This window comes from Klebsiella sp. K5-306 (assembly GCF_051835185.1).
GTDB lineage: Bacteria > Pseudomonadota > Gammaproteobacteria > Enterobacterales > Enterobacteriaceae > Klebsiella > Klebsiella oxytoca.
On record NZ_JAIFJY010000029.1, the window covers coordinates 1 to 47,809 of the forward strand.

The 47,809-nt window shown below is 53.7% G+C and carries 40 protein-coding genes and 7 tRNA genes; 31 read left to right on the forward strand and 16 right to left on the reverse strand.

What is annotated here, in order from left to right; genetic code table 11:
• Positions 1 to 339: 339 nt before the first annotated feature.
• The 11 genes from araD to seqA all read right to left on the reverse strand — a co-directional run bounded on the left by araD (position 340) and on the right by seqA (position 12,168).
• Entirely contained in the window at positions 340 to 1,035 is a 696-nt protein-coding gene (gene araD / locus K2184_RS27180) for an L-ribulose-5-phosphate 4-epimerase (RefSeq protein WP_163525203.1), read from the reverse strand.
• Positions 1,025 to 1,924, reverse strand: a complete 900-nt coding sequence (locus tag K2184_RS27185; protein ID WP_105889922.1) for an L-ribulose-5-phosphate 3-epimerase — start codon at positions 1,922 to 1,924, stop codon at positions 1,025 to 1,027. The genes araD and K2184_RS27185 overlap by 11 nt, the downstream gene beginning before the upstream one ends.
• A complete protein-coding gene (locus K2184_RS27190; protein WP_163525204.1) occupies positions 1,921 to 3,399 on the reverse strand; it encodes an FGGY-family carbohydrate kinase in 1,479 nt (492 codons plus the stop codon). The genes K2184_RS27185 and K2184_RS27190 overlap by 4 nt, the downstream gene beginning before the upstream one ends.
• A 27-nt stretch (positions 3,400 to 3,426) precedes the next feature.
• Positions 3,427 to 4,413, reverse strand: a complete 987-nt coding sequence (locus K2184_RS27195; RefSeq protein WP_004100252.1) for an ABC transporter permease — start codon at positions 4,411 to 4,413, stop codon at positions 3,427 to 3,429.
• Between the two features lie 10 nt (positions 4,414 to 4,423).
• Positions 4,424 to 5,908 carry a sugar ABC transporter ATP-binding protein gene (locus K2184_RS27200; RefSeq protein WP_004111422.1) on the reverse strand — a complete coding sequence of 495 codons (1,485 nt, stop codon included), beginning with the start codon at positions 5,906 to 5,908 and terminating at the stop codon, positions 4,424 to 4,426.
• 105 nt (positions 5,909 to 6,013) lie between these two features.
• The gene (locus K2184_RS27205) at positions 6,014 to 6,880 is read right to left on the reverse strand and encodes an ABC transporter substrate-binding protein (RefSeq protein WP_049595825.1); all 867 of its coding nucleotides are present in this window, start codon (positions 6,878 to 6,880) and stop codon (positions 6,014 to 6,016) included.
• 282 nt (positions 6,881 to 7,162) lie between these two features.
• On the reverse strand, positions 7,163 to 8,236 hold the full coding sequence (locus K2184_RS27210) for a zinc-binding dehydrogenase (protein WP_163525205.1): 1,074 nt from the start codon (positions 8,234 to 8,236) through the stop codon (positions 7,163 to 7,165).
• Between the two features lie 114 nt (positions 8,237 to 8,350).
• Positions 8,351 to 9,148: a DeoR/GlpR family DNA-binding transcription regulator gene (locus K2184_RS27215; protein ID WP_004100245.1), complete on the reverse strand. Its 798-nt coding sequence runs from the start codon at positions 9,146 to 9,148 to the stop codon at positions 8,351 to 8,353.
• Positions 9,149 to 9,470: 322 nt separating this feature from the next.
• Positions 9,471 to 9,890 carry a hypothetical protein gene (locus K2184_RS27220; RefSeq protein WP_004100239.1) on the reverse strand — a complete coding sequence of 140 codons (420 nt, stop codon included), beginning with the start codon at positions 9,888 to 9,890 and terminating at the stop codon, positions 9,471 to 9,473.
• 56 nt (positions 9,891 to 9,946) lie between these two features.
• Positions 9,947 to 11,587, reverse strand: coding sequence for a phosphoglucomutase (alpha-D-glucose-1,6-bisphosphate-dependent) (gene pgm, locus K2184_RS27225; RefSeq protein ID WP_024273919.1), 1,641 nt, complete (start codon positions 11,585 to 11,587; stop codon positions 9,947 to 9,949).
• Positions 11,588 to 11,619: 32 nt separating this feature from the next.
• Positions 11,620 to 12,168, reverse strand: a complete 549-nt coding sequence (seqA, locus tag K2184_RS27230; RefSeq protein WP_004111417.1) for a replication initiation negative regulator SeqA — start codon at positions 12,166 to 12,168, stop codon at positions 11,620 to 11,622.
• A 184-nt stretch (positions 12,169 to 12,352) separates the two neighbouring features.
• Here seqA and ybfF point away from each other — a divergent pair, with 184 nt between their 5' ends.
• The 8 genes from ybfF to K2184_RS27270 all read left to right on the forward strand — a co-directional run bounded on the left by ybfF (position 12,353) and on the right by K2184_RS27270 (position 20,010).
• The gene (ybfF, locus tag K2184_RS27235) at positions 12,353 to 13,126 is read left to right on the forward strand and encodes an esterase (protein WP_049094425.1); all 774 of its coding nucleotides are present in this window, start codon (positions 12,353 to 12,355) and stop codon (positions 13,124 to 13,126) included.
• A 133-nt stretch (positions 13,127 to 13,259) separates the two neighbouring features.
• Positions 13,260 to 13,553 (forward strand): LexA regulated protein, encoded by a 294-nt coding sequence (gene ybfE, locus K2184_RS27240; RefSeq protein WP_004100235.1) that lies wholly within the window; start codon positions 13,260 to 13,262, stop codon positions 13,551 to 13,553.
• Between the two features lie 149 nt (positions 13,554 to 13,702).
• Positions 13,703 to 14,233, forward strand: a complete 531-nt coding sequence (fldA, locus tag K2184_RS27245; RefSeq protein ID WP_004100234.1) for a flavodoxin FldA — start codon at positions 13,703 to 13,705, stop codon at positions 14,231 to 14,233.
• A gap of 291 nt (positions 14,234 to 14,524) precedes the next feature.
• Entirely contained in the window at positions 14,525 to 14,977 is a 453-nt protein-coding gene (gene fur, locus K2184_RS27250) for a ferric iron uptake transcriptional regulator (RefSeq protein WP_004100233.1), read from the forward strand.
• A 129-nt stretch (positions 14,978 to 15,106) separates the two neighbouring features.
• Positions 15,107 to 16,033, forward strand: coding sequence for a tricarballylate utilization LysR family transcriptional regulator TcuR (gene tcuR / locus K2184_RS27255; RefSeq protein ID WP_004111412.1), 927 nt, complete (start codon positions 15,107 to 15,109; stop codon positions 16,031 to 16,033).
• A 97-nt stretch (positions 16,034 to 16,130) separates the two neighbouring features.
• Positions 16,131 to 17,534 (forward strand): FAD-dependent tricarballylate dehydrogenase TcuA, encoded by a 1,404-nt coding sequence (tcuA, locus tag K2184_RS27260; RefSeq protein ID WP_004100231.1) that lies wholly within the window; start codon positions 16,131 to 16,133, stop codon positions 17,532 to 17,534.
• Positions 17,521 to 18,660 carry a tricarballylate utilization 4Fe-4S protein TcuB gene (gene tcuB, locus K2184_RS27265; protein ID WP_098992281.1) on the forward strand — a complete coding sequence of 380 codons (1,140 nt, stop codon included), beginning with the start codon at positions 17,521 to 17,523 and terminating at the stop codon, positions 18,658 to 18,660. The genes tcuA and tcuB overlap by 14 nt, the downstream gene beginning before the upstream one ends.
• A gap of 54 nt (positions 18,661 to 18,714) precedes the next feature.
• A complete protein-coding gene (locus K2184_RS27270) occupies positions 18,715 to 20,010 on the forward strand; it encodes an MFS transporter (protein ID WP_098992280.1) in 1,296 nt (431 codons plus the stop codon).
• Positions 20,011 to 20,063: 53 nt separating this feature from the next.
• On the opposite strand, the gene chiQ is transcribed toward K2184_RS27270, so the two are convergent.
• The 4 genes from chiQ to nagE all read right to left on the reverse strand — a co-directional run bounded on the left by chiQ (position 20,064) and on the right by nagE (position 26,083).
• Positions 20,064 to 20,396 (reverse strand): ChiQ/YbfN family lipoprotein, encoded by a 333-nt coding sequence (gene chiQ, locus K2184_RS27275; protein WP_004100227.1) that lies wholly within the window; start codon positions 20,394 to 20,396, stop codon positions 20,064 to 20,066.
• A gap of 47 nt (positions 20,397 to 20,443) precedes the next feature.
• Positions 20,444 to 21,847 carry a chitoporin ChiP gene (gene chiP / locus K2184_RS27280; protein ID WP_004100225.1) on the reverse strand — a complete coding sequence of 468 codons (1,404 nt, stop codon included), beginning with the start codon at positions 21,845 to 21,847 and terminating at the stop codon, positions 20,444 to 20,446.
• 437 nt (positions 21,848 to 22,284) lie between these two features.
• On the reverse strand, positions 22,285 to 23,952 hold the full coding sequence (gene glnS, locus K2184_RS27285; protein WP_163525206.1) for a glutamine--tRNA ligase: 1,668 nt from the start codon (positions 23,950 to 23,952) through the stop codon (positions 22,285 to 22,287).
• 178 nt (positions 23,953 to 24,130) lie between these two features.
• Positions 24,131 to 26,083: a PTS N-acetyl glucosamine transporter subunit IIABC gene (gene nagE / locus K2184_RS27290; protein WP_004100222.1), complete on the reverse strand. Its 1,953-nt coding sequence runs from the start codon at positions 26,081 to 26,083 to the stop codon at positions 24,131 to 24,133.
• 312 nt (positions 26,084 to 26,395) lie between these two features.
• Between nagE and nagB the strand changes: the two genes are divergently transcribed.
• From nagB to K2184_RS27350, 12 genes are all read left to right on the forward strand, one after another.
• Positions 26,396 to 27,196 carry a glucosamine-6-phosphate deaminase gene (gene nagB, locus K2184_RS27295; RefSeq protein ID WP_004100220.1) on the forward strand — a complete coding sequence of 267 codons (801 nt, stop codon included), beginning with the start codon at positions 26,396 to 26,398 and terminating at the stop codon, positions 27,194 to 27,196.
• Positions 27,197 to 27,256: 60 nt separating this feature from the next.
• Positions 27,257 to 28,405 (forward strand): N-acetylglucosamine-6-phosphate deacetylase, encoded by a 1,149-nt coding sequence (gene nagA / locus K2184_RS27300; RefSeq protein ID WP_004100218.1) that lies wholly within the window; start codon positions 27,257 to 27,259, stop codon positions 28,403 to 28,405.
• 7 nt (positions 28,406 to 28,412) lie between these two features.
• Entirely contained in the window at positions 28,413 to 29,633 is a 1,221-nt protein-coding gene (gene nagC / locus K2184_RS27305) for a DNA-binding transcriptional regulator NagC (RefSeq protein WP_004100216.1), read from the forward strand.
• Between the two features lie 45 nt (positions 29,634 to 29,678).
• On the forward strand, positions 29,679 to 30,431 hold the full coding sequence (locus K2184_RS27310; RefSeq protein ID WP_004100215.1) for an HAD-IIA family hydrolase: 753 nt from the start codon (positions 29,679 to 29,681) through the stop codon (positions 30,429 to 30,431).
• Positions 30,432 to 30,709: 278 nt separating this feature from the next.
• Positions 30,710 to 32,371: an asparagine synthase B gene (gene asnB / locus K2184_RS27315; RefSeq protein ID WP_004100213.1), complete on the forward strand. Its 1,662-nt coding sequence runs from the start codon at positions 30,710 to 30,712 to the stop codon at positions 32,369 to 32,371.
• A 231-nt stretch (positions 32,372 to 32,602) separates the two neighbouring features.
• Positions 32,603 to 32,679: transfer RNA gene (locus K2184_RS27320), tRNA-Met, on the forward strand.
• A gap of 8 nt (positions 32,680 to 32,687) precedes the next feature.
• Positions 32,688 to 32,772: transfer RNA gene (locus tag K2184_RS27325), tRNA-Leu, on the forward strand.
• A gap of 35 nt (positions 32,773 to 32,807) precedes the next feature.
• Positions 32,808 to 32,882: transfer RNA gene (locus K2184_RS27330), tRNA-Gln, on the forward strand.
• A 34-nt stretch (positions 32,883 to 32,916) separates the two neighbouring features.
• Positions 32,917 to 32,991: transfer RNA gene (locus tag K2184_RS27335), tRNA-Gln, on the forward strand.
• A gap of 21 nt (positions 32,992 to 33,012) precedes the next feature.
• Positions 33,013 to 33,089 (forward strand) — tRNA-Met (locus K2184_RS27340).
• A gap of 44 nt (positions 33,090 to 33,133) precedes the next feature.
• Positions 33,134 to 33,208: transfer RNA gene (locus K2184_RS27345), tRNA-Gln, on the forward strand.
• Between the two features lie 94 nt (positions 33,209 to 33,302).
• Positions 33,303 to 33,377 (forward strand) — tRNA-Gln (locus K2184_RS27350).
• A 109-nt stretch (positions 33,378 to 33,486) separates the two neighbouring features.
• Here K2184_RS27350 and ubiF read toward each other — a convergent pair.
• Positions 33,487 to 34,662 (reverse strand): 3-demethoxyubiquinol 3-hydroxylase, encoded by a 1,176-nt coding sequence (ubiF, locus tag K2184_RS27355; RefSeq protein WP_017146348.1) that lies wholly within the window; start codon positions 34,660 to 34,662, stop codon positions 33,487 to 33,489.
• A 208-nt stretch (positions 34,663 to 34,870) separates the two neighbouring features.
• Between ubiF and miaB the strand changes: the two genes are divergently transcribed.
• The 11 genes from miaB to K2184_RS27410 all read left to right on the forward strand — a co-directional run bounded on the left by miaB (position 34,871) and on the right by K2184_RS27410 (position 47,755).
• Positions 34,871 to 36,295, forward strand: coding sequence for a tRNA (N6-isopentenyl adenosine(37)-C2)-methylthiotransferase MiaB (gene miaB, locus K2184_RS27360; protein WP_004111391.1), 1,425 nt, complete (start codon positions 34,871 to 34,873; stop codon positions 36,293 to 36,295).
• Positions 36,296 to 36,438: 143 nt separating this feature from the next.
• A complete protein-coding gene (locus tag K2184_RS27365) occupies positions 36,439 to 37,485 on the forward strand; it encodes a PhoH family protein (RefSeq protein WP_004100205.1) in 1,047 nt (348 codons plus the stop codon).
• Positions 37,482 to 37,949, forward strand: coding sequence for an rRNA maturation RNase YbeY (gene ybeY / locus K2184_RS27370; RefSeq protein ID WP_004100202.1), 468 nt, complete (start codon positions 37,482 to 37,484; stop codon positions 37,947 to 37,949). The genes K2184_RS27365 and ybeY overlap by 4 nt, the downstream gene beginning before the upstream one ends.
• Before the next feature lie 98 nt (positions 37,950 to 38,047).
• On the forward strand, positions 38,048 to 38,926 hold the full coding sequence (gene corC, locus K2184_RS27375; RefSeq protein WP_017146349.1) for a CNNM family magnesium/cobalt transport protein CorC: 879 nt from the start codon (positions 38,048 to 38,050) through the stop codon (positions 38,924 to 38,926).
• Between the two features lie 22 nt (positions 38,927 to 38,948).
• The gene (gene lnt, locus K2184_RS27380) at positions 38,949 to 40,487 is read left to right on the forward strand and encodes an apolipoprotein N-acyltransferase (RefSeq protein WP_070557474.1); all 1,539 of its coding nucleotides are present in this window, start codon (positions 38,949 to 38,951) and stop codon (positions 40,485 to 40,487) included.
• A 366-nt stretch (positions 40,488 to 40,853) separates the two neighbouring features.
• Complete coding sequence (locus K2184_RS27385; protein WP_004100196.1) at positions 40,854 to 41,765, forward strand: amino acid ABC transporter substrate-binding protein; 912 nt, start codon at positions 40,854 to 40,856, stop codon at positions 41,763 to 41,765.
• Between the two features lie 163 nt (positions 41,766 to 41,928).
• Positions 41,929 to 42,669: an amino acid ABC transporter permease gene (locus tag K2184_RS27390; RefSeq protein WP_004111387.1), complete on the forward strand. Its 741-nt coding sequence runs from the start codon at positions 41,929 to 41,931 to the stop codon at positions 42,667 to 42,669.
• Complete coding sequence (gltK, locus tag K2184_RS27395; protein ID WP_004100190.1) at positions 42,669 to 43,343, forward strand: glutamate/aspartate ABC transporter permease GltK; 675 nt, start codon at positions 42,669 to 42,671, stop codon at positions 43,341 to 43,343. The genes K2184_RS27390 and gltK overlap by 1 nt, the downstream gene beginning before the upstream one ends.
• Positions 43,343 to 44,068: an amino acid ABC transporter ATP-binding protein gene (locus K2184_RS27400; protein WP_004100186.1), complete on the forward strand. Its 726-nt coding sequence runs from the start codon at positions 43,343 to 43,345 to the stop codon at positions 44,066 to 44,068. The genes gltK and K2184_RS27400 overlap by 1 nt, the downstream gene beginning before the upstream one ends.
• A gap of 297 nt (positions 44,069 to 44,365) precedes the next feature.
• Positions 44,366 to 46,036: a ShlB/FhaC/HecB family hemolysin secretion/activation protein gene (locus K2184_RS27405; protein WP_047720152.1), complete on the forward strand. Its 1,671-nt coding sequence runs from the start codon at positions 44,366 to 44,368 to the stop codon at positions 46,034 to 46,036.
• A 63-nt stretch (positions 46,037 to 46,099) separates the two neighbouring features.
• Entirely contained in the window at positions 46,100 to 47,755 is a 1,656-nt protein-coding gene (locus K2184_RS27410) for a two-partner secretion domain-containing protein (protein WP_439237807.1), read from the forward strand.
• Positions 47,756 to 47,809 lie beyond the last annotated feature (54 nt).

Sequence of the window (47,809 nt, forward strand, 5' to 3'; positions counted from 1 at the left end):
TGCGTTGACCGGGCTACGGGTTCACCGTCGACTGCGGGCCGGTAGCCCGGACAGGCGCGTCAAGCGCCGCCTCCGGGAAATGTGCCGGGCCTGAAATATCTGCGCTGTTTCATCCCGGTGGCGCTGCTGTATGACCGGGCTACGGATTCACTACCGACTGCGGGCCGGTAGCCCGGACAGGCGTGTCAAGCGCCGCCTCCGGGAAATGTGCCGGCCTGAAACATTTGCGCTGTTTCATCCCGGTGGCGCTGCTGTATGACCGGGCTAGGGGTTCACCGTCGACTGCGGACCGGTAGCCCGGATAAGGCGTTTACGCCGCCATCCGGGGAATGCAGGCAATTACTGCCCATAGTAGGCCCCCGCGCCGTGTTTACGCAAATAGTGTTTATCCAGCAGGGTCGAAGAGACCGGCTGTTCGTCAGCGCTTAACTGGCGGGTCCACATATTCATATAGGCAATCTCTTCCAGCACCACCGCATTATGCACCGCGTTCGCCGGATCTTTTCCCCATGCAAATGGGCCGTGGCCGTGAACCAGCGCGGCGGGCACGCTGAGCGGATCGGTATGCTGCGCGCCCAGCGTTTCGATAATCACGTGACCGGTATTGGTTTCATAATCACCGCGGATTTCATCATCGCTAAGGGGACGGGTACAGGGGATCGGCCCATAAAAATAGTCGGCGTGGGTGGTGCCCATCGCCTGCAGCGACCTCCCCGACTGCGCCCAAATCGTCGCATGGCGCGAATGGGTATGCACAATTCCGCCCACGCCGCTGAATGCCTTATACAGCTCGAGATGGGTCGGCGTATCCGACGAGGGCTTATAGCGTCCCTCCACCACGCTGCCGGTCGCCAGCTCCACCACCACCATATCGTCAGCGGTCATCACGGCGTATTCCACGCCGGAGGGTTTGATCACCACCAGCCCGGCGTCGCGATCGATGCCGCTGACGTTGCCCCAGGTAAAGGTCACGAGATTAAATTTCGGCAGCGCCAGATTGGCATCAAGAACCGCCTGCTTGAGGTTATCCAACATACTTCACTCCTGAATTCACAATGCCTTCATAGTGCGGTGGACGAAATGTCTGCTGGTATTTATCCGTTAGCCACGCTTTAGCGTCGGCGATTCTCTCGCTGTCCAGCCCGTCGTTTTTGGCCCACATCTCAATCAGCCAGGCGCCGCGATAGTTCAGCGCCGAGAGCGTACGAAATATCTCCGTGAAATCGACGCAGCCGGTACCGAATGGCACATCGCGAAACTGCCCCAGCGAAGCGTGGGACACCGGCTGCGTATCCTTCAAATGAATGGCGGTGATTTTATGAATTCCCTTACTCAACTCTTCGGGAACATCGTTTTGCCATGCGCTTAAGTTGCCGACGTCCGGATAGACGCAAAACCACGGACTACAGACCTTCCGTTCAAGATCCAGCCAGCGGGAGATATTGCTCATAAAGGCGGTATCCATAATCTCCATCGACAGCATCACCTGCGCTTTCGCCGCTTCGGCCACCGCCCAGTTGATGCCCTCAATAAAGTATTCCCGGGTCTGCGCCGAAGAGGATTCGTAATAGACGTCATAGCCTGCCAGCTGGATGTTGCGAATACCGACGTGGCTGGCAAAATCCAGCGCATCAAGCATCAGTTCCCGCGCCTTGAGCCGGGTCTCGCGATTGACGCTACCAAAGGGATGGCTGCGGTGCGCGGAGAGGCACATGCTCGGCACATCGATACCGCTGTTAATTTTGTCGGCCACAAATGCCAGCCGCTGTCCACGGTTCCAGCGCAGCCTGGCCTGACGTTCAGGACTCTCATCAACGGAGATTTCGATAAAATCAAACTCCAGGCCAGCCGCCATTTCGAAGCGTTTCGGCCAGTCCAGCGCGGTGGGAAGCGCTTTTTCGTAGATACCAAGTCTCGGTTTCATTGCGCCGCCCCCGTTGCCCTGGAGAGGCTTTGCGCGACCTCTACGTAACGGGCATAACCTTCGCGCAGCTGCTGATGCCGCTTGCCGTCCGGTTGATAACTGACCACCTCGGGCTGCGTGGCCGCTATCGCTTCGCTGAAGTTGGCGTAGGCTCCGCTGCCGGCGGCTGCGCACAGCGCGGCGGCTCGACATCCCGCCTGTTCGATGTCCACGACTTCCAGAGGAAGATTGGCCGCGTCGGCGTACATCTGGGTCCAGCCTCTCGACTGGCTCGGCCCGCCGGTAAAGCGAATTTTTTCAATACCCCGATTGAGTTCAATAATGCGGTCCTGATGTATCAGGTGAGAAAAAACGATCCCGCGGTAGATGGCCGCAATAATATCCTTTTTCGTATGATGTCCCGCCAGACCTACCAGCGCACCCGGCAGATCCATCGCCAGATTGGAACCGAACAGATAAGGTAAAAAAATCAGGTTACTGTCGGTCTCTTGCGCAATCCAGCTTTCGAAATGGTCGTAGCAGCGGTCATCATCAGGGAAAAACTGTTTCACAAACCAGGAGAGATTGCTCGCCGAAGTGGGGCTGCCCTCATGAACAAAATATTTGCCCGGAATGCAGTATTTTCCCCAAATGTAGGGATAGTCGCTGGCAATAATGCTGTCCGTCACCGAGGTGGCGATACTCCATGTACCGGCCACTGCGCTCAGGGTATCCGCCCGGTCAATGCCCGATGAGACGGCGGAGGCCACCACGTCGAAAAAGCCGCCGAATACCGGCGTTCCCGGACATAATCCGCAGTCCAGCGAGGCCTGCAGGGTAATGTGCCCCACGCAGTCCGTCGAGTTGACCACCGGCGCGGTCTTATCCGCCACTTCCTCAATGCCGAACAGCGCCATCATGTCGCGGTCGTAGCGGGAGGTAAGCTGGTTATAAAAATTGCTGCCAGAAATATTGGTAATTTCCGCCGTCGCCTCGCCGGTCAGACGAAAGCGAATGTAGTCGTGCACCATTAAAACGGCGTCGATTCTGTCGTAGTTGGCGGGCTCATGTGCTTTTAACCACGCCAGCAGCGATACCGGGTGCCCGGTCCACAACTGCTGCAGCCCTTTGGGATAGGCCAGTTTATCGACCCCTTCGCGGTACCATTTTTTGACGAACGCCAGCGCCCGGGTATCGGATGAGATAATTCCGTTGCGCACCGGCTCGCCTTTTTTATCAATCGCGTACAGCCCTTTGCCGTGCGAGGAGAAGCCGATCCCGCCAATACTTAACGCTGGCACCTGGCTTTCAAACAGCGCTTTTTTTATTACGCTGCAAACGGTATCCCATAGCTCATGCATTTTCCGCTCGGTAAAACCCGGCTGTTCGGATAATACCTGAGCATATTGCGAAGCCACGTGGATCTCCTGCCCGCACTCAGTATATATCCCGGCTTTGGTGACCGTACCACCGATATCCACTCCGATAAAATTCATATCCCTTCGTCCCATAATTAATATAAGTTAACGTCTGGCTGAGCTAATAAAGGTGGCGCCCCAAATAATAAGCCCTTTCACCACGTACTGAACGTAAGGTGAGATCCCTAACAGGTTTAATCCATTATTCAGTACGCCGAGCATCATGGCGCCGATCAGCGTGCCAATAATCATTCCGCGCCCACCGGCAATCGATGCCCCGCCGAGCACCACGGCGGCAATAGCATCCAGTTCAAAACCGACGCCCGCATTAGGCTGACCGCTCATCACCCGTGAGGTAAAAATAAGACCGGCAAAACTGGCGGTAAAACCGCTGATCACATAAACCAGCAATTTATAATATTTAACCCGCAGTCCGCTCAGGCGCGCCGCTTCTTCATTGCCGCCAAGAGAATAAACATAGCGGCCAAACGGCATATGATTCAGCACGATATAAAAGATGAAATATAAAACCACCATCAGAATAATAGGTACCTGAATACCGAACAGATATTCACGGCCCCAAAAAGCGAATGAATCCGGTAAGCCGGAGATGGGATAGCCGCCGGTATAGATCAGTGCCAGCCCCTTCGCAATAATCATCGCGCCGAGGGTTACGATAATCGGCGGCATTTTGCCGTAGGCGGTTAAAAAGCCGTTCAGCGCGCCAAAGGCGACGCCGGAACCCAGGCCGATAAGAATGGCTAACCACGGGTCTAAACCATAGTACTTCATTAATCCCGCCATCAGCGTACCGGCCAGGGCCATGACCGCGCCGACGGAGAGGTCGATCCCGCCGGTCAGGATGGCAAAGGTCATTCCGATGGCGATGATGGCATTGATCGAGACCTGACGGGCGACGGTAGATAAGTTATCAACCGTTAAGAAGTAGTCATTAAAAATGGCCATACAGGAAAACAGGAGTACCAGACCAACGAACGGCAGGAATGCAGGCATTTTTAATAAACTATGCAGCATCTTTTTATTTTTATCAGGAGACACGGCTGGCGCTAATGATACGTTTTCATTACTCATTTAATACTCCCTAAATAATATTACCGGCAGCATGCAGCATAATGACGGTGGAATTAATTTGGTCGTTCTCAAGCTCCGCAACGATATTACCGTCGCGAAAAACCATCACCCGGTCGCTGACGCCTATGACCTCTGGAAGCTCAGATGAAATCATAATTATCGCAATCCCCTGGGCGGTGAGGTCGCGCATAATCTGGTAGATTTCTGATTTTGCTCCGACATCAATACCGCGAGTGGGCTCGTCAAAAATAAGAATATTGACGTCATGATTTAACCAACGAGAAATAACGACTTTCTGCTGGTTACCGCCGCTCAATGTCCCCACCGCGGTCCCGGCATCTGGCGTTTTCACACCAACGTGGCTAATTAAACGCTCGGCGGTCAGGCGCTCTTCGTTATCGCGGATAAGCGAGAACTGGCAGGCGTGTTTGTTAAGCCAGATATTGTCTTTGACCGAAAAAGGCAGTACCAGTCCCTGCGTTTTGCGGCTTTCCGGCAACAGGCCGATACCCAGACGCAGAGCCCGATCGGTTGAATTTATCGTCACCTCTTTTCCGGCCAGACGGACGCGTTTTTTGTAGCATTTATCCGCGCCGGTCAGAGCCAGAATCGCTTCGGAACGCCCCGACCCCACCAGCCCGGCAAGGCCTAAAATCTCCCCTTTGCGCAACGTCAGCCGATTAACCTGACTACTTTCGGTCAGCTGAATTTCCGCCTCCAGCAGTATTTCATCATGCGCCAGCGTCCGCCGCTCGGGATAGATGTTCTCTACCTCACGGCCGACCATCATCTGGATCATCTCTGCGATATCGATATTGTCGACCTTTGCCGATCCGATATATTTGCCGTCGCGCAGAATACTCAGGCTATCGCAGATTTCATATATCTCCTCCAGATGATGCGAGATAAAGAACATGCCGACGCCTTTGGCCTTTAAATCGCGCATCACGCGGAAAAGATGTTCCGCCTCGCCAGGAGTCAGGGTCGCGGTGGGTTCGTCCAGAATGAGAATTCGCGCATCCAGCGACAGCGCTTTGGCAATTTCCACGAACTGCTGCTCGGCGACGCTGAGATGGCAGATTTGCTCGTCGGGATCGAGCGTGACGCCAAGCTCTTTAAAAATGCGTAACGCCTCCCGACGCATCGCTTTACGATCTAACAGGCCAAAACGATTTACCTTTTCACGATTAAGGAAAATATTCTCATAAGCGTTCAGATAGGGAATAAGAGAAAACTCCTGAAAGATAATCCCTACGCCGCAGGCAATCGCATCGCGATAGTTATGAAAATGCTGCTGCTTACCATCAATATAAATATTACCGGCGTCAGGTTGATAGATCCCGCACAGGATTTTCATCAGCGTCGATTTACCCGCGCCGTTTTCACCTAATAAAGCGTGAACTTCTCCACGAGCAAGGGTGATATTAACATTATCCAGCGCCTTGACTCCGGGGAAGCTTTTACTGACGTTTTTGACTTCCAGTAAGCTGGGCATAAACATCGCTCCATAATGGCTCGATAAAATAGCGAGCCATACTTTAATAAGAATCCGGCACGGCTCACCTGAATAAGCGAGAGCCGCTGTGGCGTAATAGCGCGATTACCAGTGGAAATCTTTGGCGTTGTTTTTATCGATAAGCTTCACATCAACAGGAATCTCTTTAGGAATATTCGCCCCCCAGTGTTTTGCCAGGGCAATACCTAAGCCAATACGCAGCTGATCGCGCGGGAACTGTGCTGCGGTAGCAATAAACGGCGTATTACCTTTGGCAATTTCAGCCACCGCTTCCGGAGATCCATCGACGCTGACCAGCTTGACATCGCGTCCAGATGACTGAATAGCCGCCAGGGCACCGAGTGAGCCAACATCATTGACGCTGAAAATACCGTTGAGCGTCGGGTTGGATTGCAGCATATTTTCCGTCACGCTCATGGAGGTATCGCGCTCTTGTTTACCATTCAGTTTGGTAAGCACTTTAATATTGGGATGCTTTTTCATCGCATCTTCAAAGCCGCGCACGCGCTCCAGAATAGGCACCACCGGAATTCCGTCGAGAATCGCCACGTTGCCTTTATCTCCCAGCGCTTTGGCTAAATGCTCTCCGGCAATAAAGCCCGCATCATAGTTTTTTGAACCCACAAAAGAATCAATCGGACCGTTAGCCTGAGCATCTATCGCCACCACCACCACGCCGGCTTTTTTGGCGGCCAGGACGGCGGTTTCCGCGCCAACGCTATCTGCCGGGTTAATCAGCAAAATATCAATTTTCTTTTGCAGCATATCCTCAACATCGCTAATCTGCTTGGAGACATCATGCGCCGCATCCGCAGTATAGACGGTGGCGTTAATATCTTTTGCCGACTGTTCAAGTGACTCTTTCATGGTCACGAAATATTCGTTGTTTAATTCCTGGAAGGACATGCCGATAGTCAAAGGTTTAGCATTAACGCAGGCGACCATGCTCATAGCCAGAAGTCCTGAGAGTAATACTTTGGTATTAAATTTAACAGGCATTCAATATCTCCTTATTGAGTTGTGCGCTGCGGAATATAAATTATTCAGCAGCGTTTTCATGGTACTAATGTTGCCTGATTTACTGAGCAATAAATTCACCACTGGTAATTAGCAGAGGCTACCGACATTTATCTCAGCAATCCCCATGATTGAAGAAATCCAGTATTGATTTAGCAGCCATTTATGAAAGTGCAGAACAATAAATATAAATGACGCGAGTGAATGATGATAAATTTATGGCTTGATAACGACCTTGATGGAATCCAGCGATTTGGCCATCTCAAAAGCGGCTTTCCACTCATCGATAGAATAGAAATGCGTTACCACGCCTTTGGCGGTCAAGAGGCCACGCTCAAAAAGATCGATAGCGATTTCATAGCTATAGGGGCCGAGATGCGCACCGCGAATATCGAGCTCTTTGCGGTCGCCGATGATCGACCAGTCGGCGGTGGTTTCTTTCCCAAACACGCTAAATTCAACGAAGCGCCCCAGCTTGCGTATCATCTCCAGTCCCTGAGTCACGCCAACAGGCGCGCCGGTCGCTTCGATATAAACGTCGCAGCCGTATCCGTCCGTCATGGACTTAACGATGGCGACGGCGTCCTCTTTCGCCGCGTTGATGACCACGTCGGCGCCAAACGCTTTAGCCAGCGCCAGGCGATCTTCCATGGTATCGATGACCACCAGTTTCTTCGGCGTCTTAAGATGAGCGACCTGCACCATGCACAGCCCCAGCGGCCCGGCGCCGGCGATAACGACCACATCATCCAGATCGATATCCCCGCGGCGTACCGTATGAATTGCACAGGCCATAGGTTCGATCAGCGCCGCATCTTCTTCACTTAATGATTCAGGAATTTTATGAATAATCGCGCGTTCGGAGAAACGCATATATTCAGCCATACCGCCATCGGCGACATCTTTCTGGAAGCCGTAAATATCATGGGTTTCACACATCCAGTATTTTCCGGTATTACAGAAACGGCACTCATGGCAGGGAACAATCTGTTCAGCGAGAATGCGATCGCCAATTTTTAATTTATATTTTTCAGCGGAACCCGGGCCTAATTCAGCAACCCGACCGTAAAACTCATGGCCGGGCACTACCGGCGTTTTTACCCACGGATTATCACCCCAGAACATCGGCGCACCGTCCTGGGCCTTGCAATCACCGGCGCATATTCCACAGCCGTCAACCTTAATGACCACTTCTCTTTCTTTGGCGATCGGGCGGCGAATTTTCTCAAAGCGATAATCCTGGGGACCGTGGCAGACAACCGCTTTCATATCTTCAGGTAATTGTTCCATCGTAAACCTCTTTTTCGGATAAATAATGAAGAGGGACAGTATTGCTAATGCAATACTCCTCCAACTGGTACAGAGCGATTAAATGATGATGCAATTAGATTATTATTCAGAGCCTTATTTGGTCTCTACAATATGTACCTGATGCTGGCGATAGATATCGCCGGGTAACTCATTAGTGATCAAGATATCAATATCCGCCAGATCGCATATTTTATAAAGCGAATAGCGTTCAAATTTACTGCTATCGACCATCAGAATTTTTTGATCGGCAACTTTCAGCATCTCTTGCTTTAGCCGGACGTTGACTTCATTACTGTCTTTAATTTCCAGACCGGAGTCCAGGCCCTGACAGGAAAAAAACAGCTTATTGACCTTAAAATTGTTGATAATGAACTCAGCAACCGGACCGTGAAAGTCACCGTGACGCTCAGAATATTCACCACCAACGCTGACAATTCTTATTTTTTTGCGACAGGCTAAGGTTTGAATAATATTCAAAGAATTAGTAATAACGGTCAATTCAATGTCAGGTAGCTGACGGGCTAAAAACCAGCAGGAGCTGCTATTATCCATAATGATGCACTCATGCTCATGAATAAATTGCAGCGCACCTTTGGCGATGCGCATCTTACGTTCTGGCTGTTCTTTCGTGCGCTTAATAAAGGCTTCGGCTTTATCGACAAAGTTTCCGTTATTTGCCGGCATATCGGCAGCTAAAAACGATGCCGTATTTTCGGAAATCATTGCGCCGCCAAAGCTGCGCACTATTTTCTTATTTCTGGCCAGCGCAGTTAAATCACGTCGAATAGTTTCCGGAGATACGCCAAATAATCGCGACAGCTCATTAACTCTGGCACACCCCTTTTCTACGACATATTCCACAATTAATGAGTGACGTTTAACTTGTAACATATAAGTTCTCAAGAAAGCATCCAGGATTTAATGACATAAATATAACAAAATCATCCATATCAGTAAGTGACATAAATCATACAAAATCAAAACAAGCTTTTAGCTTTTTTTAATTTGAAGTAGATCATATATATATGGGAAATTTCATTTTAATCACGATAAATTTGTGACTAAAATCGCAGAATTAGCCGTGATTGTTCACCTGCTCCGGTAGTTAATTCGGCAAAACGGGCAAACCCGGTCAACGACCTGATACCCGTTTATGCCCGATTCGGTCACCGTGTTACCGGATACCCCTGCCCCGTGAAGATAACGCGAAAAGTTAAATCTTTCGCCATCGCCATAACGTCATCAATTTTGCCGCCTCAGAGACCAGCAGCAGAGCGATAAAGAAAGCCGCGCCTTTAACTCCCAGGACCTGCGCGCCCCATAGCACCAGCGAAAGTGAGGGCAGCATAAAGGCCAGCCGCAGGGGCGTTTGCGCACAGGCCAACCGCAGGGCATAGCGGCTCTGCCGCCAGAGGAGAACCATCGACACGGGAATAGTGACAATCAGCAGCACATTCAGCGGGAACAGCCAGGCGGCCGCGGGGCCAAGGGTGGGTACAAGCTGGAGATAAGAGAGGATGTCGTCGTAGAAAGGCAGGCGCTGATGGTAAAGATTCCAGCCGAGAAACTGGATGAGATAAAAGAGATCCATCCCGCCCCAGAACCGGAAGACGTGTTTACGTTTTAGTTTCATCGCCGCCTTGCGAAAAAAATCAGGCCCTGAAACGGGCCTGATTATCATGTGGGAGATTAGGCGTTTTTCAGCACTTCGCTGACAATCTCCACCGCTTCTTTTTCAATCTGCTGACGGTGTTCAGCGCCGAGGAAGCTTTCACAGTAGATTTTGTAGGCATCTTCGGTACCTGACGGACGCGCGGCGAACCAGCCGTTGTCGGTCATCACTTTCAGACCGCCAATCGCCGCCCCGTTGCCCGGAGCCGCAGTCAGACGCGCGGTAATCGGATCGCCTGCCAGGGTGCTGGCGCTCACCATTTCCGGAGAGAGCTTAGACAGCGCCGCTTTCTGGGCTGAAGTCGCGGAAGCCTGCAGACGATTGTAGCTTGGCGCGCCGAAGCGCTCTGCCAGCTCGTCGTAGTGCTGCTGCGGGTTTTTCCCGGTCACCGCGGTGATTTCCGCCGCCAGCAGGCACATGATGATGCCGTCTTTGTCAGTGGACCACGGCGTCCCGTCAAAGCGCAGGAACGACGCCCCCGCGCTCTCTTCGCCGCCGAAGCCGAAGCTACCGTCGAACAGGCCATCAACGAACCACTTAAAGCCAACCGGTACTTCCACCAGCTTGCGGCCCAGATCGTTGACTACGCGGTCAATCATCGCCGAGGAGACCAGGGTTTTACCCACCGCAACATCTTTGCCCCACTGCGGGCGATGCTGGAACAGGTAGTTAATCGCCACCGCCAGGTAGTGGTTCGGGTTCATTAACCCGGCCGGCGTGACGATACCGTGGCGGTCGTAATCCGGGTCGTTGGCGAAAGCCAGGTCAAACTTGTCGCGCAGCGCCAGCAGGCCCGCCATCGCGCACTCGGAGGAGCAGTCCATACGGATTGCGCCGTCTTTATCGAGGTGCATAAAGCGGAAAGTCTGATCCACGTGGTCATTCACGATAGTCAGGTTTAGGTTGTAATGCTCGGCGATACGCTTCCAGTATTCGATACCGGAGCCGCCCAGCGGATCGACGCCCAGCGTCAGTCCGGCTTTCTGGATCGCCGCCATGTCGACGATATCCGCTAATCCCTCAACAAACGGCTGCACCAGATCCTGCTCTTTGACGTGACCGGAGGCCAGCGCCGCATCAAGCGTCATACGCTTCACGCCCTGCAGACCCGCCGCCAGCAGTTCGTTGGCGCGGTTTTCGACCACTTTGGTGACGTTGGTATCAGCCGGGCCGCCGTTCGGCGGGTTGTATTTGATACCGCCGTCTTCCGGCGGGTTGTGGGACGGCGTAATAACAATACCGTCAGCCAGCGGGCCGCCCTTTTTGTTGTGCACCAGAATCGCATTGGAAATCGCCGGCGTCGGGGTGAATCCGTTGTTTTCCTGCACGATAACGTCAACCCCGTTCGCCGCCAGCACTTCCAGTACGGAAATAAAGGCAGGTTCGGAGAGCGCGTGGGTATCCTTCCCGACGTAGCATGGGCCGGTGATCCCGTTCTTCGCGCGGTCTTCAGCAATTGCCTGGGCAATCGCCAGAATATGCTGCTCGTTGAAGTTATGGCGCGCCGCGCTGCCGCGATGGCCGGAGGTGCCAAACTTCACCGCATGTTCCGCATTGCCTACTTCCGGCTTCAGCACATAGTACTGGGCAGTCAGTTGGGCGACGTTAATCAAATCACTCTGTTGCGCAGGTTGACCTGCGCGCTTATCGATTGCCATTGCCTGATCCTTCTGGTGCAAAAGTTAAATGACTAGATCGTACCGCAAACCTTTTCGATCAATTCCGCAGGGAACTGCATGGACTGCATGATGTGTTCGATCATGCTGCATTTGCGACCGGTATTGGTATTTGTGATAACCCACCACGGCGTACCGGGGACCTGCTTAGGCTTAGTCTGATTACCGTTTTTCTGCAGCGTGCGCTCATCTTCAGCGAAATAGACGCGGGTGCGCCCGTGCAGAGACTCGGTGGCCTCGGCAAACGCTTTGCTGTCTAAGGTGTAGAGGGTAGTCAGAACCAGCATGAATCGGTTTACCGCGCGCTTTTGTTCAGCATACTCATCAGATAACAGCAGCTCACGCATCGCGCGAACTTTATCCTTCAGAGGATTAGCGGGCTTCACGTCAACGACAGGCGTTGGCGCCGGTGCCGGAGCGGCTTTCGCTACCGGTGCGGCGGGCTGGGAAACGGCGGAAAACTTCAACATGCGCCGTAAAATGTCGGATGCACTCTCGCCAATATGCTTGGTGTGGCTGGCAATATAGCTATAGAGTTCATCATCAACTTCAATTGTTTTCATCTTAATCCAGTGCGATATCTTTTTCTGAATACAAGTTGTCGGGATTATAGGGACAAATCCCAACCGCGGATAGCGTCAAACCAGGATGACGGCAAAACTCAGAAATCTTCCGGGTCTTGCAGCCGGATGGCAGAATGTTCAACATAATACCCTAACCCGACGGAGCGAAAAAAAGAACTTTGCCATGAAATTAAATAGCCGAGCGCAATCTGCACAGAATCAGCACAATAATCCCCCTATCGTCCTGGTCCACGGCCTTTTTGGCAGCCTGGACAACCTTGGGATCCTCGCCCGCGATCTGGTTGTCGATCACGATACGGTGCAGGTCGACATGCGAAACCACGGTCTCTCCCCGCGCGCGCCGGAGATGACCTACGCCGCGATGGCTGAGGATCTGCTTGATACTCTCAATGAATCGCAGATTGAGAAAGCCACCTTTATTGGTCACTCTATGGGCGGCAAAGCGGTGATGGCGCTGAGCGCGCTGGCGCCAGAGCGCATCGCAGGCCTGGTAGCTATTGATATCGCCCCGGTGGATTATCACGTCCGCCGCCATGATGAAATTTTTGCTGCCATCAACGCCGTCACCGATTCGGGCGCCGCTACGCGTCAGCAGGCAGCGACGGTCATGCGTCAACACCTTAATGAAGAGGGCGTGGTTCAGTTTCTGCTGAAATCCTTTGTGGATGGCCAGTGGCGTTTTAACGTACCGGTGCTGTGGGAGCAGTACGACAACATCGTCGGCTGGCAAACCGTCCCGGCATGGCCGCATCCGGCGCAGTTTATCCCCGGCGGCAACTCCCCTTACGTGACCGATGCCTGTCGTGACGCGCTGCTTGCGCAGTTTCCCGAAGCTCGGGCGCACGTTATCGCCGGCGCCGGACACTGGGTGCACGCTGAAAAACCGGAGGCCGTGATCCGCGCCATTCGCCGTTATTTGACCTCTATCGCCGCGTAACTGCCTAAAATATACTCGACCGCGCGGCTTAATGTCCGCGGCCGTTGGCGCAGCCCGCCGCCTGATGTATTATGGCGCGCTGTCTGCGTCGGCTATGCCCGATAGCTTGTTTCCCCCGAAGTCACTCTGAATCATGGCAAAAGAACAAACGGACCGTACGACATTAGATTTGTTCGCAACTGAGCGTCGGCCGGGAAGACCGAAAACGAATCCGCTTTCGCGCGATGAACAGCTGCGCATCAACAAACGCAATCAGCTTAAACGCGACAAGAGCCGCGGCCTGAAGCGCGTGGAGCTTAAGCTCAATGCCGATGCGGTCGATGCGCTCAATGAGCTGGCCGAAGCCCGTAACATGAACCGCAGCGATCTGATCGAAGAGATGCTGATGACCCAGCTGGCAGCCCTGCGCGGCCAGGATAAAGCCTAAAACCCTCAAAAAATAAGCTTTCATGTAGCAGAGTGTGCAGTTGGGCGTGATTGCTGTTTCCGCGCCCTTCTCAGTTCTGCTATCATTGCCCCTATCTGCGGGCATTACGCCACTACCACATCATTAAGTTTCAAGAGGTTATTTTACTCATGGCAATCATCGGCATCTTTTTTGGCAGCGACACCGGCAACACCGAAAATATTGCAAAAATGATTCAAAAGCAGCTTGGTAAAGATGTTGCTGATGTTCACGACATTGCCAAAAGCAGCAAAGAGGATCTGGAAGCTCACGATATCCTGCTGCTCGGCATCCCAACCTGGTACTACGGTGAAGCCCAGTGCGATTGGGACGATTTCTTCCCGACGCTGGAAGAGATCGATTTTAATGGCAAACTGGTAGCCCTCTTTGGCTGCGGCGACCAGGAAGACTATGCTGAATACTTCTGCGATGCGCTGGGCACCATTCGCGATATCATCGAACCGCGCGGCGCAACTATCGTTGGCCATTGGCCGACCGCTGGCTACCATTTTGAAGCCTCTAAAGGCCTGGCCGATGACGATCATTTTGTCGGTCTGGCTATCGACGAAGACCGTCAGCCTGAACTGACTAACGAACGCGTCGAAAAATGGGTAAAACAGATTTCCGAGGAGCTGCACCTCGAAGAAATCAAGAATGCCTGAGTCTAAACGGCGTAATCACCATATTTCGCCGAATTGATAGATAAAAGCAATCAAAGTTATAGCTACAAGTTTTTAACTTTTAATCACATATCTGTACAATGTCCTCTGATTTAACGGGGTCGCGTGAAGCACTTTGTAGCGAGTGCCTCGTTTTTAACAGCATACAAGGCCCGATGCTTGCAGTTTTCATTTCACCATGGCAGTTCTATAATGAGACGCATTACATCGGGTGATTCTCTGTATTACTTCCGCTGATGGAAGTAGATCGTTTAGCAACAGGACAGATTCCGCATGACTGACAACAATACCGCATTAAAGAAAGCTGGCCTGAAAGTGACGCTTCCGAGATTAAAAATCCTGGAAGTGCTGCAAGGACCGGATAACCATCATGTCAGTGCGGAAGACTTATACAAACGCCTGATTGATATGGGTGAAGAGATTGGCCTGGCCACCGTCTACCGCGTACTGAACCAGTTTGACGACGCCGGTATCGTCACCCGTCATAATTTCGAAGGCGGTAAATCCGTTTTTGAACTGACGCAGCAGCACCATCACGATCACCTGATTTGCCTGGACTGCGGCAAAGTGATCGAGTTTAGCGATGATTCCATCGAAGCGCGCCAGCGTGAGATTGCCGCCAGACACGGTATTCGCCTCACCAACCACAGTCTGTACCTGTACGGCCACTGTGCAGAAGGCGACTGCCGCGAAGATGAACATGCCCACGACGCGGTAGAGAAATAATCACCGCATCGTTTATCAGCCAAAGCCAGCCTGCGGGTTGGCTTTTTTTTGCCCGCCATCTGCCGCCTCTTCCTCTCGCGCCTGAATACGTTTACTGTCGGTGCATCCTGCTTTATACGGAGTGTGCTTATGGAGCTTCGCCAGCTACGCTATTTTGTGCGCATTATTGAAACCGGCAGTATGGGCCGCGCCGCGCTTGACCTGAATATCGGCGTCTCCGCGCTTAGCCAACAAATGGCGCGCCTGGAAAATGAACTCGCCATTCGCCTGCTACAACGGACGTCTCGCGGCGTAATGCCCACCAGCGCTGGCCTCGCCTTCTATTCACAGGCGCAGCTGGCACTACGTCACGCTGATGATGCGGTTCTTGCTGCGCGCGAGGCGCGGCTATCTGGCCACGTCAGCGTCGGCATGGCCCCCAGCACCGCCTCTGTGCTCGGCGTACCCTTTATCAACGCGATGCGCGAAAGCTATGCCGACGTCCGCCTGCATCTGGTAGAAAGTCTCTCCGGCAACCTTGAACGCATGATCAACACCCGTCAGCTCGATTTAGCGATCGTGTTCCAGAAGGAGAAGCTTGTGCGCTGGAGCGCCAGGCCGATTCTTGAAGAGCGTCTGTTTCTGATTGGCACCCATAAGGTACTGGCTCCCCTTCCCGACGATAGCATCTCGCCGGACCAGCTCTCCGCTGTCCCGCTGATTATGCCAAGCCTGGGGCATGGGTTGCGCGGCAGGCTGGAGGCGATGTGCCAGGAGCATGCGCTTAATGTCGATGTGGTCGCTGAAATCGACGGTCTGGCCCTGCTAATGCGCGCCGTGCGCGACGGCCTCGGCGCCACTTTGCAGCCGGGAGCAGCGATTTCTCATCTCGACGGCGAGCCCCTGAGAGTGATCGGCATCAACAATCCGATACTCAGTCGGCCTAATTTTCTCGTCAGTCTTTCCGATGATGAATTGACCCCATCGGGTCTCGCTGCGCGAGTCATACTGGCAAAAGTCATGCGTCAGCTGGTCGAATCTGGCCGCTGGCCTGGCGCCAGCCTTTACGCACACTAAACCCCTCTTTAGCAATACGCCATAGCGTCCTGCCGCCCTGAGCGCATACATTTCCATTACAAATTTAACAATAAAGCAAACCGTAATGGAGCCAAAAATGGTGGATGTACTGGTGATTGGCGGCGGCAACGCTGCGCTATGCGCCGCCTTGACCGCCCGGGAATCCGGCGCGTCCGTGCTGCTGCTGGAGGCCGCGCCGAAAGAATGGCGCGGCGGAAACTCTCAGCACACGCGGAACCTTCGCTGTATGCACGATGCTCCGCAGGATGTGCTGGTCGACAGCTATCCGGAAGAGGAGTACTGGCAGGATCTGCTGCGCGTCACCGAGGGTAATACCAACGAAGCGCTGGCGCGGCTGGTGATCCGTACCTCATCACAGTGCCGGGACTGGATGCGCCAGCACGGAGTTAACTTTCAGCCGCCGCTCTCCGGCGCACTGCACGTCGCCCGCACCAACGCCTTTTTCATGGGCGGCGGCAAGGCTCTTATAAATGCTTATTACCGCAGCGCGGAGCAGATGGGTGTACAGATCCGCTACAACACCCCGGTCCAGGCGCTCGAATTGTATAACGGCGAATTCGTCGCCGCGCTGGCGGGTGAAGAAAGGATTGCCGCGAAAACCTGCGTCCTCGCCGCCGGCGGCTTTGAGTCTAACCGCGAGTGGCTGCGCGAAGCGTGGGGACAGAACGATCGTGGCGAATGGCCAGCCGATAACTTTCTCATCCGCGGAACCCGCTTTAACCAGGGCGTGCTGCTGAAATATATGATCGACGCCGGGGCTGACGTTATCGGCGATCCCTCGCAGTCACACTGCGTCGCCATTGACGCCCGGGCACCGCTCTATGATGGCGGGATCTGCACCCGCGTGGACTGCGTATCGCTGGGCGTGGTCGTAAACCGCGACGCCGAGCGCTTTTATGATGAAGGGGAAGATTTCTGGCCCAAACGTTATGCCATCTGGGGGCGGCTGGTCGCCCACCAGCCGGGACAAATCGGCTATTCAATTATCGACAGCAAAGCGATCGGTCACTTTATGCCGCCGGTTTTTCCCGGCGCCCAGGCCAATACTATCGAAGAACTGGCTCGCCAGCTGGGGCTGGACGCGGCGCGTCTGGCGCAAACCATCGCGCACTATAACGCCGCCTGCGTGCCGGGCCAGTTCGATCATACCTGCCTTGATAACTGCGCAACATCAGGCCTGACCCCACCGAAAACCCACTGGGCGCGGCCCATCGATTCGCCGCCTTACTACGGTTACGCCTTGCGCCCGGGGATCACTTTCACCTACCTCGGACTGTACGTCAATGAACGCGCCGCCGTCCATTTTGCGGGCAAACCCAGCCGTAACCTGTTCGTTGCTGGCGAAATGATGGCCGGCAACGTGTTGGGCAAAGGCTATACCGCCGGCGTAGGCATGTCGATTGGTACGACGTTCGGCCGCATTGCCGGCCAGCAGGCCGCCCGTGCGGCACAGCAGGAGATACATCATGAAGTCGCTTGAAAAGTTGATTATCGACGCGCAGATCATCACCGAGCCGGAAGCGGAAGTTGAACGGGTGATGCAGGTCTGTAACGCCTGCCGCTATTGCGAAGGGTTTTGCGCCGTGTTTCCGGCCATGACTCAGCGCCTGGCTTTTGGTAAAGCGGATATTAACTACCTGGCCAACCTGTGCCACAACTGCGGCGCCTGCCTGCATGCCTGCCAGTATGCGCCGCCGCACGAGTTTGCCATTAATGTCCCGAAAGCGATGGCGGAAGTCCGCCTGGAAACCTATCAGCACTATGCCCAGCCCGCGGCTTTCAGCAGCCTTTACCGTCGGGCTGGCGTGACCACGGTGCTGGCGTTGGTCGCCGGTTTGATCCTCTTTTTGCTGTTAGCGATGGGGCTCAATGGCTCGCTGCTTCATCCGCCGCTGGCCGGCGATTTTTACCGGATATTTCCCCATAACCTGCTGGCCTGGATGTTTGGCTCGGTCTTCATTCTGGCCATAGGGTTACTGATGAGCGGGGTGATCCGCTTCTGGCTCGAGATTTCACCGGGTCAGCCTCAGGCTATCGACATCGCTACAGCCTCGCATAATGCGCTCACGCTGAAGTATCTCGACGGCGGGCACGGTAAAGGCTGCAACGAGGCTGATGACGCGTTTACCCTGATGCGCCGCCGTTTCCATCACTTTACCTTCTACGGTTTTCTGCTCTGTTTCGCCGCCACCGTGGTGGCTACGGGTTATCACTATATCGCCGGCTGGGAAGCCCCCTACCCGTTCTTCAGCGTACCGGTTGTACTGGGCACGCTCGGCGGTATCGGCCTGCTGGTCGGCCCGGCGGGTTTGCTATGGCTAAACCTGCGCCGCTCGCCGCTGCACGGCGATGCGCGGCAAAAACCGATGGATCGCGGCTTTATTCTGCTGCTGTTTTTAACCAGCCTGACCGGACTGGCCCTGCTGGCAGGGCGCGATACCTCGTGGATGGGCGTCCTGCTCGCCATTCATCTCGGCGTTGTGATGGCGCTGTTTTTAACCCTGCCATACGGAAAATTTGCCCACGGATTTTATCGCTGTGCGGCGTTACTCAAGTGGGCAATTGAGAAACGGCGCGGAAAACAGGCGGCAGTCGCAGGCGACTAGTCCGCTTCTCTTACCTCTATAAAAACAAGATAAAGACAATGGAGAGCAACCCCTATGACGCAATCATCATCGCGCGCCGGTACCTTCGGCGCTATTCTCCGCGTGACCAGCGGTAATTTTCTCGAGCAATTCGACTTTTTTCTGTTCGGTTTTTACGCCACCTACATCGCCAGAACGTTCTTTCCGGCGGAAAGTGAGTTTGCGGCGTTAATGCTCACCTTCGCCGTGTTTGGTTCGGGCTTCCTGATGCGCCCTATCGGGGCGATAGTGCTGGGGGCCTATATCGACAGAATCGGGCGGCGTAAAGGGCTGATGGTGACGCTGGCGATTATGGGCTGCGGGACACTGCTGATAGCACTGGTCCCCGGCTATCACGCCATCGGCGTTCTCGCCCCCATTCTGGTATTAGTCGGCCGTCTGCTGCAGGGATTCTCGGCGGGCGTAGAGCTCGGCGGCGTGTCGGTCTACCTGTCGGAAATCGCCACCCCGGGGAAAAAGGGGTTCTATACCAGCTGGCAATCCGCCAGCCAGCAGGTGGCTATCGTGGTCGCGGCGCTGATTGGCTACGCGCTGAACGAAACGCTTGGCCATGATGAGATCGCCGAATGGGGCTGGCGTATCCCCTTCTTTATTGGTTGTCTGATCATTCCGCTGATTTTTGTACTGCGGCGTTCGCTACAGGAAACCGAAGCTTTCCTGCAGCGTAAACATCGTCCTGATACCCGAGAAATCCTGAGCACGATTGTAAAAAACTGGCGCATCATCTCGGCGGGCACCTTACTGGTGGCGATGACCACGACCACTTTTTACTTTATTACCGTTTATACCCCAACCTACGGGAGAGCCGTGCTGCATCTGAGCGCTCGCGATAGCCTGCTGGTCACCATGCTGGTCGGTATCTCTAACTTTATCTGGTTACCGATTGGCGGGGCAATTTCTGACAGAATAGGCCGTCGTCCGGTGCTGATGGGCATCACCCTGCTGGCGCTGCTTACCACCTGGCCGGTGATGCACTGGCTCACCGCCGCGCCGGATTTTACCCGTATGACGCTGGTCCTGCTCTGGTTCTCGTTTTTCTTCGGTATGTATAACGGCGCGATGGTCGCGGCGCTGACCGAAGTGATGCCGGTCTACGTCCGCACCGTGGGCTTTTCGCTGGCCTTTAGCCTCGCCACCGCTATCTTTGGAGGCTTGACGCCGGCTATTTCCACCGCGCTGGTCGAGATCACCGGGGATAAAAGCTCGCCGGGCTGGTGGCTGATGTGCGCTGCGCTATGCGGACTTGCCGCAACCGCCATGCTCTTTACTCGCCTGAGCCGCAGCTATCAGCCAGCAGAAATACCCCGCTAAAATAGCCGCGGGCGGAGTTTACGCTCCGCCCGCTTTGCCCGTCTCCGCCTGGATTAACGGGGCGTATTGTTGCTGCGGATCTCTTTCCAGAGCTGGTCGCAGCGCGCCTGCACGGCCTGATCGTTACCGGTTTTGCGCGCCTGGATACACTGTTGATAGTCCAGCACCCGCACGCTTTCCTGGGTGGCGAACTGCTGGTGCTGTTTCTCTTGCTTAAGCACGTTCAGTACGCTCTGACAGGCTTCAACCTTATCCGGGTTCCCCTCCGCGCTAGTAATGCAGGCGCTGTAGGCGTCTCTCAACTTTGAGTCTTCTTTCGGCGCTGGCGACTGCGTACAGGCAACCAGACCTGTTGCCATAATGGCGACAAGCAGTAACTTCTTCATAAATAACCTCGGGATATTGCGGCAGGCTCACGCCCGCCGCTCAGGCATCAGAAAATGGTGAACGGTGCGATAACCATGAACTTCACGTCGCGCTCATCCTGGAAGATGTTACCGTAACCGCCGCTCCAGCTCGGGATATCGGAGTGGTTGTCGTATTGCGTAAAGTGGAGTTTGAACAGCGTGCCCTTCGCGCGCCCTTCCTGAACGGTATACATGGCGTCCAGGCTATAGGCGGACTCTTCCAGGCGTTTATCCGGGTTGTAGTAGGCATCAGGCGAGGACATTCTGCCCGGCTTCGCATCCCAGGCATAGACATAAGATGCGCCAAAGGCCCAGCCCGGCATGTTCCAGTTCTTCATGTCATACATCGCGCCGAAGAACACCGCTTTTTCACCGTTGGCGTTGAAGTCCGAGCGGTTATCCCACCAGATATCCAGACGACCGTTAGAAGAGGCGTAGGTTGGCGTCATACGCTGCAGGAAGTAGCCCTGCTGGCCGTCAGCTTTAACCCAGGTTCCTTCCAGACGCAGGTCCAGCACGTCGGCCACCTTATAGCCAAAGGTCAATGCCTGCAGCCACGCGGTGCCGTCATAAATATCGTTAGCCCCGCCGTTGCTGACTTTATCGCGGGTGCCGTAGAACTGATAGCTGGTGGTTAACGGCGTGCCTGCAACATCAAATTTATAGCTGGCTTTGGCAAAATACTGGTCGATGTAACCCTGAGCCTGACCAAATGCCGCTTCCAGCACCAGGTCGTTTTTAAAATCATATTTGGCGCCGAGAGAGTGAAGGTAATCCACCTTGGTTTTCTTATCGTTCTGGTAGAACTCATCCATTTCAATATGCCACGGCGCTTTATACTCGTTCGTCCACATATAGGAGAAACTCAGCGCGCCCGCGTCGCCATAGTCAAAATTAGCGCCGGCTTCCGCGCCCTGATAGGTGCCGGGCATAAAGCTCCAGTGCGGAGCCAGCAGCGTTTGGCCGGTTGGCTGAATATAGCCCGCGCGCGCCCACGCCGGACCAAATTTAAATTTTGCGGCAGCTTTATACAGGCTGATCCCGCTCTTATCGCCGGAATAGTCTTCGTCGTAGGTTTTATTGCGCGAGGAGAAAGCGATTTCGTTCGGGTGACCGCTCTCGCTGCTTTCGCCCATTTCGATGGCGGTAAAGGCAGCAACGTCAATGCCGAACATATCGGCGGCGTAGCCGGACTGGAAGTCGAGGTTGGCGTTCCAGGTAGAGTGCGACAGGTTAGTTTTATATTTGTCGCCGTCGGTGACATCTTTACGGTCGCGTTCACGTTGCCAGTAATAGATGCCGCCGGTTAATGTTGAATCATCAATGAACCCTTCTGCTTTTGCATCCGGCACCATTGCAAATCCTGACAGGGCTGTGACACCGGCAATAGCCAGCGCCAGCGTACTACGTTTGCCACTAAACGTACGCATATGCATATCCTCTTTGACGTTTTAAAAGTGCGGTTACCAGGGCAACACGCAAAAAAATAAAATAAAAATACTTTAAAAGTGGTGCGGTAAAAATTCGCATAACCACTGGCTATAGACTATTTTTCGTGACGCGAATTATCAATCTCTTTCGCCGACCAAAGATGAAGATTATGACAAAGCGCACATAATTTATGTCTTTTTGTTTCAGTCTTAGAAGTCACACATTTAGCGGGGGAAGTGCTTGCAAAAACTGACAAAATTAAGAGAAATGGAAGCGATTACATATTTCCAGGGGATAAAGAGAAAGGGTTAAAAATCGCGTTTATTACAATCTGTAAACAAGATTAATTCGCATCGCGAAAATATGAGATTTTAATTCTCTGATTCTGAATAAAAAAAACGCCGCTGTAAGCGGCGTTGTCCTTCGCGGCGGAGAATTACGCGCCGGCTTTTGCCCATGTATCGCGCAGACCGACGGTGCGGTTAAACACCAGATTGGTTGCGGTTGCATAGCGGCTATCCAGGCAGAAATACCCTTCGCGCTCGAACTGATACGCTTTTTCCGGCTGCGCCTGCACCAGGCTTGGCTCGGCAAAACCCTGTTTGATAACCAGCGATTCCGGGTTCATCACCGTGAGGAAATCCTCCGCCGCGCCCGGGTTCGGTACGCTGAACAGGCGATCGTACAGACGGATTTCGACCGGCAGCGCGTGCGCCGCGCTCACCCAGTGAATCACGCCCTTCACCTTGCGGCCGTCGGCCGGATCTTTGCTCAGGGTGTCGGCATCATAGGTACAGAAAATCGTGGTGATATTGCCTTCCGCATCTTTCTCCACGCGCTCCGCTTTGATGACGTAAGCATTGCGCAGGCGAACTTCTTTGCCCAGCACCAGACGCTTGTACTGCTTGTTCGCTTCCTCGCGGAAGTCGGCGCGATCGATCCAGATTTCGCCGCTGAACGGCACCTCGCGGCTACCCATCTCCGGTTTATTGGGATGATTCGGCATAGTGACGATTTCGCTGCCGCCCTGCGGATAGTTTTCGATCACCAGCTTAACCGGGTCGATAACGGCCATGGCACGCGGGGCATTTTCGTTCAAATCTTCGCGGATGCAGGATTCCAGGGCAGCGATTTCGATAGTGTTGTCCTGCTTGGTCACGCCGATGCGTTTGCAGAACTCACGGATAGACTCTGCGGTATAGCCGCGACGGCGCAGGCCGGAAATGGTCGGCATACGCGGGTCATCCCAGCCTTCGACGTGTTTTTCCGTCACCAGCTGATTCAACTTACGCTTGGACATCACGGTGTATTCAAGGTTGAGGCGCGAGAATTCATACTGACGCGGATGCACGGGAATGCTGATGTTATCCAGCACCCAATCGTACAGGCGGCGGTTATCCTGAAACTCGAGAGTACACAGAGAGTGGGTAATTCCTTCCAGCGCATCGCTGATGCAGTGGGTAAAGTCGTACATCGGGTAGATGCACCACTTGCTTCCGGTCTGATGGTGATCGGCAAACTTAATACGGTACAGTACCGGATCGCGCATCACGATAAACGGCGAAGCCATATCGATTTTCGCGCGCAGGCAGGCTTTACCCTCGGCAAATCCACCGCTACGCATTTTTTCAAACAGCGCCAGGTTCTCTTCCACGCTGCGATCGCGATACGGGCTATTTTTACCCGGCTCTTTCAGGGTGCCGCGGTACTCACGGATCTCATCTGCTGACAGTTCATCAACGTAGGCCAGGCCTTTATTGATTAATTCAACCGCATACTGGTGCAGCTGATCGAAATAATCAGACGAGTAGCAAACATCCCCGGACCAGTGGAAACCTAACCACTGCACGTCGTTTTTAATCGACTCAACGTATTCGATATCTTCTTTCACCGGGTTGGTGTCATCGAAACGCAGGTTGCATTGGCCCTGGTAATCCTGAGCGATACCAAAGTTCAGGCAAATGGATTTTGCGTGGCCAATGTGCAGATAGCCGTTCGGTTCCGGTGGAAAACGGGTATGAACGGTGGTGTGCTTACCAGTAGCCAGATCTTCATCAATGATCTGACGAATAAAGTTAGTCGGGCGGGCTTCTGCCTCACTCATCGTGGGTTCCTCAAAGCGTAAACAACGTATAACGGCACATGATCTTACAAGCAGGGCGTAGAGACAACTATTAGTTACGCAAAATACGTATCAGAAGGAGATTATGGGGTTGTTTGCGGTAAAAAAAAGCGGCGCAGGTTTCGCTGCGCCGCCGAGGCATAAACGCCACTCAGGAGTCTTATTTGCCTTTAATTTCGTACAACGGCGTCTGGCCCGCTACAACCTTGCCGGTTGCCTGGATAACCAGCGCGCTGTAGTCGTCGCTGTTGCTGCATACGACCGGGCTAATCATCGAACGTGCGTTAGCGTTCAGGAACTCAAGATCCAGTTCCAGAATCGGCTGACCCGCTTTCACTTCCGCGCCCTCTTCCACCAGGCGTTTAAAGCCCTGGCCGTTAAGCGCAACGGTATCGATACCCATATGGACGACGATTTCCGCGCCGTTTTCCGTCTCCAGACAGAAAGCATGGTTAGTGTTGAAAATCTTCACTACGGTGCCCGCTGCCGGCGCAACAACAATCTTATCGGTCGGTTTCACCGCCACGCCGTCGCCGACAGCTTTGCTGGCGAAGGCTTCATCCGGCACCTGCTCCAGGGCCACAATGTCGCCAGTAATCGGCGAAACCAGCGCTTCGACGGTTTTCGCGTTAGCGACGGCCTGCGGTTTAGCGGCCGGAGCGGCTGCGGGCGCGCTGTTTGAAGTCGCTGCTGCTGCGGCAACCGGGCCGCGGGCAACCACTTTCTTCATTTCATCACCGACGGATTCGGCTTTCGCACCGACGATAACCTGGATGGTCTGCTTGTTCAGTTTAACCACACCGGAAGCACCGAGACGCTTACAGGCCGCATCGTTTACCAGCGCGGAGTCCGCAACGGTCAGGCGCAGGCGGGTAATGCAGGCATCGATCGCTTTCAGGTTATCAGTACCGCCAACCGCCGCAATGTAGTTGGTCGCCAGCTGGGTTAAGCCCTCTTCGGTATTGCTGTTGGCTTCTTCAGTGACCACATCATCCACTTTATCTTCACGACCCGGCGTTTTCAGATTGAACATGCGGATTACCGCGCTGAACAGCAGGAAGTAGATAACGAAGAAGACAACACCCATCACAATCAGCATCCAGACGTTCTTGCTGGCTGCCGGCAGGCTGTACATCAGAACATAGTCGATAGCGCCTGCAGAGAAAGAGAAGCCCGCATGGATACCCAGCGCCGTCGCAACGAACAGGCTGATGCCGGTCAGGATAGCGTGCAGGAGATACAGCAGCGGCGCCAGGAACATGAACAGGAATTCCAGCGGCTCAGTCACACCGGTCAGGAATGCGGTGATGGCAACCGACAGCAGCATACCGCCGACCATAGGACGACGCTCTTTAGGCGCCGCGAAGTACATCGCCAGCGCCGCGCCCGGCAGACCGAACATCATGATCGGGAAGAAGCCGGACATGAACATCCCCGCGGTGCCGTCACCGGCATAGAAGCGGTTGATATCACCGTGGAATACCGCGCCAGCAGCGTTAGTAAACTCACCAATCTGGAACCAGGCGATGGTGTTCAGCACCTGGTGCAGACCCGTCGGGATCAGCAGACGGTTGATGAAACCAAAGATACCGGAGCCGAGCGCGCCCGCGCCGACAATCCATTCACCACCAGCATGGATGGCGTTCTGCACCGGCGGCCAGACGTAGCCGAAGATGGCTGCCAGTACCAGACAGAAGAAGCCGGTTGCGATCGGCACAAAGCGTTTGCCGCCGAAGAAGCTCAGGAAGTCAGGCAGTTTGATGCCCGACCAGCGGTTATACACGGCGCCGCCGACCAGACCGGTAATGATACCTGCCAGGACGCCCATGTTGATGGCCGGGTTGATGGTGACCATCGCTTTAGTCAATACGAAGTAACCTACAGCCCCCGCCAGCGCTGCGGCACCGGCGCTGTCTTTTGACCAGCTGGATGCAACACCGATAGCGAAAATCAGCGCCAGGTTATCAAAGATTGCCCCGCCCGCCTGCGCGATAAACGAAATGTTAAGCAGATCGGGTTGCCCGAATCGCAGCAGCAGCGCCGCGACCGGCAGCACTGCGATAGGGAGCTGTAACGCCCTACCGAGTCGCTGGAAAAAACCTAAAATATTCATCTTATTCCCCCTATGAGACCCCGTTGAGGCTCATTAAAGCCACTTTATTATTGTGTAACCTGGTTAAATTTTTAACTTACCTGCAAAGTGTCTGAAAAATTAATTCGTCTCGCAAATTAAATGGCTATTTTTTGTGACAATAGTCACCAAATATCGTATTCACCTCCGCCTTTGACTGGCTAACAACGAAAACTTATTTTATCATTCAAAAAATCAACACGGATTGACCCCGGTCGGCGCAGTAACTGCAATACTCTTACTAGTATGCTGGCGCCAATCCGCCAGGTTCTAATTTAACTATTGAGGTGAACAATGAGACTGATCCCCCTGGTAACTGCTGAACAAGTCGGTAAATGGGCTGCCCGGCATATCGTTAACCGCATCAACGCGTTCAAACCGACTGCAGACCGTCCGTTTGTCCTCGGTCTGCCTACCGGCGGTACGCCTCTGACCGCTTACAAAGCGCTGGTTGAGATGCACAAAGCAGGCCAGGTTAGTTTTAAGCATGTTGTGACCTTCAACATGGATGAGTACGTTGGTCTGCCGAAAGATCACCCGGAAAGCTATCATAGCTTTATGCACCGCAACTTCTTTGATCACGTTGATATCCCGGCGGAAAATATTAATCTGCTGAATGGTAACGCGCCGGATATTGATGCAGAATGCCGTCGTTATGAAGAAAAAATTCGTTCTTACGGTAAAATCCACCTGTTTATGGGCGGCGTGGGTAACGATGGCCACATCGCTTTTAACGAACCAGCCTCTTCTCTGGCTTCACGCACGCGTATTAAAACCCTGACCCACGATACTCGCGTAGCGAACTCCCGCTTCTTCGACGGCGACGTTGATCAGGTGCCGAAGTACGCGCTGACCGTTGGCGTGGGGACCCTGCTGGACGCGGAAGAAGTGATGATTCTGGTGCTGGGCCATCAGAAAGCGCTGGCGCTGCAGGCGGCGGTTGAAGGCAACGTTAACCATATGTGGACTATTACCTGTCTGCAGCTGCATCCGAAAGCCGTTGTGGTCTGCGATGAGCCGTCCACCATGGAACTAAAAGTTAAGACCCTGAAATATTTCAACGAATTAGAAGCTGAAAACATCAAAGGTCTGTAATGTAGTCTCGTCCCGCGGCTGCCCCCGCGGGACAATCATTTTTGATAACCGGGGGTCGTAATGTATGCATTAACCCAAGGCCGGATTTATACCGGTCATGAAATTCTGGATGACCATGCGATTGTTATCGCCAATGGCCTTATCGAACGTATCTGTCCTCAAACAGAGCTGCCAACCGGTATCGAACAGCGCTCGGTTGATGGTGCAATCCTTGCCCCCGGTTTTATCGACGTCCAGCTTAACGGCTGCGGCGGCGTGCAGTTTAACGACACGGCGGACGCGGTGACCGTTGAAACGCTGGAAATTATGCAGAAAGCCAATGAACGCTCCGGCTGCACCAGCTATTTGCCCACCCTGATTACCGCCAGCGATGATCTGATGAAACAGGGCGTGCGCGTGATGCGTGAATACCTGCAAAAACATCCTCACCAGGCCCTGGGTCTGCATCTTGAAGGCCCGTGGCTGAATATTGTTAAAAAAGGCACCCACAATCCGGACTACGTACGTAAGCCGGATGCCGCGCTGGTCGATTTCCTGTGTCAAAACGCGGATGTCATCACCAAAATCACCCTGGCGCCGGAACGCGTGGAACCAGAAGTTATCCGTAAACTGGTCGCGGCAGGCATCATCGTTTCCGCCGGTCACTCCAACGCGACGCTCAAAGAGGCAAAAGTCGGCTTCCGCTCCGGCATCACTTTCGCTACCCATCTGTTTAACGCCATGCCGTATATCACCGGCCGCGAACCGGGTCTCGCCGGCGCGATTTTCGACGAGCCGGATGTCTACTGCGGTATTATCGTCGATGGTATGCACGTCGATTACGCTAACGTTCGCCTCGCTAAACGCCTGAAAGGCGATAAGCTGTGTCTCGTTACTGATGCAACGGCTCCGGCAGGCGCCAATATTGAGCAGTTCATTTTTGCTGGTAAAACAATATACTACCGGAACGGCCTGTGCGTAGATGAGAACGGTACCCTCAGCGGGTCTTCATTGACCATGATTGAAGGGGTGCGTAACCTCGTTGAGCATTGCGGCATCGCGCTGGACGAAGCGTTACGTATGGCAACGCTCTACCCTTCCCGTGCGATTGGCGTAGACAAACAGTTGGGCTGCATTGCCCCGGGGATGGTCGCTAACCTGACCGCATTTACCCGCGACTATAAAATCACCAAGACCATCGTTAATGGTAACGAGGTCGTCACTGAGTAAGTAAAGTATGACAGCAGGCGGACAGGCTCAAATTGGTAACGTCGATCTCGTAAAACAGCTGAACAGCGCGGCCGTTTATCGGCTCATCGATCAGCACGGCCCCATCTCGCGTATCCAGATTGCGGAACAAAGCCAGCTTGCCCCTGCCAGCGTAACGAAAATTACGCGTCAGCTTATTGAACGCGGGCTGATCAAAGAAGTCGATCAGCAGGCCTCCACCGGGGGCCGCCGCGCTATCTCCATCGTTGCGGAAACCCGCAGCTTCCACGCCATCGGTGTACGCCTGGGCCGCTATGACGCCACCCTGACGCTCTATGATTTGAGCAGCAAAACGCTTGAAGAAGAGCACTACCCGCTGCCGGAAAGAACCCAGGAAACCCTGGAACACGCGCTGCTAAATATCATTGCCGCCTTTATGGAGCGCTGCCAGCGTAAAATCCGCGAACTGATCGCCATCTCGGTGATCCTGCCGGGACTGGTCGATCCGGAAAGCGGCGTCATTCGCTACATGCCGCACATCCAGGTTGAAAACTGGGGTCTGGTCGAAGCGCTGGAAAAAAAGTTTAAGGTCACCTGTTTTGTCGGTCACGATATCCGTAGCCTCGCGCTGGCGGAGCACTACTTCGGTGCGAGCCACGACTGCGAAGACTCCATTCTGGTGCGCGTACACCGCGGAACCGGCGCGGGGATCATCTCCAACGGGCGGATTTTTATTGGCCGTAACGGTAACGTCGGCGAAATCGGCCATATTCAGGTCGACCCCTTAGGCGAGCGCTGCCACTGCGGTAACTTCGGTTGTCTGGAGACCGTCGCCGCCAACGCGGCAATTGAACATCGCGTTCGTCATCTGCTGGAACAGGGTTATCAGAGCAAAATCTCCCTCGATGACTGTACGATCAAAACAATCTGTAAAGCCGCGAATAAAGGCGATGCGCTGGCCTGCGAGGTGATCGAGCACGTTGGCCGTCATCTGGGTAAAACTATCGCCATCGCCATTAACCTGTTTAATCCGCAAAAAGTGGTGATTGCCGGTGAGATCGTCGAAGCGGAAAAAGTGCTGTTGCCGGCTATTGAAGGCTGCATTAACACCCAGGCGCTGAAGGCATTCCGTAAAAATCTGCCGGTGGTCCGTTCTACGCTCGATCATCGTTCTGCCATCGGCGCTTTTGCTCTGGTCAAGCGCGCGATGCTTAACGGGATCCTGCTCCAGCGTTTGCTGGAAAGCTAAAGCCGCTTTATAGTTTCGCCTTTCTTTAACGATGTCGGACAGTCCATGACCATTCAAAACGTAATTTGTGATATTGACGGCGTGCTGATGCACGACAATGTGGCCGTACCGGGCGCCGCCGAATTCATCAAGCGCATTCTCGAAAAAGAGATGCCGCTGGTGATGCTGACTAACTACCCTTCGCAGACTGGCCAGGACCTGGCGAACCGCTTTGCGACCGCCGGAATTGATGTCCCTGATACCGCCTTTTATACCTCAGCGATGGCCACGGCGGATTTTCTGCGCCGTCAGGAAGGTAAAAAAGCCTATGTGGTCGGCGAAGGCGCGCTGATTCACGAACTGTACAAAGCCGGCTTTACCATCACTGACGTCAATCCTGATTTCGTTATCGTCGGTGAGACCCGATCCTTTAACTGGGAGATGATGCATAAAGCGGCTTTTTTTGTCGCCAACGGCGCGCGCTTTATCGCCACTAACCCGGATACGCACGGCCGCGGCTACTATCCGGCCTGCGGCGCGCTGTGCGCCGGCATCGAGAAAATCTCCGGGCGTAAGCCGTTCTATGTCGGTAAACCAAGCCCGTGGATCATCCGCTCCGCGCTGAATAAAATGCAGGCGCATTCGGAACAAACGGTTATCGTCGGCGATAATCTGCGCACGGATATTCTGGCGGGCTTCCAGGCCGGTCTGGAAACTATCCTGGTGCTTTCGGGCGTTGCCACGCTCGATGATATCGACAGCATGCCGTTCCGCCCCTCATGGATTTACCCTTCCGTTGCGGAAATTGATATTTTCTGAATAAAACCACGTCTCATGACGTGGTTTTTCTCTTTTAAAGCCCCAAAAAAGCCCTTCATCTAATAAAAAAGCCTCATTATTAAATATCATTCAATGAAAGCGCTTAAAACATGCTCTTTTTTCACTATTCAGCAATCGTCATTGCATTATTTCCTTTTCCAGCCGTAAAACCCTTGCGCCCTCCGCCCCTTTGCGGCATTTTCTTAAGCACGCACCAGGGCTTCGCAACGAGACGAAGCCTGCACAACATCAAATAAGACAGGGTAACGGAGAAGGCTATGTGTTCGATTTTTGGCGTACTGGATATTAAAACTGACGCAGGCGAGCTGCGTAAAAAGGCACTGGAACTCTCCCGCCTGATGCGCCACCGCGGTCCGGACTGGTCCGGCGTCTATGCCTGCGATAAAGCCATTCTGGCGCATGAACGCCTGTCAATCGTTGACGTGAACGCCGGCGCACAGCCGCTGTATAATGCCGCAAAAACGCACGCGCTCGCCGTCAACGGGGAAATCTACAACCACCAGGCGCTGCGCGCGGAATACGGCGATCGCTATGCCTTCCAGACCGGTTCCGACTGCGAAGTCATCCTCGCGCTGTATCAGGAAAAAGGTCCGGACTTCCTCGACGATCTGCAGGGAATGTTTGCTTTCGCGCTCTACGACAGTGAAAAAGACGCGTACCTGATTGGTCGCGACCACATCGGGATTATCCCGCTGTATATGGGCCACGACGAACACGGCAACTTCTACGTCGCTTCGGAAATGAAAGCGCTGGTACCGGTCTGCCGCACGATTAAAGAGTTCCCGGCAGGCAGCTACCTGTGGAGCAAAGATGGCGAAATTCGCCAGTACTATCAGCGCGACTGGTTCGACTATGACGCGGTGAAAGACAACGTCACGGACAAAAACGAACTGCGTCAGGCGCTGGAAGAGTCGGTGAAAAGCCACCTGATGTCCGATGTTCCGTACGGCGTACTGCTCTCCGGCGGCCTGGACTCATCGGTAATTTCCGCTATCACCAAGAAATTTGCCGCCCGCCGCGTCGAGGATCAGGAAAAATCCGAAGCCTGGTGGCCGCAGCTGCACTCTTTCGCCGTTGGGCTGGAAGGCGCCCCCGATCTGAAAGCCGCGCAGGAAGTGGCTAACCATCTGGGTACCGTGCATCACGAGATCCACTTTACGGTCCAGGAAGGGCTGGACGCGATTCGCGATGTTATCTATCACATTGAAACTTACGATGTCACCACCATCCGCGCTTCGACGCCGATGTATCTGATGTCGCGTAAAATCAAAGCGATGGGCATCAAAATGGTGCTCTCCGGCGAGGGTTCTGATGAAGTGTTCGGCGGCTATCTCTATTTCCATAAAGCGCCAAACGCCAAAGAGCTGCACGAAGAGACCGTACGCAAACTGCAGGCGCTGCACATGTTCGACTGCGCCCGTGCGAACAAGGCGATGTCCGCCTGGGGCGTTGAAGCCCGCGTGCCGTTCCTCGATAAGAAGTTCCTTGATGTGGCAATGCGTATCAACCCGCAGGATAAAATGTGCGGCAACGGTAAAATGGAAAAACATATTCTGCGCGAATGTTTTGAATCTTATCTGCCAGCAAGCGTCGCCTGGCGGCAGAAAGAGCAGTTCTCTGACGGCGTCGGTTACAGCTGGATCGACACCTTAAAAGAGGTGGCCGCTGAACAAATTTCCGATCAGCAGTTGGAAACGGCCAGCTTCCGCTTCCCGTACAACACGCCATCGTCGAAAGAAGCCTATCTGTATCGTGAGATCTTTGAAGAGCTCTTCCCGGTACCGAGCGCCGCAGAATGCGTGCCTGGCGGCCCGTCCGTCGCCTGCTCCTCCGCAAAAGCGATCGAGTGGGATGAATCTTTCAAAAAAATGAACGATCCGTCCGGACGCGCGGTGGGCGTACACCAGTCGGCCTACTAAGCCTCGTTTTTTGCCAAACGGACTCTTCGGAGTCCGTTTTTACTTTGAGCCTTATTTAAGCCGCTAAAAACGATAAATAACCAATAATTGCCGATTATTGCGCCACGCTGTTCGCAACCTAACCAAACAGTTACTTTCAGCCCATTTTCAATGAAAAAGAGGTTGACGCTTCAAAGCTCAATACGCATAATGCGCCCCGCAACGCCGATAAGGTAACGCGAAAAAAAAGATGGCTACGTAGCTCAGCTGGTTAGAGCACATCACTCATAATGATGGGGTCACAGGTTCGAATCCCGTCGTAGCCACCATCTTTTTTGCGGGAGTGGCGAAATTGGTAGACGCACCAGATTTAGGTTCTGGCGCCGCAAGGTGTGCGAGTTCAAGTCTCGCCTCCCGCACCATTTACTCGTTCGCGTTGTAAGTAAAAGTTTTTTGTTGGGGTATCGCCAAGCGGTAAGGCACCGGTTTTTGATACCGGCATTCCCTGGTTCGAATCCAGGTACCCCAGCCATATTTTCGATGTTTGCGGTTCACCGCGACGGTATTGGGGTATCGCCAAGCGGTAAGGCACCGGTTTTTGATACCGGCATTCCCTGGTTCGAATCCAGGTACCCCAGCCATCGAAAATAGAATACGTATCTGGCTACGTAGCTCAGCTGGTTAGAGCACATCACTCATAATGATGGGGTCACAGGTTCGAATCCCGTCGTAGCCACCATATCAAGGAATTATTGATTCAGTTCGATAAATCCAGAAAGAAATTGGGGTATCGCCAAGCGGTAAGGCACCGGATTCTGATTCCGGCATTCCGAGGTTCGAATCCTCGTACCCCAGCCAATTTCAAAAGACGCTCGCTTCAGAGGAGCGCTTGTTGAAGTCTCTCCAGGCTGTGATTAAGTCTGACTTCAGCACAAGATAGCCAAAATAAAATTGGGGTATCGCCAAGCGGTAAGGCACCGGATTCTGATTCCGGCATTCCGAGGTTCGAATCCTCGTACCCCAGCCAATAAATAGCAAAAAGCTCGCTTCGGCGAGCTTTTTGCGTTCTGGTATTTCGGCGATACCGGCGGAACTTCCCGACCCGGCCGCATCTACGGCAGCCGGGCCGCTCAACGTTACAACCCCAACGCGTATTTCAACGCCTGACGCTTCAGTCCGCCAGCGCGCTCGGCCGCCATCAGCCCAATATTTCTCAGTATCCGCACCGGTGGCAAATCGTTGCTAAATCCGGCGTAAAACAGATCCATCCCCGACTGCATAATAAAGTTGTCCGCCTGACGGCGCGTCTGGTAGCGCTTGAGCACCGGTAGGCTGGCCCACTCTTCGCCGTGGGCTTTTGCCCTGGCCAGGACATCCAGCAGCGCATCGACATCGCGATAGCCCAGATTGACCCCCTGCCCCGCCAGCGGATGAATGGTGTGCGCAGCATCGCCCACCAGCGCCAGCCCAGGTTTGACATACTGCAATGCATGGCGACGGGTCAGCGGAAACGCGCCCGCGCTTAGCGGCGTCATCTCTCCCAGCCGCGCCGGGAAGTGGTGATTAATTTCCTGCTGTAGCTGAGCCATGCTCATGCCCTGCAGCTGGCGAATCCTCGCCGGCGTGTCGTACCACACCAGCGAAGCCCAATGATCGAACAGCGGTAAAAACGCCCGTGGCCCCGCAGGGGTAAACTGCTGCCAGGTACTATCGCCGGGATCCTCCGCGCACTGCACGCTGATCAACATACAGGATTGTTGGTACTGCCAGGCATGGATACCGATTCCTGCTAGCTGCCGCACCTGTGAACTGGCGCCGTCCGCGCCCACCAACAGCCGCGCATCAAGCTGGCTGCCATCGGTCAGCGTGACCGAAGCGTGCGTCTCTGCGCGACGCATCTCCTGAAGCGATGTGCCCACCCGCAGGGTGATGTTCTCGTGGGTCTCCAGCGCCTGCCATAGGGCACGCTGCAGGACGTTATTCTCTACCATATAGCCCAGTTCCGGCAGCTTCAGCTCCGCGGCGTTAAACACCACATGCGCGCTTTCCCACTCCCAGGTCTCGAGCTGGCGATAGGCATGGGCGCGCATGGACCGCACGCTATCCCAGACCCCCAGGCCTCTCAGCAGCCCTACCGATGAGGCGCCGATCGCCGAAATACGCACGTCAGGCGTGGAAGAAGCGTCAAAAGCCGGCGGCGCGTTTTTTTCAATGACCGTCACCGTAAAGCCCTGCTGCGCCAGGCCTAGCGCCAGGGCGCCGCCGACCATCCCGCCGCCAACGATAACGACATCTGTTGCATGAATTGTCATGGCTATTATCCTTAAACCCGAATCTCCTCAGTTTACCGGATTTTTATTCGGCTTGCGGTGATTACGGTCGTACTGGTCAGGGCGCGGTCAAAGCATTACAATACGCGCCCTGCAATCCTGGCTTTATATCCGTCACCCTTCACATTGCAGAGCAACATCCGGTGAAGACGCTGACTTTGGGTATACCTAATTAAGCATGAGCAAGTCGATGACAAAAAAACTCCATATTAAAACCTGGGGCTGTCAGATGAACGAATACGATTCATCAAAGATGGCCGATCTGCTGGATGCCACCCACGGGTATCAACTCACCGAAGTGGCGGAAGAAGCGGATGTGCTGCTGCTCAATACCTGCTCAATCCGTGAGAAGGCTCAGGAAAAAGTTTTCCATCAGCTAGGACGCTGGAAGCTGTTAAAAGAGAAGAACCCCAACCTGATCATTGGCGTTGGCGGCTGCGTGGCTTCTCAGGAAGGCGATCATATTCGCCAGCGCGCCCACTATGTCGATATTATTTTTGGGCCGCAGACCCTGCACCGTCTGCCGGAAATGATCAACTCGGTACGAGGCAACCGCAGCCCGGTCGTCGATATCAGCTTCCCGGAAATCGAAAAGTTCGACCGCCTGCCGGAACCGCGCGCCGAAGGCCCAAGCGCCTTTGTTTCCATCATGGAAGGCTGCAATAAGTACTGCACCTACTGCGTGGTGCCTTACACCCGCGGTGAGGAAGTGAGCCGCCCAAGCGACGATATACTGTTTGAAATCGCCCAGCTTGCGGCTCAGGGCGTACGTGAAGTCAACCTGCTCGGGCAGAACGTGAACGCCTGGCGCGGGGAAAACTACGACGGCACCACCGGTAGCTTTGCCGATCTCCTGCGTCTGGTTGCGGCGATCGACGGTATCGACCGGATCCGCTTTACCACCAGCCACCCCATCGAGTTCACCGACGATATCATCGAGGTTTACCGCGATACGCCGGAGCTGGTCAGCTTCCTGCACCTGCCGGTACAGAGCGGTTCCGACCGCGTGCTGAACCTGATGGGCAGAACCCATACGGCGCTGGAATATAAAGCGATTATCCGTAAACTGCGCGCGGCGCGTCCGGATATTCAGATCAGCTCCGACTTCATCGTCGGCTTCCCTGGCGAAACCACCCAGGATTTCGAGCAGACCATGAAGCTGATTGCCGATGTGAATTTCGACATGAGCTACAGCTTCATCTTCTCCGCGCGTCCGGGAACGCCGGCGGCCGATATGGTCGACGATGTACCGGAAGAGGATAAGAAGCAGCGTCTGTATATTCTGCAGGAGCGCATCAACCAGCAGGCGATGGCCTGGAGCCGCCGTATGCTCGGCACCGTGCAGCGCATTCTGGTGGAAGGTACCTCACGCAAGAGCATCATGGAGCTGTCTGGCCGCACCGAGAATAACCGCGTGGTGAACTTCGAAGGCTCGCCTGAGATGATCGGTAAGTTTGTTGATGTCGAGATCACCGACGTCTGGACAAACTCCCTGCGCGGTAAAGTAGTGCGCACCGAGGACGAAATGGGTCTGCGTATCGCGGAAACCCCGGAGTCGGTGATTGCCCGTACCCGTAAAGAAAACGATTTGGGCGTCGGCATCTACCAGCCATAATCCGTTCAGGCCTGCCGCTCCGGCAGGCCTTGTATTTCCTCTCCTGAACCCAATATCTACAGCGATGCTTGCGCCATATTCCGATGACGTGAATAATTTCCTGACCGGCTACCCTCCGGCTATCAATGTATAAGAGGAACAGTTTGAATACAGACACTCGCGAAATCACCCTTGAGCCCGCGGACAACGCCCGTCTGCTGAGCCTGTGCGGCCCGTTTGATGACAACATTAAACAGCTGGAACGCCGTCTCGGCATCGAGATTAACCGTCGTGACAACCACTTTAAACTGACCGGCCGGCCGATTTGCGTCACCGCAGCGGCGGATATCCTGCGCAGTCTGTACGTTGATACCGCACCGATGCGCGGCGAAATTCAGGATATTGAACCGGAACAAATTCATCTGGCGATCAAAGAAGCCCGCGTGCTGGAGCAGAGCGCCGAAAGCGTGCCGGATTACGGCAAGGCCGTGAATATCAAAACCAAGCGTGGCGTGATTAAGCCGCGTACGCCGAATCAGGCGCAGTACATCGCCAATATTCTTGACCATGATATTACCTTCGGCGTCGGCCCTGCCGGGACCGGGAAAACCTACCTGGCGGTCGCCGCAGCGGTAGACGCGCTGGAGCGCCAGGAGATCCGCCGTATTCTTCTGACCCGTCCGGCGGTTGAGGCCGGCGAAAAACTGGGCTTCCTGCCCGGCGATCTGAGCCAGAAAGTGGACCCGTACCTGCGGCCGCTGTACGACGCGCTGTTTGAGATGCTCGGCTTCGAGAAAGTTGAAAAGCTGATTGAGCGCAACGTGATTGAAGTCGCGCCGCTGGCCTATATGCGCGGCCGTACGCTGAACGATGCGTTCATCATTCTTGATGAAAGCCAGAACACCACCATCGAACAGATGAAAATGTTCCTGACTCGTATCGGCTTTAACTCTAAGGCGGTCATTACCGGCGACGTCACACAGATTGACCTGCCGCGCAGCACCAAATCGGGCCTGCGCCACGCAATTGAAGTGCTGGCAGAAGTCGATGAGATTAGCTTCAACTTCTTCCATAGCGAAGACGTGGTGCGCCATCCGGTGGTTGCCCGTATCGTTAACGCCTATGAAGCCTGGGAAGAAGCAGACCAGAAACGTAAAGCAGAGCTGGCCGCCGAGCGCAAACGCGAAGCCCAGGAACAGGAGCATAAATGAGTCAGGTCATTCTCGATTTACAGCTGGCTTGCGAAGATAACAGCGGAATGCCGGATGAAGCCCTGTTTCAGCGCTGGGTCGATAGCGTTATTCCGCAGTTCCAGGAGGAGTCGGAACTCACGATTCGGCTGGTTGATGAAGCGGAAAGCCACGAGCTGAACCTGACCTATCGTGGGAAAGATAAACCGACTAACGTGCTCTCTTTCCCCTTCGAAGCGCCGCCCGGCATCGAAATGCCGCTGCTTGGCGATCTGGTCATCTGTCGTCAGGTGGTCGAGCAGGAAGCGCAAGAGCAAGGTAAACCGCTGGAGGCGCACTGGGCGCATATGGTCGTCCACGGTAGCCTGCATCTTTTGGGCTATGACCATATTATTGATGAAGAAGCGGAAGAGATGGAATCCCTCGAAACGGAGATAATGCTTGCTCTGGGCTATGAGGATCCGTACATTGCCGAGAAGGAATAACCTGTTGCCGGCTTTGCCGGCGACTGGCCGCTATGCCGGGCGCTGAGTATACGCGTGACGAGCGACTATTTAACCAACATGAGAACCCATACGACGCCATGAGCGACGACAATTCACACAGTAGCGACACAGTAAACAGCAAAAAGGGATTCTTCTCCCTGTTACTCAGCCAGCTTTTTCACGGGGAACCGAAAAACCGTGATGAACTGCTGGCGCTGATCCGTGATTCCGGGCAAAACGACCTTATCGACGAAGATACGCGCGATATGCTCGAAGGGGTAATGGATATCGCCGACCAGCGCGTCCGCGACATCATGATCCCCCGCTCGCAGATGATTACCCTGAAACGCAACCAGACGCTGGACGAGTGCCTCGATGTGATCATCGAATCCGCCCACTCGCGTTTCCCGGTGATCAGCGAAGACAAAGATCACATCGAAGGGATTCTGATGGCCAAAGATCTGCTGCCGTTTATGCGCAGCGATGCTGAAGCCTTCAGCATGGAAAAAGTGTTGCGCCCGGCGGTTGTCGTGCCCGAAAGCAAGCGGGTTGACCGCATGCTGAAGGAGTTCCGCTCCCAGCGTTATCATATGGCTATCGTTATCGATGAGTTTGGCGGCGTCTCGGGTCTGGTGACCATTGAAGATATCCTTGAGCTGATCGTCGGTGAGATAGAAGACGAATATGACGAAGAAGAAGATATCGATTTCCGTCAGCTGAGCCGCCATACGTGGACGGTACGCGCGCTGGCCTCAATCGAAGACTTCAACGAAGCCTTCAGCACCCACTTCAGCGATGAAGAGGTTGATACCATCGGTGGTCTGGTGATGCAGGCCTTTGGTCATCTGCCTGCCCGCGGCGAGTCTATCGACATTGATGGTTACCAATTCAAGGTCGCAATGGCCGACAGCCGACGTATTATTCAGGTACACGTAAAGCTTCCTGATGATGCCCCGCAGCCGAAGCTGGAAGACTAATCCAACGGGACGATTAACCTAAATGGTATTTGCCTCTCTCATTGAACGCCAGCGCGTACGCCTGCTGCTGGCGCTTTTATTCGGAGCCAGCGGAACGCTGGCTTTTTCACCTTATGACATCTGGCCGGCGGCGATTATTTCATTAATCGGCCTGCAGGGCTTAACCCTCAACCGCCGTCCTGTGCAAAGCGCCGCGATCGGCTATTTCTGGGGCTTAGGGCTGTTCGGCTCCGGTATTAACTGGGTCTACGTGAGTATCGCGCAGTTCGGCGGTATGCCCGGGCCGGTCAACGTTTTCCTGGTCGTTCTGCTTGCCGCCTATCTCTCTCTGTACACCGGATTATTTGCCGGTATTCTTTCGCGCCTGTGGCCAAAAACCAGCTGGGTACGCGTTGCCATCGCCGCCCCGGTGATATGGCAGGTTACCGAGTTTCTGCGCGGCTGGGTGCTGACCGGCTTTCCGTGGTTACAGTTTGGCTACAGCCAGATCGACGGTCCGCTCAAAGGGCTGGCGCCCGTTATGGGCGTCGAGGCGATTAACTTCCTGCTGATGATCGTCAGCGGTTTGCTGATACTGGCTATCGTGCAGCGCAGCTGGAAGCCGCTGGTCGCTGCCGGCGTGCTGTTCGCCCTGCCCTTCCCGCTGCGCTATATTCAGTGGTATCAGCTGCTGCCGGAGCGCGCGACCACGGTTTCGCTGGTACAGGGAGATATCCCCCAGGCGATGAAATGGGACCAGGATCAGCTACTCAATACCCTGAAAACCTATCTGGATCTCACCCAGCCGCATATGGGCAAATCGCAGCTGATCGTCTGGCCGGAGTCGGCGATACCGGATCTGGAAATTAATCAGCAGCGCTTCCTCAGTATGATGGATGACCTGATGCGGTCGAAAAACAGCTCGCTGATTACCGGCATCGTCGACGCGCGCCTGAACGCGCGTAATCGCTACGATACTTACAACACCATTATTACGCTGGGCAAAGATAACCCGTACAGCTACGACTCAAAGAATCGCTACAACAAGAACCATCTGGTGCCGTTTGGCGAGTTTGTGCCGCTGGAATCGATTCTGCGTCCGCTGGCGCCATTCTTTGATCTGCCAATGTCCTCTTTCAGCCGCGGTCCGTACGTACAGCCGCAGCTGGTGGCGCATAACATGCGACTGACGGCGGCTATCTGCTACGAGATCATCCTTGGCGAGCAGGTGCGGGATAACTTCCGCCCGGACACGGATTTTCTGCTAACCATCTCTAACGACGCGTGGTTCGGCAAATCTATCGGCCCGTGGCAGCATTTCCAGATGGCGCGTATGCGCGCGCTGGAGCTGGCCCGTCCGCTACTGCGTAGCACCAATAACGGCATCACCGCGGTCATCGGCCCGCGCGGTGAAATTCAGGCAATGATCCCGCAGTTCACCCGCGCCGTGTTAACCAGCAAAGTGACCCCAACGACAGGACTGACGCCGTACGCTCGTACGGGAAACTGGCCGCTGTGGGCGTTAACTATCCTGTTCGGTTTTGGCGCCCTGCTGATGAGTCTGCGCCAGCGCCGTCAATAATTCCTCCTTTCTCTTCTACCGCGGCGGCTTTCGTCGCCGCGGTCATCTCTTCCTTTCGTTGCATATTGGCACGGCCATTGCTTAATAAATTCCTGTAGCAACGCGATCCTGAGGGGTACAACCCGGTTGCACCACCACAGATCATCAGGCAGCGCTATTTTGGTGCAATGGGGGATTTTTGCCTTTAAATGGTGCGGTGCGCCTCGCAAAAACCAACAATATAGCAGCAAAATCTTTACATTAAGCCAAACTAAATGCTAACAAACACATACAAATGCTGCACACAAAGACGGCAGCCATAAAAAGCACACACATTCACAATGGGTATCAATAGCGTTTAACGACGCTGAGGATAAGGAGTCGGATATGCAATTACGTAAACTGGCCGCAGCAATGCTGGTCATGGGACTGACCGCCGGCGCGGCGCAGGCAGAAGACGCAGCAGCAACCACCGGCCAGAGCACTCTGGATAAAATTGCCAAAAACGGCGTCATCGTCGTTGGTCACCGTGAATCATCCGTTCCATTTTCTTACTATGACAACAAGCAGCAGGTCGTAGGCTACTCCCAGGACTACTCAAATGCGATCGTTGATGCCATCAAGAAAAAGCTAAACAAACCGGATCTGCAGGTGAAGCTGATCCCGGTTACGTCTCAAAACCGTATCCCGCTGCTGCAAAACGGTACCTATGATTTCGAATGCGGTTCCACCACCAACAACCTTGAACGTCAGAAACAGGCGGCCTTCTCCGACACCATTTTCGTTGTCGGTACCCGTCTGCTGGTGAAAAAAGGCGGCGCGATTAAGGACTTTCCGGACCTGAAGGATAAAGCCGTCGTCGTCACCTCCGGAACTACCTCCGAAATTCTGCTGCATAAGCTGAATGACGAGAAAAAAATGAACATGCGCATTATCAGTGCTAAAGATCACGGCGACTCTTTCCGTACCCTGGAAAGCGGACGCGCGGTGGCCTTTATGATGGATGACGCGCTGCTGGCGGGCGAACGGGCGAAGGCGAAGAAGCCGGATAATTGGGAGATCGTCGGCACGGCGCAATCTCAGGAAGCTTACGGCTGTATGCTGCGTAAAGACGATCCGCAGTTCAAAACGCTGGTTGATGAGACGGTAGCCCAGGCGCAGACCTCCGGTGAAGCCGAAAAATGGTTCGACAAGTGGTTTAAAAATCCTATTCCGCCAAAAAACCTGAATATGAATTTTGAACTCTCTGACGAAATGAAAGCGCTGTTCAAATCACCTAACGACAAAGCTCTTAACTAATTAAAAAAACAAGGGGCAGGAACTCCTGCCCTCCCGATTGTTGCTACGGCGCGGACAGACTATACGGCGGCTGGTCGTTCCCCAGCGGCCGCGAATACCGAAACAGGCTGAGCAACAATCTTCGAGGGTAGCGCTGCTACCCTTTTTTTTCCAGGAGTCATGTATGTCAATAGACTGGAACTGGGGGATATTCCTGCAACAGGCCCCGTTCGGCAATACTACCTATTTAGGCTGGCTATGGAGTGGTTTTCAGGTCACCGTTACGCTGTCGGTCACGGCCTGGATTATCGCCTTCTTCGTAGGCTCGCTATTCGGTATTCTCCGTACCGTCCCTAATCGTCTACTCTCGACTATCGGTACCTGTTACGTTGAGCTGTTCCGTAACGTTCCGCTTATCGTGCAGTTTTTCACCTGGTATCTGGTGGTGCCTGAACTGCTGCCGGAAAATATCGGCATGTGGTTTAAGTCCGAGCTGGACCCTAATATTCAGTTTTTCGTTTCTTCGATGCTGTGTCTGGGATTATTTACCGCCGCTCGCGTCTGCGAACAGGTTCGTTCCGGCATCCAGTCCCTGCCGCGCGGCCAGAAAAATGCCGGGCTGGCGATGGGGCTGACGCTTCCGCAAACCTATCGTTACGTGCTGCTGCCCAACGCCTACCGCGTTATCGTGCCGCCAATGACCTCTGAAATGATGAACCTGGTGAAAAACTCGGCCATCGCTTCCACCATTGGACTTGCCGATATGGCCGCGCAGGCGGGTAAGCTGCTGGACTACTCGGCCCATGCCTGGGAATCGTTTACCGCCATCACCCTCGCCTACGTCTTTATCAACGCCGTCATCATGCTGATCATGTACGTGGTCGAACGTAAGGTCCGCCTGCCGGGCAATATGGGGGGTAAATAATGTACGATTTTGACTGGAGTTCTATTATCCCTTCCATGCCATACCTGCTGGCTGGACTGGTCATCACGTTAAAAATCACCGTGACCGCGATTGTTATCGGGATTGTCTGGGGGACGATTCTGGCCGTGATGCGCCTGTCGAGTTTCCTGCCGCTGGCGTGGTTTGCCAAAACTTACGTTAACGTCTTCCGTTCTATTCCGCTGGTAATGGTACTGCTGTGGTTTTATCTGATTGTCCCGGGTTTCCTGCAGAACGTGCTTGGCCTGTCGCCGAAAACCGATATCCGGCTGATTTCGGCGATGATCGCCTTTTCCATGTTTGAAGCGGCTTACTACTCGGAAATCATTCGTGCCGGTATTCAGAGTATCTCCCGCGGCCAGTCCAGCGCTGCGCTGGCGCTGGGCATGACCCACTGGCAATCTATGAAGCTGGTGATCCTGCCGCAGGCGTTTCGCGCCATGGTACCGCTGCTGCTGACTCAGGGCATCGTCCTGTTCCAGGATACCTCGCTGGTTTATGTCCTGAGCCTGGCCGACTTTTTCCGCACCGCCTCGACGATTGGCGAACGTGACGGAACCCAGGTGGAGATGGTGCTGTTCGCAGGCGCCGTATATTTTGTTATTAGCCTCAGCGCATCGCTGTTGGTCAGCTGGTTGAAGAAAAGGACTGTGTAATGATTACCCTGAAAAATGTTTCAAAATGGTATGGTCACTTTCAGGTGCTGACCGATTGCTCCACGGAAGTGAAAAAAGGCGAAGTGGTGGTGGTCTGTGGGCCTTCGGGTTCGGGTAAATCAACGCTGATTAAAACCGTCAACGGCCTGGAGCCCATCCAGCAAGGTCAAATCATCGTCGACGGCACCACCGTCAACGATAAAAAGACCAATCTCGCCAAACTGCGCTCGCGGGTCGGGATGGTATTCCAGCATTTCGAGCTGTTCCCGCACTTATCGATTATTGATAACCTCACCCTGGCGCAGGTTAAGGTGCTCAATCGCGATAAAGCAGCTTCTCGAGCAAAAGGGCTAAAGCTGCTGGAACGCGTGGGGCTTTCCGCCCATGCTGAAAAATTCCCCGCTCAGCTCTCGGGCGGCCAACAGCAGCGCGTGGCCATCGCTCGCGCGCTGTGCATGGACCCCATCGCCATGCTGTTTGATGAACCCACTTCCGCGCTTGACCCTGAGATGATTAACGAAGTGCTGGACGTTATGGTTGAACTGGCGAATGAAGGGATGACCATGATGGTGGTTACCCATGAAATGGGCTTTGCTCGTAAGGTCGCCAACCGGGTCATCTTTATGGATGAAGGTAAAATAGTCGAAGACGCCGATAAAGAAGCGTTTTTTGCTAACCCGCAATCAGAACGCGCCAAGGACTTCCTCGCCAAAATTCTGCACTAACTTCTGCGGCGCGCACGATATCACCGTGCGCGCCCGCAGCTCTTCCCCTTTCAATCACTTCATCTCAAGGCGTCAGCTTCACAACGTGAAGTAAATATTTCACAAAGAATTCAGGGGCCGGTGAATGGATAAACCGCCACGGCATCGTTAGCATACAGCCTCTCGTAATAATCCCCCCGGAGTATGAATTATTTAAAAATAATATTTCAATCGACTTGCCATACGTCGCTGGCTATTTCCGACCGCGCATAGCTATTAATAATAATCTCACTCAATGAAACAAACGGATATTGCTTCATGTGGACTAATACCAACAGCCTGGCCATTATTTTGTGTTTAAATCTGCTCACCTGTTTTACTGCCCGCGCGGGTATTGAGGCCGCAACGGTAAACCAGGTTGAACAGGATAAAGCCCGTGAAAGCGCATTAATGCCCCATCAGCAGCAATACCAATCCTCTCGTAGCCATGTAAAAACGCAAACTTTAATATTTCCCGAAGAAGCGACCTGCAGATATATCACGCAAGTTGATATTGCTTCCGAGGACAAAGCAAAAACCACCGCCCTCCTCGGAAAGATCGCCTCCCAGGCGATTGGCCATTGTTTAGGTGTGGAAGGAATTCGTCTGCTGACGACCGCTTTGCAAAATGAGCTGATAACGCAAGGGTATATCACTTCCCTGATCGATGTTCCGTCCCAGTCATTAGAAGGCGGCATTCTGAAGATAACGCTTGTTTATGGCAAAACGGGGCATATTGCTTTTGCGCCGAATAGCGCCACGACGAACCTGTGGACCTCGATGCCCACGCATACCGGTAAGATCCTGCGCCTTAGCGATCTTGAACAAGGGATGGCTAACCTGCAACGCCAGCCTGGCGCCAGCGCCCATATGAAACTGCGGCCGGGGGAACATATCGGCGAGAGCGATATTGAAATCGCCCGCGTAACGGATAAACAGTGGCAGGTTGGCGCCTGGCTTGATGATGCCGGTAGCCGCGCCAGCGGGCGCTATCAGGGCGGCGGCGCGCTGTACCTGTACGATTTATCCTCACTGAACGATATTCTGTCCATCTCGGCAGGCGGCGACGTTGAATTCAACCAGCACAACGACGGCAACCATAACGGCAACCTTTACTACTCCGTACCTTTTGGTTACTGGTCATTGAGCATGTACGGCTCCTACAGCCAGTACCGCCAGCTGTTTAAAGGAAGATGGTCAAGCATCGATTATAAAAGTAAAAACCGTTATTACAGCGCGACCCTTAGCCGCCTGCTTTCACACACCCGACAGCAAAAAACGACCGCCGATCTGCGCATAGCGAAAAGCAGTTCACACTACTTTTTTGGCGGCGATGAGCTTTACGTTATGCGCAAACAGAATCCGGTCTGGGAATTTACCCTGCGCCACCAGCGCTATTTTAACAATAAAATTGTCGACGCCAGCGTGGGTATTCAGCGCAGCCTTCCGTGGCTCAGCTCCGTGCCTACGCCAGAGGAAAAAGCCGGTTTATACAGCCGCCATTCGCGCGTCGTGCATGCCGATATTCAGGCATTAATGCAGTTTGCCGCAACCGGCGATAAATTTAGCTGGATGCCGCGTTTCCATGCCCAGTTCAGCCCGGATATATTATCTTCGGACAACCAGTTTAATATCGGCAATCGCTGGACGATTCGCGGTTTTGACGGCGAAAATACGCTATCGGCCAATCAGGGCTGGTACTGGCGTAACGATTTTAGCTGGAATATACCTACTGCCGACCGGCAGTTATATCTTGGCCTCGATTTCGGCAGAATCATCGGCAACGAGCGCGCGCAGCAAGGGAAAAGCCTTTCTGGCGCAGTCGGCGGGATCCGTGGAGAAATAGCATCAACGCAATATGACTTTTTTATCGGCACGCCTATCAGTAAACCTGATGACTTTCATAGCGATGCCATGAATATGGGCTTTTCATTACAGTGGAGGTATTAGTTTTCATCCGCGCATTACTGCTATTTACTGATTCATTTTTTTATATTTAAAGGAATAAATTACATGTTTAAATTCAAGGTTTCATATGTTGCGCTGGCGGCAGCGCTAAGCTCATCCGTTGTTTATGCCGACCCGTCAAGCTATACGCATAGGTCAGGGGCAAATGTTATTGATATTGAAGCGCCTAATGCCGCAGGCGTCTCGCATAACTTATATCGCGAATTCAACGTCGGCCCTAACGGCACTATTTTAAACAATAGCGCCAGCGACGTGAACCACAGCACTCACGGTAATATCGCAAAGAATAATAATCTGACCAACGGCAGCGCTTCCGTTATTTTGAATGAAGTCACCTCCAATAAAATGAGTAACCTACAGGGCTTTATCGAAGTTAACGGGCAAAAAGCCGATGTCGTGATCGCCAACCCCAACGGCATCACCTGCTCCGGGTGCAGTTTTATCAACACCAACAACGCAATACTTACCACAGGCCAGGTCAACCTGAGCGATACCGGCGCAATTGAGAGCTATACGGTCACGCAAGGGAAAATCACCATCGGTGATAAAGGTATGAACGCATCCACTAACTATGCCGCCCTGCTTGCGGATGCCATTGCGATTAACGGCACCGTGACCGCCGCCAGTGCAGCCGTCGGCGCGGGCAATTTTACGTATAATAACCAGACTGGGGAAATGAACTCCCTGGGTAAAACAGCAACGGTTATGCAGATGATCTTTCCAGAATACAGCATTGATATCAGCAACCTGGGCGGTATCAAGGCCAATAGTATCAGTATGGTGGGTAATACCTTTGGTCTCGGCGTCCGTAATAAAGGCACCGTTACCGCAAACACCGCTCTCGCCATGACCAGCTTTGGCTCACTGATTAATGAAGGTTCCATCAACACGAACGGCCTTATGGCTAAAATGGCATCTTTAGGCGATATGAAAAATACAGGTACAATTAATAGTACTGCTTACATTACGCAGGTCAGTAGTGTGGGCACCCTGACCAATGAAGGCACAATTGCCAGTAGTAAACAGATTGCCATCAGCGCGACCGGCGATCTTGTTAACGCCGGCACGATGAAGGGAACGCAATTGTTATCCGTAGCCAGCGGGGGCAATCTCACCACCCGTAAGGGCTCAAATACCGTTTCCGATGGTCAGTTAACGGTTTCCGCCAACAATATTGACAACGCAGGTTCAATGCGCGGCAATATAACCTACGTCGAATTCAGCGGCGATAAACTCAAAGTCACCGGTGAGCTCCGGGGTCATTCCACTCTGACCGTGCAATCTAAAAAGGATGAAAAAATCAATTCGGGGGTAATATTTAATAAAGGACGTATTTCCGGCAATGATGTAACGATTATCACTAACGGAAGATTGGATCAGGAGGGTGATATCATTGGTCAAAACTCGTTATCGATTAAAAGTAATGCTTTAGACAATGTTTATTATATTTATGGGAAGTCACTAAATATTGAAAGTAATTATGTTCGCAACAGAGCAACAATCGATGGCTATAATAACACTATTAGCGCGGCCAACGGCATTCTTAATGAAGGGCAAATCTCTGCGAGCGGAGATTTGACTCTGAAGACGCTAAATAATGCTAATATCACCAACTACAACACCATCAAAGGAAGGTGCGAACAAGTTCCTGATATGAGATCATCATATTCATCCGGAGCGCATCCCAGAGGGACATCATGAGCCATCAACTCACCTTCGCCGATAGTGAATTCAGCACTAAGCGCCGTCAGACCC

Bases quoted from the DNA above. Each gene is read 5' to 3' on its own strand.
- seqA (WP_004111417.1), bottom strand. From the start codon at position 12,168: ATGAAAACAATTGAAGTTGATGATGAACTCTATAGCTATATTGCCAGC.
- K2184_RS27310 (WP_004100215.1), top strand. From the start codon at position 29,679: ATGACCATTCAAAACGTAATTTGTGATATTGACGGCGTGCTGATGCAC.
- gltK (WP_004100190.1), top strand. From the start codon at position 42,669: ATGTACGATTTTGACTGGAGTTCTATTATCCCTTCCATGCCATACCTG.
- araD (WP_163525203.1), bottom strand. From the start codon at position 1,035: ATGTTGGATAACCTCAAGCAGGCGGTTCTTGATGCCAATCTGGCGCTG.
- K2184_RS27390 (WP_004111387.1), top strand. From the start codon at position 41,929: ATGTCAATAGACTGGAACTGGGGGATATTCCTGCAACAGGCCCCGTTC.
- K2184_RS27185 (WP_105889922.1), bottom strand. From the start codon at position 1,924: ATGAAACCGAGACTTGGTATCTACGAAAAAGCGCTTCCCACCGCGCTG.
- K2184_RS27410 (WP_439237807.1), top strand. From the start codon at position 46,100: ATGTTTAAATTCAAGGTTTCATATGTTGCGCTGGCGGCAGCGCTAAGC.
- nagC (WP_004100216.1), top strand. From the start codon at position 28,413: ATGACAGCAGGCGGACAGGCTCAAATTGGTAACGTCGATCTCGTAAAA.
- nagA (WP_004100218.1), top strand. From the start codon at position 27,257: ATGTATGCATTAACCCAAGGCCGGATTTATACCGGTCATGAAATTCTG.
- K2184_RS27400 (WP_004100186.1), top strand. From the start codon at position 43,343: ATGATTACCCTGAAAAATGTTTCAAAATGGTATGGTCACTTTCAGGTG.
- glnS (WP_163525206.1), bottom strand. From the start codon at position 23,952: ATGAGTGAGGCAGAAGCCCGCCCGACTAACTTTATTCGTCAGATCATT.
- corC (WP_017146349.1), top strand. From the start codon at position 38,048: ATGAGCGACGACAATTCACACAGTAGCGACACAGTAAACAGCAAAAAG.
- ubiF (WP_017146348.1), bottom strand. From the start codon at position 34,662: ATGACAATTCATGCAACAGATGTCGTTATCGTTGGCGGCGGGATGGTC.
- K2184_RS27270 (WP_098992280.1), top strand. From the start codon at position 18,715: ATGACGCAATCATCATCGCGCGCCGGTACCTTCGGCGCTATTCTCCGC.
- K2184_RS27385 (WP_004100196.1), top strand. From the start codon at position 40,854: ATGCAATTACGTAAACTGGCCGCAGCAATGCTGGTCATGGGACTGACC.
- K2184_RS27215 (WP_004100245.1), bottom strand. From the start codon at position 9,148: ATGTTACAAGTTAAACGTCACTCATTAATTGTGGAATATGTCGTAGAA.
- chiP (WP_004100225.1), bottom strand. From the start codon at position 21,847: ATGCGTACGTTTAGTGGCAAACGTAGTACGCTGGCGCTGGCTATTGCC.
- tcuB (WP_098992281.1), top strand. From the start codon at position 17,521: ATGAAGTCGCTTGAAAAGTTGATTATCGACGCGCAGATCATCACCGAG.
- ybfF (WP_049094425.1), top strand. From the start codon at position 12,353: ATGAAATTAAATAGCCGAGCGCAATCTGCACAGAATCAGCACAATAAT.
- chiQ (WP_004100227.1), bottom strand. From the start codon at position 20,396: ATGAAGAAGTTACTGCTTGTCGCCATTATGGCAACAGGTCTGGTTGCC.
- tcuR (WP_004111412.1), top strand. From the start codon at position 15,107: ATGGAGCTTCGCCAGCTACGCTATTTTGTGCGCATTATTGAAACCGGC.
- K2184_RS27205 (WP_049595825.1), bottom strand. From the start codon at position 6,880: ATGAGCATGGTCGCCTGCGTTAATGCTAAACCTTTGACTATCGGCATG.
- tcuA (WP_004100231.1), top strand. From the start codon at position 16,131: ATGGTGGATGTACTGGTGATTGGCGGCGGCAACGCTGCGCTATGCGCC.
- K2184_RS27195 (WP_004100252.1), bottom strand. From the start codon at position 4,413: ATGAGTAATGAAAACGTATCATTAGCGCCAGCCGTGTCTCCTGATAAA.
- K2184_RS27210 (WP_163525205.1), bottom strand. From the start codon at position 8,236: ATGGAACAATTACCTGAAGATATGAAAGCGGTTGTCTGCCACGGTCCC.
- asnB (WP_004100213.1), top strand. From the start codon at position 30,710: ATGTGTTCGATTTTTGGCGTACTGGATATTAAAACTGACGCAGGCGAG.
- miaB (WP_004111391.1), top strand. From the start codon at position 34,871: ATGACAAAAAAACTCCATATTAAAACCTGGGGCTGTCAGATGAACGAA.
- nagE (WP_004100222.1), bottom strand. From the start codon at position 26,083: ATGAATATTTTAGGTTTTTTCCAGCGACTCGGTAGGGCGTTACAGCTC.
- nagB (WP_004100220.1), top strand. From the start codon at position 26,396: ATGAGACTGATCCCCCTGGTAACTGCTGAACAAGTCGGTAAATGGGCT.
- K2184_RS27405 (WP_047720152.1), top strand. From the start codon at position 44,366: ATGTGGACTAATACCAACAGCCTGGCCATTATTTTGTGTTTAAATCTG.
- ybfE (WP_004100235.1), top strand. From the start codon at position 13,260: ATGGCAAAAGAACAAACGGACCGTACGACATTAGATTTGTTCGCAACT.
- K2184_RS27200 (WP_004111422.1), bottom strand. From the start codon at position 5,908: ATGCCCAGCTTACTGGAAGTCAAAAACGTCAGTAAAAGCTTCCCCGGA.
- lnt (WP_070557474.1), top strand. From the start codon at position 38,949: ATGGTATTTGCCTCTCTCATTGAACGCCAGCGCGTACGCCTGCTGCTG.
- fur (WP_004100233.1), top strand. From the start codon at position 14,525: ATGACTGACAACAATACCGCATTAAAGAAAGCTGGCCTGAAAGTGACG.
- K2184_RS27220 (WP_004100239.1), bottom strand. From the start codon at position 9,890: ATGAAACTAAAACGTAAACACGTCTTCCGGTTCTGGGGCGGGATGGAT.
- fldA (WP_004100234.1), top strand. From the start codon at position 13,703: ATGGCAATCATCGGCATCTTTTTTGGCAGCGACACCGGCAACACCGAA.
- ybeY (WP_004100202.1), top strand. From the start codon at position 37,482: ATGAGTCAGGTCATTCTCGATTTACAGCTGGCTTGCGAAGATAACAGC.
- pgm (WP_024273919.1), bottom strand. From the start codon at position 11,587: ATGGCAATCGATAAGCGCGCAGGTCAACCTGCGCAACAGAGTGATTTG.
- K2184_RS27190 (WP_163525204.1), bottom strand. From the start codon at position 3,399: ATGAATTTTATCGGAGTGGATATCGGTGGTACGGTCACCAAAGCCGGG.